This is a genomic window from Vibrio tapetis subsp. quintayensis, assembly GCF_030409945.1.
GTDB lineage: Bacteria > Pseudomonadota > Gammaproteobacteria > Enterobacterales > Vibrionaceae > Vibrio > Vibrio quintayensis.
The window spans coordinates 1-57671 of the sequence record NZ_JAUFQV010000019.1; the positions used below are offsets into that span (position 1 = coordinate 1).

43 protein-coding genes and 1 pseudogene (1 of these 44 running past the window's edge) are annotated in these 57671 nt (G+C 42.5%); 23 read left to right on the plus strand and 21 right to left on the minus strand.

Annotated elements, in window-relative coordinates:
- The first annotated feature begins 124 nt into the window (after window positions 1-124).
- Window positions 125-1696 carry an AAA family ATPase gene (locus QWZ04_RS07730; protein WP_290326636.1) on the plus strand — a complete coding sequence of 524 codons (1572 nt, stop codon included), beginning with the start codon at window positions 125-127 and terminating at the stop codon, window positions 1694-1696.
- Complete coding sequence (locus QWZ04_RS07735) at window positions 1696-2592, plus strand: HNH endonuclease (RefSeq protein WP_290326638.1); 897 nt, start codon at window positions 1696-1698, stop codon at window positions 2590-2592. Before QWZ04_RS07730 ends, QWZ04_RS07735 begins: the two co-directional genes overlap by 1 nt.
- Window positions 2593-2737: 145 nt before the next feature.
- On the opposite strand, the gene QWZ04_RS07740 is transcribed toward QWZ04_RS07735, so the two are convergent.
- From QWZ04_RS07740 to QWZ04_RS07760, 5 genes are all read right to left on the minus strand, one after another.
- The gene (locus QWZ04_RS07740) at window positions 2738-3913 is read right to left on the minus strand and encodes a hypothetical protein (protein WP_290326640.1); all 1176 of its coding nucleotides are present in this window, start codon (window positions 3911-3913) and stop codon (window positions 2738-2740) included.
- Window positions 3914-4214: 301 nt separating this feature from the next.
- On the minus strand, window positions 4215-5075 hold the full coding sequence (locus QWZ04_RS07745) for a DUF7281 domain-containing protein (protein ID WP_290326642.1): 861 nt from the start codon (window positions 5073-5075) through the stop codon (window positions 4215-4217).
- Window positions 5075-6313 (minus strand): hypothetical protein, encoded by a 1239-nt coding sequence (locus tag QWZ04_RS07750; protein WP_290326644.1) that lies wholly within the window; start codon window positions 6311-6313, stop codon window positions 5075-5077. Before QWZ04_RS07750 ends, QWZ04_RS07745 begins: the two co-directional genes overlap by 1 nt.
- Window positions 6314-6817: a hypothetical protein gene (locus QWZ04_RS07755; protein ID WP_132744040.1), complete on the minus strand. Its 504-nt coding sequence runs from the start codon at window positions 6815-6817 to the stop codon at window positions 6314-6316. It lies immediately after the preceding gene.
- A gap of 134 nt (window positions 6818-6951) precedes the next feature.
- On the minus strand, window positions 6952-10719 hold the full coding sequence (locus QWZ04_RS07760) for an ATP-binding protein (protein ID WP_290326653.1): 3768 nt from the start codon (window positions 10717-10719) through the stop codon (window positions 6952-6954).
- 273 nt (window positions 10720-10992) lie between these two features.
- Between QWZ04_RS07760 and QWZ04_RS07765 the strand changes: the two genes are divergently transcribed.
- The 3 genes from QWZ04_RS07765 (at window position 10993) to QWZ04_RS07775 (ending at window position 15567) form a co-directional block, all read left to right on the plus strand.
- A complete protein-coding gene (locus QWZ04_RS07765) occupies window positions 10993-11844 on the plus strand; it encodes a BrxR family helix-turn-helix transcriptional regulator (RefSeq protein WP_494338493.1) in 852 nt (283 codons plus the stop codon).
- Between the two features lie 263 nt (window positions 11845-12107).
- Entirely contained in the window at window positions 12108-13538 is a 1431-nt protein-coding gene (locus QWZ04_RS07770) for a DUF262 domain-containing protein (RefSeq protein ID WP_290326657.1), read from the plus strand.
- Window positions 13531-15567, plus strand: coding sequence for a DUF262 domain-containing protein (locus QWZ04_RS07775; RefSeq protein WP_290326659.1), 2037 nt, complete (start codon window positions 13531-13533; stop codon window positions 15565-15567). Before QWZ04_RS07770 ends, QWZ04_RS07775 begins: the two co-directional genes overlap by 8 nt.
- 1110 nt (window positions 15568-16677) lie before the next feature.
- Here QWZ04_RS07775 and QWZ04_RS07780 read toward each other — a convergent pair.
- From QWZ04_RS07780 to QWZ04_RS07795, 4 genes are all read right to left on the minus strand, one after another.
- Entirely contained in the window at window positions 16678-18552 is a 1875-nt protein-coding gene (locus tag QWZ04_RS07780; protein WP_290326661.1) for an EAL domain-containing protein, read from the minus strand.
- Complete coding sequence (locus QWZ04_RS07785; protein WP_290326663.1) at window positions 18552-19676, minus strand: FIST signal transduction protein; 1125 nt, start codon at window positions 19674-19676, stop codon at window positions 18552-18554. The genes QWZ04_RS07780 and QWZ04_RS07785 overlap by 1 nt, the downstream gene beginning before the upstream one ends.
- Window positions 19677-20088: 412 nt before the next feature.
- On the minus strand, window positions 20089-20340 hold the full coding sequence (locus QWZ04_RS07790) for a DUF2999 family protein (protein ID WP_290326665.1): 252 nt from the start codon (window positions 20338-20340) through the stop codon (window positions 20089-20091).
- 75 nt (window positions 20341-20415) lie between these two features.
- Window positions 20416-21603, minus strand: a complete 1188-nt coding sequence (locus QWZ04_RS07795; protein ID WP_290326667.1) for a GGDEF domain-containing protein — start codon at window positions 21601-21603, stop codon at window positions 20416-20418.
- 259 nt (window positions 21604-21862) lie between these two features.
- On the opposite strand from QWZ04_RS07795, the gene QWZ04_RS07800 reads away from it, so the two are divergent.
- Window positions 21863-22651, plus strand: a complete 789-nt coding sequence (locus QWZ04_RS07800; protein ID WP_290326669.1) for a hypothetical protein — start codon at window positions 21863-21865, stop codon at window positions 22649-22651.
- A 127-nt stretch (window positions 22652-22778) separates the two neighbouring features.
- Window positions 22779-22931, plus strand: a complete 153-nt coding sequence (locus QWZ04_RS07805; protein WP_290326671.1) for a hypothetical protein — start codon at window positions 22779-22781, stop codon at window positions 22929-22931.
- 59 nt (window positions 22932-22990) lie between these two features.
- On the opposite strand, the gene QWZ04_RS07810 is transcribed toward QWZ04_RS07805, so the two are convergent.
- Window positions 22991-23884, minus strand: a complete 894-nt coding sequence (locus QWZ04_RS07810) for a helix-turn-helix domain-containing protein (RefSeq protein ID WP_290326673.1) — start codon at window positions 23882-23884, stop codon at window positions 22991-22993.
- 190 nt (window positions 23885-24074) lie between these two features.
- Between QWZ04_RS07810 and QWZ04_RS07815 the strand changes: the two genes are divergently transcribed.
- Window positions 24075-24989: a DMT family transporter gene (locus QWZ04_RS07815; RefSeq protein ID WP_290326675.1), complete on the plus strand. Its 915-nt coding sequence runs from the start codon at window positions 24075-24077 to the stop codon at window positions 24987-24989.
- A gap of 59 nt (window positions 24990-25048) precedes the next feature.
- On the opposite strand, the gene QWZ04_RS07820 is transcribed toward QWZ04_RS07815, so the two are convergent.
- Window positions 25049-25807, minus strand: coding sequence for a class II glutamine amidotransferase (locus QWZ04_RS07820; RefSeq protein WP_290326677.1), 759 nt, complete (start codon window positions 25805-25807; stop codon window positions 25049-25051).
- 199 nt (window positions 25808-26006) lie between these two features.
- Window positions 26007-26558, minus strand: a complete 552-nt coding sequence (locus tag QWZ04_RS07825) for a prepilin-type N-terminal cleavage/methylation domain-containing protein (protein WP_290326679.1) — start codon at window positions 26556-26558, stop codon at window positions 26007-26009.
- A gap of 151 nt (window positions 26559-26709) precedes the next feature.
- Here QWZ04_RS07825 and ltaE point away from each other — a divergent pair, with 151 nt between their 5' ends.
- Window positions 26710-27717, plus strand: a complete 1008-nt coding sequence (gene ltaE, locus QWZ04_RS07830; protein ID WP_290326681.1) for a low-specificity L-threonine aldolase — start codon at window positions 26710-26712, stop codon at window positions 27715-27717.
- 116 nt (window positions 27718-27833) lie between these two features.
- Here the strand turns inward: ltaE and QWZ04_RS07835 are convergent, their stop codons facing one another.
- The 3 genes from QWZ04_RS07835 to QWZ04_RS07845 all read right to left on the minus strand — a co-directional run bounded on the left by QWZ04_RS07835 (window position 27834) and on the right by QWZ04_RS07845 (window position 30438).
- On the minus strand, window positions 27834-29276 hold the full coding sequence (locus QWZ04_RS07835) for a methyl-accepting chemotaxis protein (protein WP_290326683.1): 1443 nt from the start codon (window positions 29274-29276) through the stop codon (window positions 27834-27836).
- Window positions 29277-29557: 281 nt separating this feature from the next.
- Window positions 29558-29908: a hypothetical protein gene (locus QWZ04_RS07840; RefSeq protein WP_290326783.1), complete on the minus strand. Its 351-nt coding sequence runs from the start codon at window positions 29906-29908 to the stop codon at window positions 29558-29560.
- Between the two features lie 29 nt (window positions 29909-29937).
- Window positions 29938-30438, minus strand: a complete 501-nt coding sequence (locus QWZ04_RS07845; RefSeq protein WP_290326685.1) for a GNAT family N-acetyltransferase — start codon at window positions 30436-30438, stop codon at window positions 29938-29940.
- Between the two features lie 384 nt (window positions 30439-30822).
- On the opposite strand from QWZ04_RS07845, the gene QWZ04_RS07850 reads away from it, so the two are divergent.
- Entirely contained in the window at window positions 30823-32301 is a 1479-nt protein-coding gene (locus QWZ04_RS07850; protein WP_290326688.1) for a peptide MFS transporter, read from the plus strand.
- 127 nt (window positions 32302-32428) lie between these two features.
- Here the strand turns inward: QWZ04_RS07850 and QWZ04_RS07855 are convergent, their stop codons facing one another.
- From QWZ04_RS07855 to QWZ04_RS07870, 4 genes are all read right to left on the minus strand, one after another.
- The gene (locus QWZ04_RS07855; protein ID WP_290326690.1) at window positions 32429-33280 is read right to left on the minus strand and encodes an alpha/beta hydrolase; all 852 of its coding nucleotides are present in this window, start codon (window positions 33278-33280) and stop codon (window positions 32429-32431) included.
- 81 nt (window positions 33281-33361) lie between these two features.
- Window positions 33362-33964, minus strand: coding sequence for a TetR/AcrR family transcriptional regulator (locus QWZ04_RS07860; RefSeq protein ID WP_290326692.1), 603 nt, complete (start codon window positions 33962-33964; stop codon window positions 33362-33364).
- A 180-nt stretch (window positions 33965-34144) separates the two neighbouring features.
- On the minus strand, window positions 34145-34951 hold the full coding sequence (locus QWZ04_RS07865; RefSeq protein ID WP_290326694.1) for a response regulator: 807 nt from the start codon (window positions 34949-34951) through the stop codon (window positions 34145-34147).
- Window positions 34952-39457, minus strand: coding sequence for a response regulator (locus tag QWZ04_RS07870; protein WP_290326697.1), 4506 nt, complete (start codon window positions 39455-39457; stop codon window positions 34952-34954).
- Between the two features lie 231 nt (window positions 39458-39688).
- On the opposite strand from QWZ04_RS07870, the gene yegD reads away from it, so the two are divergent.
- The 3 genes from yegD (at window position 39689) to QWZ04_RS07885 (ending at window position 43367) form a co-directional block, all read left to right on the plus strand.
- Window positions 39689-41041, plus strand: coding sequence for a molecular chaperone (gene yegD / locus QWZ04_RS07875; RefSeq protein WP_290326700.1), 1353 nt, complete (start codon window positions 39689-39691; stop codon window positions 41039-41041).
- Between the two features lie 245 nt (window positions 41042-41286).
- Complete coding sequence (locus tag QWZ04_RS07880; RefSeq protein ID WP_290326702.1) at window positions 41287-42732, plus strand: coniferyl aldehyde dehydrogenase; 1446 nt, start codon at window positions 41287-41289, stop codon at window positions 42730-42732.
- Complete coding sequence (locus tag QWZ04_RS07885; RefSeq protein WP_290326704.1) at window positions 42732-43367, plus strand: TetR/AcrR family transcriptional regulator; 636 nt, start codon at window positions 42732-42734, stop codon at window positions 43365-43367. Before QWZ04_RS07880 ends, QWZ04_RS07885 begins: the two co-directional genes overlap by 1 nt.
- Window positions 43368-43411: 44 nt before the next feature.
- Here the strand turns inward: QWZ04_RS07885 and QWZ04_RS07890 are convergent, their stop codons facing one another.
- The gene (locus QWZ04_RS07890) at window positions 43412-44251 is read right to left on the minus strand and encodes an ATP adenylyltransferase family protein (protein WP_290326707.1); all 840 of its coding nucleotides are present in this window, start codon (window positions 44249-44251) and stop codon (window positions 43412-43414) included.
- 27 nt (window positions 44252-44278) lie between these two features.
- Window positions 44279-44563 (minus strand): GNAT family N-acetyltransferase, encoded by a 285-nt coding sequence (locus tag QWZ04_RS07895; RefSeq protein ID WP_290326709.1) that lies wholly within the window; start codon window positions 44561-44563, stop codon window positions 44279-44281.
- A gap of 371 nt (window positions 44564-44934) precedes the next feature.
- Between QWZ04_RS07895 and QWZ04_RS07900 the strand changes: the two genes are divergently transcribed.
- The 10 genes and pseudogenes from QWZ04_RS07900 to QWZ04_RS07945 all read left to right on the plus strand — a co-directional run.
- Entirely contained in the window at window positions 44935-45264 is a 330-nt protein-coding gene (locus QWZ04_RS07900) for an STAS domain-containing protein (RefSeq protein WP_290326711.1), read from the plus strand.
- A gap of 58 nt (window positions 45265-45322) precedes the next feature.
- Window positions 45323-46174, plus strand: coding sequence for an OmpA family protein (locus QWZ04_RS07905; RefSeq protein WP_290326713.1), 852 nt, complete (start codon window positions 45323-45325; stop codon window positions 46172-46174).
- A 100-nt stretch (window positions 46175-46274) separates the two neighbouring features.
- Window positions 46275-48299: pseudogene (locus tag QWZ04_RS07910) on the plus strand (SLBB domain-containing protein); the annotation flags it as partial.
- Window positions 48299-48988: a P-loop NTPase family protein gene (locus QWZ04_RS07915; protein WP_290326715.1), complete on the plus strand. Its 690-nt coding sequence runs from the start codon at window positions 48299-48301 to the stop codon at window positions 48986-48988. The pseudogene QWZ04_RS07910 and the gene QWZ04_RS07915, both read left to right, overlap by 1 nt.
- Before the next feature lie 71 nt (window positions 48989-49059).
- Window positions 49060-51480, plus strand: a complete 2421-nt coding sequence (locus QWZ04_RS07920; protein ID WP_290326717.1) for a HAMP domain-containing hybrid sensor histidine kinase/response regulator — start codon at window positions 49060-49062, stop codon at window positions 51478-51480.
- A gap of 140 nt (window positions 51481-51620) precedes the next feature.
- Window positions 51621-53171 carry a sigma-54-dependent transcriptional regulator gene (locus QWZ04_RS07925; protein ID WP_290326719.1) on the plus strand — a complete coding sequence of 517 codons (1551 nt, stop codon included), beginning with the start codon at window positions 51621-51623 and terminating at the stop codon, window positions 53169-53171.
- Window positions 53152-54222, plus strand: a complete 1071-nt coding sequence (locus tag QWZ04_RS07930) for a glycosyltransferase family 4 protein (RefSeq protein WP_290326721.1) — start codon at window positions 53152-53154, stop codon at window positions 54220-54222. Before QWZ04_RS07925 ends, QWZ04_RS07930 begins: the two co-directional genes overlap by 20 nt.
- Before the next feature lie 171 nt (window positions 54223-54393).
- Window positions 54394-55680, plus strand: a complete 1287-nt coding sequence (locus tag QWZ04_RS07935) for a glycosyltransferase (protein WP_290326724.1) — start codon at window positions 54394-54396, stop codon at window positions 55678-55680.
- 1 nt (window position 55681) lies between these two features.
- Window positions 55682-56920, plus strand: a complete 1239-nt coding sequence (locus QWZ04_RS07940; protein WP_290326726.1) for a glycosyltransferase — start codon at window positions 55682-55684, stop codon at window positions 56918-56920.
- Window positions 56920-57671 carry the 5' portion of a lipopolysaccharide biosynthesis protein gene (locus QWZ04_RS07945; RefSeq protein WP_290326728.1) on the plus strand. Its footprint extends 682 nt past the window's final position, so the window shows 752 of its 1434 coding nt (coding positions 1-752); it begins with the start codon at window positions 56920-56922; its stop codon lies beyond the right edge, outside the window. The genes QWZ04_RS07940 and QWZ04_RS07945 overlap by 1 nt, the downstream gene beginning before the upstream one ends.

The following is a 57671-nucleotide window of genomic DNA, read 5'->3' on the forward strand; positions in this document are numbered from 1 at the left end:
TTATGAGGTGATGATATCACCTCTAACTAGGTGGCCAAATTAACTATGCCACTACAGTCATACTTAGCAAATAGACAGAAAACCTGTTGTCCAAGATCATATAATTAAGCTTATAGGAACATTCATGAAGTTTCATGTTATCGAGAGAAGTGAAAGAATCCCTCTTACTGCACAAACAGTCGCATATTTACGTAAAGACAATTGGAATGACTTTTCATTTCAAACTCTCTTCAGGTTAGAAGTTGTAGAAAAGCAAAAGAAAATTGACATTGGACTAGTGAAGATAGCTTTCCGAGAGCAAACTACAACTACTCCAACTTACCACAAGCTAAATGATACTTTTACAGAACTTACAAATGACTTTTTCTCTCTTGGGGAGAGTGCTGATTACTATCAAAACTTGAAAAGTCTTACACCCCAAACAAAAAAAACTGTCCTCACAGCACTAAACGATCTTGCGAACAATCCTGATGTAATCAACCAGATTCGAGATGAAGAAGTTTTAAAAACTTCTTTATTGAGAGATCACAGTTTAACTACTGTAAAAGGTGAGTTTTCTCGCATCATCCTAGATCAGCCCAAGTTAACTAATTTTAAGTTCACTTTCTCAAGAACTAAATCTGATGAAATGGGTGGGATCGAGCTAAACTTTAATGTGGATAAAGAAACTAACCCGCCAAGCAATATACATGCGCTGATTGGCCGAAACGGCTCAGGTAAAACAACTATTTTAAACGGCATTATCTCGACAATCACAGGCACCAATTGCGAACCCAATTGCACTCTCTATGAAAGGGTTAGAAGGAAGAAAACCCCAATATCTCAAGACTACTTTAGTAGCTTAGTCTCCGTATCTTTCAGTGCATTTGACCCATTTACTCCACCGAAAGACCAACCAAATCCATCTAAAGGAACATGTTATTTCTACATCGGTCTCCAAGACCCAGACAATGAACGTAGATTAAGGAGTATTGATGATTTGAGACATGATTTCATCAAATCATTAGTTAACTGCTTTCGTAAAAGAAGCAAGCGTCAACTGTGGAAAGATACTATTTGCAAACTAAATTCTGATGAAAACTTCGAACAAATGAACTTAAGGTCTATGTATTCTGACTACGTAAACTTGAAACGCGAAACCGAAGGGCAAGTTGATAGTAGAGTTTTTAGAGCAAAACTGCTTGATTTAGTACTACCTAAACTAAACTCACTAAGCTCTGGTCATTCAATTGTATTATTTACGCTTACCCAACTTGTAGCAAAGACAGAAGAGAAGACTTTAGTCCTTATTGATGAGCCCGAAGGACATTTACACCCTCCCCTTCTATCTGCATTTCTGAGAGCTCTCAGCGACTTACTATTTAATCTTAACGCTGTTGCTATCATTGCAACGCATTCACCAGTGGTACTTCAAGAAATTCCTAAGAGGAGTGTTTGGGTAATAAATCGAGTGGGAAAAACTGTCGAACCTTATAGACCTGAACATGAAACTTTCGGTGAAAATGTAGGTGTTTTAACTAGGGAAATATTCCGCTTGGAAGTTAAAAATTCTGGATACCATCAACTATTGAAAGACTCCGTGGGAGAAGGTGGTACTTATGACAATATCCTAGAAAGTTACAAAAACAGACTAGGGCTCGAAGGTCGAGCTATTTTGAAAGCCCTTATCCTTAAACGAGATAAGGATATTGATTAATGAAGAAGCTTGAGCACCCATATCTATCACATTCTGATGTATTAGAAAAAATTAAAGAAGGGATTAATAGAAGAAACGATATAGACCGCTTTTCGGAAGCTGAAGAGGAATTGCTGGAATTGGGTGTGCAATACTCCGATCTAGCTGTAATTGGACAACTTTTTTCAATTCCAAGTATTAGTGGTCAACCCAATAACACTATTGTCGTTAACCCACTAACTAAAAAGAAACTAATTCGCCTTTACGAGTATTACCTATTAGACCCAGATAAACCTGGAAGAGAGATCTACGAAGAGCTACTAGCATCCGCGGAAGAAAAATGCCCTATGTGTGGAGGTATAGGCCGTCCCAGAAACCTAGACCACTTTTTACCCAAAGCCCATTTCCCACAATACTCTGTGCTGCCCTTCAACTTAGTTCCATGTTGCCGAGATTGTAATATGGACGGAAAAGGACAGGGCTTTGCGACAATAGAAGAACATCAACTTATTCACCCCTATACAGACAAGGACATTTTTTCTTCAGTGCAATGGGTATTCGCAAGGTACATACAGGGAGAGCCAGGCGCAATCGAGTATTGGGTTGAACCACCTGCTACTTGGACAGAAAAAGATCAGCTCCGAGCACATAAGCATTTTAAAGATTTAGACTTAGCACATAGATATCAGATCGAAGCAGCAAAACACTTAAGCGAAGTGATTGATCAAGCTAAAGCATCTGTAATCAACCTGACGTCGATTGTTCCTGATATTGAACTTGCGGTTATAAAAAGTTCGATTCAAAAGACAATATTTGAGCCAATTGTCGAAGGGGGGCTATTTGACAACCATTGGAAAAAAGTCATGTATATTGCACTTAACGAAAGCGAACAGTTTTACGCATATGTAGGCTGTTGAAGTAACTTATAGATATTTAAACTAGAACATGCTGAAGGCGAGGCTAACACCTCGTCTCAAGTGAATTACCTAGTCCAAGCTACTCACAAGCCTCAGAAAAACGCTCAACCCAAAACTGACCTTCGAGAATATTAGTCTCGAGCTTTTAGAGAAAATCGAATATTGAGGCAATTTCACTATGCAAAGAGAAGATAATGGAAAAAACTTCATTTAATGATGTAATAACAAGATTAGGTAACAAAACCATAGTTGCTGCAAAGATATAGCAAATCCAATTCTTAATCTGGTTCTTCTTTTTTTCACGTAAGATACTATTTCGGAAGTGTTCGAGGGCTATCGACTGCTTATCGATCTCTTCTTGTTTCTTACTCTGTATACGCTGAAGTTTTTGTTCTGATGACTCTACTTCACTCTTTAATCTTCGAATGTGAGCTCTCTCGGAGTTCAACTCATTCGAAAATAACTTTACTTTTGAATCAGACTCCTCAATTTGTTGCTCCCAGAGTCTTTTGTTTTCATGAAAATCACTAACCAATTTACGCACTACTTTGTGGTGTACCCTTGTAGATATTGGATTGACGATAAGAGTTACGTAAATCCCTTCTTCAAAGTATGAAATGAGATCATTAATATGCTTTTCAACTAGTTCGGGGCCCCATAAGCGCTCCTCTAGCCAATCAGGCCTTTCAGCGGGGAACTGCCGAAACGTGTCATTTTTTATGATTAATTCAAGTACTGGTATATTGTGAAACATGAAGTCTTCTATCTTGTATGATTCACAACCATGCTTGTATTTAACTTCGATAGCCAGCTTGCCTCCCCATTTATCATACATTTCATGATCTTCTTCGAAAGTGCAAAGAACATCAGGGTAATAGATCGCGCTATTGGGTAATTTCAAGCACGGCTCTTTCCGTACCGAGGTGAAGTCAAATTCCAAAGGCTTATGTTTGCAATCGCCAACAAATATGAATTTCATGTGCTGCATTCGAGAAAGAGCTTCGACTGCACACTTATGAGTCATTGACTCGTCATAATTCCTGCCAATAGCCAACTCAGGTTCACCTTTACTGTAATGCTCGAATTGTTTGTTTACTGTATGAACTCTAAGCCGATACCTATCATCTGGGTTAGGATGCAAGCTCATATAGTGCCTTCTCTTGTGCAATTTGGGATGGTCTTTCGCTATGCGTATAGCCTTATCGATGCTTACAAGGCTATGCTCGCCTGAGATGCTATCCTCTTGGTAATTGCCTATGCTGCCATCTTCAGAATACCGCTTTACATACGCTTTCTTTGGTCTAACACTTTTTAATGACATACCACCCTCTCCTAAAAACTGTATACATAAACAGTATCTAGATACATTTCAATTTCAAGACTAGTTTTCATTGATTAAACAAATACATGCTACTCATCTCAAAGTTTCTAGACCATAGTGATAGATCTATCTAGATAATCAGTTAGCACGCGCAGTAACGTTTCTACTGACCAAGCTTTTGTGTAATGAGTGTTATGACGACTGATAGTTTTCAACTTACATATCTGTGATCAAGAACCCAAATAGACAAAAGTGAACCAGTTGGTTCGCCTTTTTGTTGAGTGTAATTTACACCTCGTAACTACTTGAGGGGGAGGCTCACTAAAACGCACTGATTTCGGATCAAGTGCTCTTGCGTAATAGCCAATGTATTCTTCTCAATGAAGGCTAAATGCTTTCGTATTGATGCGCTAACAACTCTGTTCTTTAGCCTATCAAGCTGTTCTAGTTGTTTCAAAAATTCATCTAGCTTGTTGATACTTTGGAACAACTCCAGATTTTTGACAGGTACAATCCAATGATGTTTATCATTACTTAGTTGGTCGATCATATCTAAGCCTGCTGGATCGTAATCAAAGAAAAAACCCACCTCAACATCATTGTTGTCAAAGCACTCAATCATAGTAGGTAGGTCTTTTTGGTTCTTTCCGTGACCACGGTAGACGAGCACTGCGGATTGCCATTCCGCAGGTAAGGAGTGTACGACGTCTCTCCATCGCACAATAAGCTCACCATTTTCAATAATGAGGACACGGCTAAAACGCTGGAAATCAAGGTCATCCAATTCTACAGAAACAATATAGCTAGCTTCTTTCGGTACATCTGGCTGGTTCTTTAACGGGATATTCACATTACCAGCTAAGCTAATTAGCTGCTGAAACACACCACCTTTAGCTGATTTCTCATTAATACTAGGGCCTGCTGCGTCCAATCTTGAATTACTACACTGTTGAAAGGTCAATAAATTTTGCCCTAATGCAGAAGTAAAATAATTATCAATTTCCCTCAATTCGGAGCGGGATACGAGAATTGAATTGCCACTAACAACCCCTACTTCCACGAGTCTGCAAACTTCAGTATTGGACTTGTTGGCAGATATCCTCTCCCTAGAACTGGCAACAATCCTCTTAGCTGCATTAATTAACGATCGAGATAACATCATTAAGCACCACCGATTGCTTCAAAAACAATGTCACTAATAATCACATTACCGTCATAAGGAAGTATTATTTCTCTTTCTTCCTTGATTTGGACAATGCTCTTCAAACCAATTTTTTGCGCACTAATGTATCCATCGACCAATAAAAGCCAGTCTTCTAATTCTATATTAAGGTCAAACATCATATAGCTTTGCGCAGCAGACAGAGGGAGAATGTTCAGATCAGCTTTAATAGCCTCAAACATTAATTCCAACGCTTCGTCTACCTCATTAAGTTCAAACTCTTCCTCATCTTCACGGACATCCATGACTTCGATACTGTCTAAATCTGAAGCTTTACCTTTCTTCCGCTCACCGCTAGCAAGAGCCCTCACGGCCAAATCGATTAAGTCATCAGCTTGGAGTTCACTGTTAGTATTTCCATAGGCTCGTACTTCCGTTTCCGAAACCTGAGACAAGCAGTCAGGCAAGCATTCAATTGAATCTATGGATGGAGAGAAGGTTTTGTCATCTTGGAATTTAATTGCAAAAACATCAATAATACGATTAAGCTTGGACGATTTCTTATCTCGCTGAAGCTTTGCCAACATATCGACCATTTTTTTGTTTGATACATTTAAATCCTTCAATGCTAGATCGATTTTAGATTTAAGTACCTTAAGAAGGATTCTCTCAAGATGAATATCAGTTTGTACCCACTCCCTAAGCTTTTTCACACTTAAGTGCTCGAAGATATCATTGATTCTACCGATCTCACGTTTGCATCGACCGATTTGGCGAATTTTGTCATCAACATCAGTGACCATGCTAAATTCATCCGCAACGATCCTATGAAAAGAAGACACAGTCTCAACCAAGGCGTCATTTATCTCGACGGTTATCTCTCGAATTTCATCTAAATAGTTTTGTTTTTTATCGTCATTAAAATCCTTAACTCGTCTATAACTATCAACGGCATAGTCCAAATTTTCAATCTGATTAGAAAACTCACCATGACGTTCTCTGAATCTATAACGGCTAGTCACCCTATCTAGTAAACGCTTAACAGACGAATGGATTTGGACTCCATGTTCATCATCTAAGTCATACGCTAACTGATGCTTTGTAAGCGCAGCGATTGCAGCCTTATTGCTTTCACTATAATGAAGTACTCCAGCATGCTCATAGCAAGCCTCGTCTACTACCTCAGTATGAGTACTCAGCGCTCGTACGGCTTCTTTTGACTCCACCTGTCGAGACATCTAAATTAACCCCATTTGAGTATCTAGTTGGTTTTCAGCATCAGCTTCGATTTCCAGCATCCCTTCATTAGTAGCGATAAACTCCAAAGTCTCATAAAGCAGCGACCATTTCGCTGTAGCAATAAAAAGAGAACCAGTTGAGGATGGAGATACAAAATATCCTTCTTGGACAAGGTAATCTAAGATCGACCGCAGCTTCGTTTTACTCTCTTTGCTTTTATGAGCTCTTTTAAGTTTATGTGCAATATGATCAAGCTGATTTTGAAGAGAGTTACTTTCCTCTATTGCTGCGAGTAACTCTGACTCCGATAGTTTGCCACCAGCCATTATAGGTCTTGAGTCTGAGTCAATATTTCTGGCTAGCTTTAGCCAAGCTATTATCCCTTCCATTGTCTGCGAAAAAACTTCAAAGTCTTTTAGTACTTCGTTTTTTTTACGTGTGTTATCTATGTTCTCGTATCCACAGTAAAAACCTAGCCCGTCTTGTGTTTCGACTGTTGTCATACTTATTCGACACAAGTATTGGTTCATGTCACTTCGATTTCTGGTATCGGATAAATATGTGAACTCAATAGGAGTCGCATACTCACAGATCACTTTTTTACTCATGAGCAGTCGGAAAACCGATTCGAACTTATTCATTCAACCACCTCTATAGACTGATTTTTCTTCGACTCAGAAAGCAATGGATTGACTTTGCTTCTACGTCCGCCAATAAATGATTTAACACCTACATTCTTCACTATGTGATTTTTAGTCGCGAAGTATTTGTAAGTGGCTGGATGTAGATCTGGCTGAGCAGTGAACAAGCAAATACCTTTTTGAGCCATCATGTCGAATAAAATGGCCAGGTTAGAAATAGAGATTTTCCCTAATTCGTCTAGCGGCCAGTGAATAACAACGTCTTCATCCTGGCACAAGAATCGAGTCATCCCACAGAAAACAACGATAATAGCTAGTTTGGAAATCCCTTCGGAGCCGACCTTTTCTAGATCTTCATCATTTCGAACCACTGCTGGACGTCCATTCTCAACAATCGTTATCTCCATCTCGACCAAAGACTCTAGGTTTTTAGATATCTGAGCCTCTTTAAATGAAGCCAACAATTGCTTGAAAGAAGCAAGAAACGCTTTGGAAGGCAGACCTCTTGAGGTTTCGCCTGACCATCTATCCAACTCGAGGCTAAAGAGATTGAGGTCTTTCCAAAGATCAAAAGTATGGATCTTGCTTGATAGTTTGATGTGTATGCTGTCGATAGCAGGGAAAGGATTGCCTGTTTCAATCGACTTGTCCAAAGTGCTCGAAACTGAATCTACTTTACTGTTCACTTGTTTAAGGGTTTGGTGGTAGTTAGAAACCTGAGTCGAGATTGAACGAAGAGTTTCAATTTTAACGTCCCTAACATCTGGAATCACGTTTAGGACAAGCTCTTCAAGGTCTCCCAAGCAAGCAAGGGAAAATTGAGGACTATCGTAGTTGATAGCATATTCATAATTTTCTGAAAGCTTCGTCATGGTCGCAGAGCGCATCTGCTCCCACATCATTTTTATTTCATTGTTGTCGTCCAATCCTAAGATTGTGTTACTTACATCTTTTACTTTACTAACGATTTCTTTCTTAAGCGTGTTAATAGCAGTGATTTTGTCTGTCACTAAACTTACGGCATGCTCAACAGAATGAAACTCTAAATCTACAGATACATCTTCTAAACTAACTAAATCTGATTCATCGACCGCTTTTTCCAAGTTATTGGTACAAGTTGTAAGCTGCCCTATAGCCTCTTTGGTTGAAATTAGCTCCTGTTCATCCAATTTAATTGAAGTCGCTACGTCATCGATTTTTCTGCCCACCGATTTTTCATAATCGTCTCTCTTCGAAACGCCTCTCGCGATCTGTCGCTCTAAATCCAGCTTTTCAGAATTATAAGTATCAATATATTTCCATTCTGCTTCGAGCCAAGTGTGGTAGTCGATAATTAAAGCTTGAAAAGATTTGATTTCCTCACACTGGCGCTCGAGCGCACCCCACTTCGACTTGGCACTCTCGATGCTGACTGGATCTACGCCTTTATTCATCAACGCATGGTTGAACGTTAACTTGCAGTCTCTGATTCTGTCTGAAGTCACCGTTTCTTTATCTTTGATCAAAGCTTCAATAGCACTTTTTTTCGCGTCTTCTTCTGACAACCTATAGTCAAAGTTAGCTTTTACCTGAACACGCTCCTGTTGGTGGCGCTGTTCTTCATTTTCAAGGTTTGCTTTCAACTCGGACTTAATGGCAAAAAAATCAGACTCTAGTACGCTTTTTTGTTTCTTAACTTCGTATGTACGACTTTCAGCATCACTTTCAAACTGGCCTATCTTTTGATCTTTTAGGAGGTTAAGCTTACTCAGTTCATCCTCAAAGACTTTTGATCTTTGACTCTGAATTTTTACTTCTTTCTGAAGATTCTCTGTTTCTTGCTCATCACTTTTGGCTCGACTCTTAGCTTTCTCTTTGCGTGTTTCTGTTTCCAATTCTTTAATTTTTAAAGTATCCAGACGCTCTGAAAGCTTTTCTTCACTAAGACAAAAATCAGGAAGCGCAATTGAATCAAGATCCAGATGAAGACCGAACATTGACTCAGTCGTATCGAGGTCAAAAATCGGCTTTAGATTCTTTGAATTTAACAAGTTAGGGTCGATTACTTTACCTATATTGCAACGCCAATCAGGAAGTTTCTGTTCTAAAAACTCGTTGAGTGACCCTTTTGTGGGCAACAATGCACGACTTACAGAAATGATTTCATCTGAGATTTCTTTCAGCTCATCCCTACAAGCATGGTAAGCCGATAGACTGCCCTCATGAGTTTTGGTTGCTTGACGAAGTTGCTCATTTAAATGAATTACTACACTTTGCGAAACACTAAGGTCTTGGCGCTTACCCTCAAGATCATTTTCCAGACTACGTAACTCACCCTTTTGTTCTTGTGTGAACTCAAGAGATTGTCCTTCAAGAACTGCAAGTCGAACTTGTTCTTGTCTTATCTTTTCAGACTGTTCATCGAACTCATCTTGCAACCTTTTTCTTTCAAGGTTAAGGTCACTTTGCATCGCCTCTATACGGTCAGACTTGTGCTCGAATATCTCTTCCCTAGTTTTAAGTATGCTATTGATTTCTTGGTGCTTGCGAGAGCGGAAATCAGAACATTCGAGTTCCAGTTTTTGAACCTGAGCGTTAAATGTACTTTCTTCTGTTTGTACATCTTCCAGTAGATTGTCGTAATGGTTCTTGGCCGATTCCGCTTCCTTCAGCATATCGCTCAAGCTATTGTAAAGCGTGATTTTCCCCAAAATATCATCTTCACTTTCATACTTGTCACGCTTATTGTAAATAGCATCAACAACCTTGGATTTCCTTTCAAACTCAGTCCGTTGAATGCTTAACTCAGTGTCGAGCTTTTGAAGATGGTCTTTCCTATCACCGACCAACGAGCTGTACAACACCTTCTGCGAACGAATCTTGTCTGACAACTGAGTGTCACTAAATGCCAGTTGATGCAGGTAAGAAGAGATTTGAGCTCGGTACGAGTTTAATTGCTTGATGTACTCTTCAAGGCTGTCTTTATTTGCAACTGCTTCATCGAACTTGCTCTTTTTAGTGTCTAGTTGAACAAATACGTCTAGGCTATTTGCTAGGTTGATATACTCTTTCTTATATGGGACATCGTCCATCGATGTATTGTTCAAGAAACAATCTACAATCATCGTCTTAAAACGACTCAACATTTTCTTATGGCGCATCATTGTCGCCGTCAAAATATCGATATGATTCATGTTATGGTTCGCAGAGCACAACGAATACTCATGAGCGATTGCAACTAAATTTTTACCCGCACGGTGCTTATGGGCCAAACGCTTTTTGTTATTTAGAATTACTGAGCGGTAATCGACGCTTGTTTCTATTTGCGAACTTACTGACATTGACTGAGACACAACGTTTTTAAGCCATGTTCGAGTTTCACTTCCTTGCTTAATCAGCTCGTCGTACAAATGCTGAGAAAACAATTGTTCAGCGGTTCCCGTCAAAAATCTATAGGCGACACTGGAGCCATTCCGATACATTACAGAGCACTTTCTCTCACCAAGCTTTTCATATTCGAATACGATGACAGATTTTGGAGTCGGTAAATAGTAATCAACGAAGGAAACTTTATCCGCTTGTCTGTCCACCAGCTTACTTGGATCGGCTCCATAGAACGCAGGTAATAAGCTTAATAAAGTAGACTTGCCAGCTCCGTTATCACCTGTATTGTTGCTATGCCCAATAGCTTTGACCTTGAATAACTTTCCAGGGATAAATGAGTGAAAAAGTACGATTCCTAGTAGCTTTGAACTCTTCGTTTCAGTTTTATTTATTTCTTTCATTACAATGCGGTAGAGATATTCTCAACCCCTCGGCTAGTGAATGATTTACGACAAACTTACTGACTCGGCTGCCATTAAGTTAGTCCGTTATTTGCGCTTCCAACTTCCACTAGAGTTAAGAGGCATTTTAAAAGAGAAATGCCTCAACACCCATAAGAGCCGAGTGTAACGTGTCTACTAGCGGTCAGATAATCAACTGATTTTATATTACACTGGTATCAAAAGATTCGTTAGAGTAAATTAGTACAGTTCATTTTGATAAGGGTACTCATTGTGCGTTGTGTTGAATCTCCACAAACAAAACGACTAAGGCTTATTGATTTCTATCTTTGCTTCTTCGGGAAAGTGAATCGATCCGACCTTATTCAGCACGGTGATATCGCCGTTGCTACAGCCAGCCGTTCTTTTAACGTTTACAAGGAACGCTGCCCCAATAACACGGTTTTCAACGAAAGCATACGAGCATATATGAGGTCAGCATCGTTTAGCCCTGCTTTTGAGCATGAACCAGAAGCCGCTCTTAGATTAATAGCGTGGGGGCAGGAGCTAAACTCTATTCCAGTAACAACTTATGGTGTAAGCAGCTTCGCGACAGTGTTAGATTCGATATCAATTGATATCGTCTCTCAAGTCACAAGATCGATCCTGAATAAACACTGTATTTCTGTCCTGTACAGCTCCTCAACTAGCACCGAAACTAGAACCCTTACACCTCATTCTCTATTCAAAGGACTTGGGGCTTGGCACATCCGTGCTTGGGATAGTAAAAGACGTAAATTCCTGTGCTTTAGAATCAGTCGAATTCTTAAGGCTGAGCAAACTGACTGCTCATACGACAAGACTATAGAGGACGATTCTCTTTGGAACCGTGATGTCGTCTTAAGTGTTGCACCACACTCTAAGCATGAAAATAGAAATGACTTAGCCATTGATCTTGGTATGGAAGGTCAATACGTACGAAACATTACAATCAATGAAGCGTTAGCGGGCTACGTGCTCAATGACCTTCACGTAGACTGTACGCCTGATGCTTCTTTGCCGCCGCATGCTTTCAACTTGCAGTTGATGAATAGGCACGAGCTAGAAAATGTAGATTCTATTCAGGCGTTAGTTCCTGGGTATTAAAAGATGGTAACAACCCAATGGTTACAAATGCTCTTTCATTCAGCTTCGAAAATTTGGAATCTCTTGAAAATTAGGCATCGACATAGAAATCGTTGATTTTTTTATTTTTAATAAGCCTTAGGCTTTGATACCCAAAAACACTGTACCTTTTCATCCGATTATAATCGACCTCGATAGGGACAGCTATTGTCGCAGAATATGAAACAATTTAAATTGTTTATGCAATGTGATTAACCGTTGGTAAAGCGTAAGGAATAACGCCTATGGACAATTTAGACAAACAAGTTACTCAGGTAAAGACGCTGTTGTCTTTACCTCAATTAACTATTCCTGCCTACCAGCGACCTTATAAGTGGTCGCAAGAAAACTTGGCTGATTTACTCAATGACTTAAAGGTGTATCGAAAAAAATCAGCTTACCGTTTGGGTTCTGTAGTGTTTCACAAACACTCAGATGGATACTCAGAAAAGCTTGATATTGTTGATGGACAGCAGCGCACACTAACGCTGGTGCTTCTGGTAAAAGCCCTATTAGAAGAACGCTTAGCAGGCTTAAAGCGCCAAGATGTTAAAGAAACACTTACCTCCCTTAAAGAACCTGTAAATGCCTTTTTAAAACGACAAACCTTCAATAGTGATATTTCACATCGAAATTTGCATCAAAACTTTATGGCGGCAAAACGTGCGATGGCACGCTGTGATTTTACTGAAGCAGATATTGAATTTCTTTTGAACCGCTGTGAAGTAGTTACCTTTGTTCTGGACGATATATCTGAAGCGTTTCAATTTTTTGATTCGCAAAATGCCAGAGGCAGAGATTTAGACCCACACGATTTATTAAAAGCCTTTCACTTGCGAGAGTTTTCGCAAAGTGAAGTAGATTTAAAGGCCAACTCAGTCAGCCATTGGGAAAGCTTGGAGAGCGAGCAATTAGCACGGCTGTTTGCCAACTATTTGTTCCGTATTCGCAACTGGGCACAGGGTAAATCGGCACAGTATTTTAATAAATCACAAGTGAGTCTATTCAAAGGGGTGAACCTTGAGCAGGTTGGGCTTTACCCTTACGTTGAGCCATTTCGTATTTCTCACCATTTTGTTGATGAGTATAACGGCCAGTACCAACGTTATATTGACCATCAGCGTATGAGTTTTCCATTCCATCTTGACCAGATGATTATCAACGGCAGACGATTTTTTGAAATGACCAGTCATTATCAACATAAGATTGCTGAGATAGTTAGTGGCGAGCGTAACTATTCAATAAAAGAGAAAAATATAGATTCAAAACAAGCTATACGCATATTAGATCACGACCTAGAGCCTTTAGCTTGTCAGATTCTACATACTCTTAATACCTACGGTTCTCGCACCCGCACAGGTGATGGTTATGTTCGTACTCTGTTTGATTGCGCGGTGATTTTCTATTTAGACAAGTTTGGTGCACATGAACTCTCACAGGCCATAGAAAAGCTATTTATTTGGGCATATAGCTGCCGATTACAAATGCAGGTAGTCGGTATAGAGCGAATGGATAAACATGCACTCACGCAAAATGTGTTCGAGCGCATCAAGCAAGCGGTGCAGCCAAGTGATGTTTTAAGTTGGCCGCTAATGACACTTAAGGCGTCAGATTGTAAGGGAACTAAACTTGCTGAGATTACCGAACTGTTTAAGGAAATGAAGTACTATGAGTAACCAGCAAACGCCACAAATGCAGCGCAGTAATCAAAGCACTAGTACAGTAATTCAAAACTATAACGTTAAAGCACTATTAAGTGATACTAGCCGTTATTTAGTACCTATGTACCAACGTAACTACGCTTGGGGTGAGGGTGAAATCAACCAGTTAATACAAGACGTATTGGACTACCAACAAAATAAACCTAATCAATCCTATTATATTGGCACTTTAGTGGTATTTGAGCGTAAGGATGGCAACTTTGAAGTGATTGATGGTCAGCAACGTTTTACCACGCTCACTTTACTCATTTTTGCACTTAAACGCTTATCTTCCGCAAGTAAAACTGTTGTCGATATGAGTTGGTATGACGTGGCAAACCTGAATTTTGAGAGCCGTCAGAAATCGTCAGATACCTTTGCTAGCTTGATACAGGGTGTGGCCTTAGAGTACTTGAAAACCGATGACTATAACCTTGATGTAGTAAATGGTTACGCACTTCTTGAGAAAGGGTTGATAGCTTTAGGCGACAAGCTTCAAGGGTTCTGCAATTACCTTTTCGAAAAAGTAGAAATAGCACGTGTTTTTGTTCCTAAAGATACTGATTTGAACCATTACTTTGAGGTTATGAACAATCGAGGTGAACAACTTGAAAAACACGAAGTGGTTAAAGCAAGGTTAATGTCGGTATTCAATAACATTGAAGACCAAGATGAGAGAGCACAACACGTACTTCTACTCAGTAAAGTGTGGGACGCAACCGCCAATATGGAACGTTATGTTCAGTATGGTTTTAGCCCAGACGAGAGGCATAATATATTTGGTAAAGAGGATTGGGGGCAATTTACACCAACAAACTACGCTGAGTTAGCTGCGACTATTGAAAATGTAGCAACAAAACAAAACGAGCAACCTAAAAGTGTATCGCTTTCGCTCAATGACATACTAGCCAAGCCACCGCTATCGCCTTCTGGTACTGATATTACGCTAACGCCAGAGCGGTTTAATAGTGTGATTAACTTTTCAAACTTCTTGCTCCATGTTTTGAGGGTTTTAACCGAGCAAGATATCGCGTTAGACGACAAACGCTTGTTAGAGCAGTTTGATGCCTATTTAAATGATAATAATAACAAAATCAAAGCAGTAAAAGACTTTGTATTTGCACTACTCAAGTGCAAATACCTATTTGACCAATACATCATTAAGCGCGAATTTAGTGATGGCAAAGATAAGTGGAGTTTGAAGAAGCTACACTTTTACAATGCTAAAAGCCAAAGCTATATCAATACTTTTGATGACAGCAAAGAGCAAGATGATGAAGATGGTTTTGAAGGGATAAACCGTCAGGTTTTAATGTTGTTAAGTGCATTACACGTTTCAACACCCACACTCGTTTATAAGCACTGGCTAAATGGCGCACTATTCCATTTATTCAGTATGGACAGAGTTACTCCTCGCCAATACTTGAAGAAACTAGAAAACCTAGCTCGCCAGTTTGTATATGGTCGATTTTTAAGTGTGGAACCCTCAGATTATTACCACATGATTTATAAAAATGTGGGCTACTCGGAATTTGATTCGACAAGCCAACCAGCAATGAAAAAGCTACGCTATGGCGTAATTGAAAATAACTTAGTGTTTAACTATCTCGATTATTTGCTTTGGTGTGATGGCATACAAAATGCGATGGATAGTGTTATCTCCCAATTTGAGTTTACCTTTCGAAGTTCTGTAGAACACTTTTATCCACAGCACCCTCTTGATGGGCATCGCATCCTGCCTGGTAATGTTTTACATCGTTTTGGTAATCTATGTTTAATTAGCCACAGTAAAAATTCAAAATTGAGCAACTTACTACCAACTGCTAAACGCGATCATTTCAAAGCAGCCATCGTAGATAAGAGCATTGATACCCTTAAGCTGTATGAAATGATTAAGGCAATGAATAGCGCTAACGAGTGGAGCGATGCTCAAATTTCCGCACACGAACAAGATATGTTAAGCGTCTTAGTTGACGACTCGAAAAAGGAGTTTAGCTATGAGTAATGTTGACAATCGCCACAGACTTAGTTGACTCCTTTTAGATAGACAAACAGGCTATCAAGTAGGAGCTTATTCAGCGTAGAAGCTTCACCTGAAAACGGTCATTTCAGTATTCTTCGCCCCAATCATGGTTTACAAGCGGGACTTTAGCTACAATAGGCTTAGGTAAGAGAAGGATTAGTCGAATTGAAAAAGCCCTTCCACCCGCTCTATCGCCAAATTATGTAGGTACTTCGGGAGAAGTTTAAAGTTAGAGCGACTGCGAAAAGCGTATATACAAAAGGTAATTCGGTGATATCACGCCCTCACTTGTGGGGGCGTTTTTTTTGTTTACAGATTTTGATCTCTAATATAAGGGGAGTTAGTTGATTTAAGTTTATCTACTTTTCTCAGCATAATGTTGTTTTTAAGAACATAATTCCAATTAAAAGACAGCCTTCGGAGGTGACTAGGTGACCCGAAATCTAACTAGTGCTCTGCTCCTGTAAGGCTAGTCAAACATCTTAGCGGCAGCTAGTCTCTGATCTATGGGGCTTACTACTGATTCAGCATTCAAAACTCTTTTCTTATGATCATTTCATGAACCGAACTAGCAAAAACACCAGATTAATAGGCTAACTTGTGAAAAACATCAGATTATATGCAGCCAAAGGGAAAAGTATCAGATTAAGAAGCTAGTTTGCGAAAAACATCAGAGTAAATGCAGCCAAAAGGAAAAGTATCAGATTAAGAAGCTAGTTTGCGAAAACATCAGAATAAGAGGTTTGAAAGAGAGTGCCACAAAAAATGAAGCTCTTGCAGGCCATTTTTCAATGATGTTTAACTATATCAAACAGTGGCGGTTCGCTGTATGGAAGCTAAAACAGACTAATCACTACTACCCTCCTAGTTTCCATTTTGGTTATCGCTACGAAGTTCAACCAGACTTCCAAATTACCAAAAGTTTCTAACTTGGTTATCCTTAACGTGACTTCCAAACGATTGATACAGAAAGGTAGCAAGTTTCCATCTTAGTTATCTGTGATCAGCTGAATTAATGGCAAGTTAATAAAAGGTGAACCAACAGGTTCACCTTTTTCATGTATATATTCTCCATCCTGCATTTATTCTCCATCATGAAGCCTTAACACACCGTCCGAACACCAATTCATCTTTGAGCAAGCTGTTCATTTTTTCTGGTGCTGCTGGTTTACCGAAATAATAGCCTTGAATGACATCGCAATCGGCTTCGCATAGGAAATGATAGGTTTTTTTATCTTCGACCCCTTCCGCAATCACTCTTAAATTGAGTCCGTGGGCTAATTGAATAATAGACTTAATGATTGCAGAGCCTGCTTCTGAGCTGTGTACATCTTTAACAAAGCTTTGGTCAATTTTCAGCGTGTTAATCGGCAACTGCCTTAAGTAGTTCAATGAGGAATATCCCGTGCCAAAATCGTCTATCGCTATGGTGACGCCAAGATCTCGAATTTGATTGAGCACCATGATGACCCTGTCGATATCTTCAACCACCATAGATTCCGTGATCTCTACTTCGAGTGTATTTGAGACAATCTTGTGCCTTTGAATCGCTTTGCTCAATGTGGTGATTAATGTCGGTTCCTGGAGTTGTTTTACAGACAAATTTACCGACAGGCGTAACTCTGGATTTGATTGATTCCAGATAGCGAGTTGCTTACATGCCTCTTCTATAATCCAGTTTCCAATAGTAATTATAAGTTGGCTATCTTCTGCGACCGGAATAAAATCTGCTGGCGGTATCAACCCTTCAATGGGGCAATGCCAACGAACCAAGGCTTCGAAGCCGTAAATCGTCTTGTCACTGCTGTTTATCTGCGGTTGATAGAACAGCGTCAGCTCCTTTCGAGATAACGCGTTTTTTAAGCGCTGGTTAATGGATGCTCTTCGCCTAACGGCATCCTCTAGATCCGATTGAAAAAACTCCCATGTGTTTCGGCCTTTTGTTTTGGCTGAATACATCGCCATGTCGGCCTTACGTATGTAATCTTCTGTCGTGTCTTCATCGTCATCACCAATATGGACTCCGATACTCATGGTGACGAGAATTTCTACTCCGCCACAATTAAATGGTCGAGCCATTTCAGCCATTATTGAGCGAACCTTTTGGTCGACTTCGTCTTTATTCGATACATCTTCCATTAAGACGAGAAACTCATCGCCTCCGAGCCTCGCAAGTTGATCACGTTTTCTCAACGAACGCATGATGGCTTTGGAAGCCGCACACAGCAGTAAATCGCCGATGTGATGACCATGTAAGTCATTTACCTCTTTGAAGTTATCTAAATCGATGTAAAGTATGGCGGTATAGTGCTTACGTTGCGTTAGCGCGACGTCAATCGCTTCGGTGATTGACAGCCGGTTAGGCAGAAACGTCAGCATATCATGGTGGGCCTGAAACGATATTTGATCCTGTTGTCGCTTGAGTGCTGTGACATCTCTTATGCACCAGACCCGGCCCAAAATTTCGCCATCTATAGACTTAGGCCGACTGTAATACTCTAAAATCGCCCCCTTGACTAATTCAACAGTACCGTTGACGACACAACTTGGATCACTATTAATATGTTCAAAAACCGAGACAATTTCTATGGGAGTGCTCGCAATCGAGGAGATCTTTCGAAATAAATAATCGTTACCTTCGTGCTTAAGCTTGTTTTCATCTAGCATCAGAATAGTCAGTGCACTTTGGTTGAAGTGGCTCACTTCGCCGTTACCATCAACGGTAATTAACCCCTCTTTAATCGAGTCAAACGTACTTCCTAGTGTCGCTAATTGCTCTTTTAATAGTGAATTTTGCTCGACTAACTCTGACGACAGCAGCTCTAAAGCGTGCTCAAGAAGCTTATGATCTTTGTCGTTTTGTACATACGCGGTATCAACAGCATTAATCAGCGCCAACGTATTTGGCTCTAATTCAGATTCTATTACGTTAAAGCGATTTAATTGCCTTTTTAGTAATCGATGCATCAAACGTTCTCAGTAAGCGTAGTTATGGTCATGGTTTGGTTATGCAATGCACATTGTGCTGTTTCAATTATAGGAGAAATTTCCCCGTACGAATAAAAGCCAGTCATCGGAACATCGTCTCCAATAATCTCTTGTACCGCTTCTGTTTCTTCTTCAATTCGTTGCTTTAGTACCATTTTTCGTCCAACGCAGCTGATCAAAATAGCCAGCTCGGTGGTTTCCAAAATTGACTGACAATGGGATGCGGCGTCACTTGCTCCGTCTACCAAACGGTCAAAATTTGCTTTCATCAATTGTGCGTACGCACCTTGAGGTATATCTCCGGCAAAGGTTAAGCTTTCTTGCTCCTCATCAATTGCCATTATCGTCCGCACAAGAGGTGCGGAACCGATGGTTTCACTAATGCTGAGCGGGAACAACAACCCGGAAGCCGGGAGTTGCGACGCGTACTCGCCTAAATACGACTTATAGAGCGCCAGTGCTGACTTATCATCAATTTCATAAAGGATGTTTTCTTCCGATCGGGTTATTTTCCTTTGAGGTCCAAAGCTGTCCCAGCCACCCATAGATCCGTAGCCAACAGAAATTGCATCGCCATACAGACCAATAGCAACCACAACGGGTTCATCCGAGACGTCGTTATGCCATGCATGCGTCTTTTGGAATCGATCCGCATCCCCTGCTAACCCACCGGTGATATTGACATCCTCTGGCATCTCTTTAGTTAACCGTGCTACCAAGTCGGTACCATTGATGTTTAACCCATCGGACAAAACGAGTACGTGCTTTAACCCATATTTCGACAACTTATTCGCTAGCGCTTCTGCAACATACACACTGCTTTTATAGTCACGCACATTAACTGAAACGACTTCGACAGGTGTTTTTGCGAAAGTGATGGCCGTTAAGGTTAATACGTCATCGAATACCATGGTCCCTTCTATTTCTCCAGCGGTCGAGCAGCCCACAATTTGTGCATGTGGGTAAGCCTCTTGAACACTCGGTTTAACGTGTTGGTATAGATCTGCTGCACCAAACATCAAAATTAATTGAGCTTCTGAATCAACACTGTTCAGCGGAGATTTCCATTGGTTAGACTCATACCTATTTTGAGCTATCTTCATAATTTTCGTATCCCAAAATTTCTTTCCAATAAATAGCGCCAATACTTATTCCAGTACGCTCGCAATATAATTACAGTATGGTAGAAAAATTCGATACTTCCATTGTATCTACCGCTCAATAAACATACTAAAACGGACAATACGGTTCGCCCTAATCGATATTGAGAAAACAGTCTGAGAGCAAACCATATAAGAATCGTTAAAATACAGTGGTTAAATTCGAAATAAGTTGAGCTGATTGTGAAATTAATTTTTGACAACGGGAACTTTTGGCAACATAAGAGTAGAAATAGACGAATCGGTTTTTGATGTGGTCAATAGGCTCATCGCCAACGGGAGGGTTTTCATAACTAAAAAAGGCCGATAACGCGCAGAAGCATTCATCGACCCTATTTTGCTAAGTTTGTAACAATTACTTTTGAAGCTGTTCTTTTGCGGCTTCGACTTTAGAGAAGTCCAAACCTAACTCTTCTACTGCTTCTTTAATGAGAACAGGGTTTTGCATTACCTGCCCCATTAATTGCTGAAGCTTTTCCTGTGGCAAACCAAGTTGGCTAATTGTCGCCATTGCTGCAAGCGGGTTTTCCGTCAATGTTTTGAACAGGTCGTTGATCTGTTGATCGTCAATATTGTTTTCTTTCAATATCGCTAGAATTGGGTTCATTTATTTGCCTTTACACATCTGAATTCAATAAGTACATAGTCTACCACTTGGTTGTACTCCTAGGATAAGCTTTTATTACAGCCCAGGTTGACCTTGGTGTACTAGCTCTAGCGAGCACTCTACGCGGTTTCTTCCATTCTCTTTCGCTTTGTACATGGCTTGGTCGGCCCTAGCGATTATCGAAATCAAATCATCTCCTGAAGACAACTCAGCGACGCCAAAACTGGCAGTGACCTTAATGTTCGATTTTTTAATCACCATTTTCTCTTCAATCTTGTGCTTGAGTTTCTCCGCTAATATTTCTGCTCTGTCCAAGGTATTGGGGCAAATTATCACAAACTCTTCTCCACCATATCGAAATAGCAGGTCTTCCTTACGAATATTCTTCAGCAGTAAGGTGGAAAATGTCGATAGAACAAGGTCTCCTTTACTGTGGCCAAGCGTGTCATTGAGTGCTTTAAAGTGGTCAAGATCCAGCATGATGACTGATAAAGGAAGTTGGTGGCGATATGCCCGAGAAATTTCTATTGGTGCGAGTTCACTGAGTGCGCGGCGGTTATACGCCCCAGTTAGCTCGTCTTTTCTTGCTTGATTACTCAGCTTACTCTCTAGCCTAGCGCTAATCATCCATAACAAGCCAAAACTGCTGGTTACAATAAGTAAATTAAATACAAGAAAGGCCAACTGGTGAACGCTGCCTGCAGACATGAATTCAACGAGGTCGCTTTGACCCATCGACCATAGCGATCTGAAAGAAAAGTAAAATGCCGTTAAGATAAACGGGGCTAAAGTCATCCACTTAGCGATTGGCAGTTCTTCAACTTTTCCTCGAAGCAAACTTGAAGCACACAAACCCGATTGCAACGCCATGGCAACGCTGATCCAAACCAACCGGCTCGTCAATGAGGGCTCGAAATACGTGTAGTAAACAAAAATAGCGATGAGGCAAACAAGTAATCCAAAACCAACGTATCCCACTCTTCCGGACAGGCCTCGGAACAATTCCAATCCTAAACCCATTAAGATGTAACCCAGATAAATCAAAGAATTAGCAGCGATAATGGACATAAAGTTGGAAACAACGTCTCGCATGCTGAGTAAAAGAAACCCAATCCCGATGCTTAATAAGCCAAAAGCATAGTGTTTAATGCCTCTAAAACTGGATTGCATAAGGGATAGAAAGCAAAGCCCCACACCAAACACAAATGAGAGCAGCACGGTCATGAACGACAAGGTTCGAATATCTAGTTGAATTATATCCACTGTTTTCCTTATGAAAATGTGCAGATTTATAGGCCATAAAAACGGCTATGGCTCTGTTAACTAAGGCGACTCTTATTTAAAAGTAGCCCATATTTCGATGAACGCGCAATTTTCGGTTTTCTTATAAAATATAAAGTTCATCACAATATGTAGGGCGAGCACTAACGTACATTCAGCACTTTGTTGCCGAAATCTTTAGGCACATTTAAAGGCCGCCATACCATATGGGTAGCGCCTAAATTATTAAACGGAGAGAATAATGCCTACAAAATCAACGCTGTTACAAAGACTAAATGAAATAGGACAATCCTTAGAAAACTCAGGTAAGGCACTTGCGTTACTTGGGCTTGGCTCAGTTGGAAATGAAACAGATCGATTAGATGAATATTCAGATCTCGATTTTTTCGTGATCGTCCAATCCAATCAAAAGCAATTATTCTTAGAAAGCCTATGGTGGCTCGAAAGTGTGAAAAGCATTAACTACAAAGTGAGAAATACCGTCGACGGTTATAAAGCGCTGATGAGCGACGGTATATTCTGCGAGTTTGCAGTATTTGAAGTCCATGAGCTTGAAGGTATTCCTTTTTCAGAGGGAAGAGTCATCTGGCAAGATAAAGATTTTGATGCCAACGTCTGTACTCCGAAGAACTGCCCAGCAGAGGCTGAACCTCATAATATAGACTGGGTACTTGGCGAAGCGCTGACCAACTTATACGTCGCAATTTGCCGTTTCAATCGTGGCGAAAAACTCTCTGCCATGCGGTTTTGCCAATCATTTGCCTTAGATCGCTTGATTGATCTTGTGAACAAGACAGAAAAGCCGCAATGCGAATCTATTGATCTATTCGTTGCGGACCGACGCTTAGAACAGCGATACCCAAACTTTGCCAATTTACTTCCTACGTTTGCCCAAGGGTACCAGAACACTCCGCAATCTATTTTAGCTCAACTTGGATTCCTTGAGACTCATTTTAAAGTAAACTCCTCCATGAGTTCATTAATCATAGACTTATGCAAGACGGAACCTAGAACAGTGAACACGAATTAAACCTTGGACGCTCACGACAACACACTTTAATCCTTACGACAAATAAACCGATTAGGACTCTCAATGAAGTTCTGTTCAAATGCGCGCATAGAAGATGGTTCTATATTATTCTCATGTAGGTATTAAGATGTTTGCTATTGATGATGTTGTTGTCGCGACTAAAGGGGTTGAGCTGGGGCCAATGATTGTAGTTGGTTTGAGCGCAGGTGGATATTACACCCATGTTTTAGTAAACGGCATGACCTTGACTTACCCTTCTCTGGATTTAGAAAAAGCGTAAGCCTACACATCGCTCATGTAACAAGGATGGCTTTGTCGTTGTCCTTGTTACCTCTCCCACTACGTTCCTGCTTTACGAAATACCGAGGGCGTCACACCGACACGCTGCTTAAACTGAGCAGACAAATGCTGCTGAGATGAAAACCCGCAGGTAAGCGCCAGTTCGGCGAGCGTCAATTGGCTGTTCAATAACAAATACTTGGCAAGTTCAATACGACGGCCCAGCACATATTGATGCGGCGTGCATTTGAAACTGGTTTTAAACATCCGAGCAAAATGGAATTCGCTCAACTGCGCGACAGACGCCAAATCTCCCAAACCAAACGTCTTCATCAAATTAGCTTCTATATAGTCCACTACTCGACGTTGATTCTGCGGTGATAACCCGCCAACGCAAGGAGTAATAGCAATAGGTTGTTGGCAATATTGGCGCAATAGGTGCAACAATAACATTTGCTGAGCGTGAGAAATCATCAGCTTATCCGTCGCACTTTCCCAATTGAGCTTGAGCATCGTCTCTCGGACAAGTTGTGTAACAAATGGATCATCAACAAACGTTATTTCTTTTAATTCTACGTGACGCCCCTCTTTATCGAATACTTGCTCAGCGAAACTTTGTAGGTTGGATTGCTCAAAGTAGAAATGAAAAAATTGAAAGCGAGTTGAAAAAGACCAATCAGAGCGGTGTTCCTGTGGCATAAGACACAATTTATTCGGTTCACCAGACACGTTACCTCCACTCGTCACTCGTTGAGTATTCTCTCCTCCTTCCAAGTAATAACTAAGGGTGTGGTGACCCGGTTTATCGTACGTGGCACTGCCGTGACTATTACTCCAAACAGCCGAGCCCATACCATTATCTGACCACAACTCGTTATGCAGCGTTGCGGTATTATTCGACAGAACGTTAAAAACCCGTTGCCGTTTACCATTGTGAGAAGATCCGTTTCTCATGCCTATTCCTACTGGTTAACCTATCATTGCGATACTGATGACTAACCATGAATATACGCGCTCACGCCATTATTGAACACTCTCCTTACTAGAAAAGCGCAAGAATCTATAAAAAGCGCAAAATTAAGGCATACCGCGTCCGTGCAAAACGCTATTTTGGCGCATCACAGCATGAGAAAGGAATGAATTAATGAATGGAATGCTATACGCGGCAACAGTCTTAATATGGGGGTCAACCTGGTTAGCCATTGCCTACCAATTAGGTGACACCCCTGTGGTGGTTTCAGTAGGTTGGCGTTTTGGATTAGCGTCTATAGTGCTCTTCGCTATCCTGGTGTGGCGTAAAGCCTTGCCAGCACTGTCACGTCAGAACCACAAAATGGCGGCACTACTTGCTTTGTGCTTATTTTCAAACAACTTCCTATGCTTTTACGCCGCAACTGAATACTTGCCGAGTGGTTTAAACGCCGTTGTATTTTCACTCGCTCCTATTTTGAATGCGCTGAATTTGTGGATGATAGAAAAGCGAAAACCGTCCAAAATTTTTGTACAAGGCGCGTTAATGGGGTTTACGGGTGTCGTATTATTGTTTGCATCGCAATTTTTAAGCGCAGAGATGGATTGGACCATATTGTTAGGATTGTCTTTAAGCTTGCTGGGGACTTACTTCTTTTCGTTAGGAAACATGGTGTCAGCGCGTGCTCAACAAAGCAACATGCCGCTTCTACCCACAACAGCTTGGGCGATGGGGTATGGCGCGGTTTATTTGTTTGTCATCGCTTTGTTCATGGGAGAATCGCTTGTGGTAAGTACATCGCCAATTTACGTAAGCGCTTTAATTTACCTTGCCATTGTGGGTTCAGTAATCGGCTTTAATACCTACCTTGCGCTAGTAGGACGCATTGGCGCCGCAAAAGCCGCTTATTGTACCGTCTTGTTCCCTCTGGTTGCCCTATCTCTTTCTACGTTATACGAGGGTTACGAGTGGACTGCACTTTCAATGTTGGGCGTCTTTTTGGTCGTTGGTGGTAATTTACGTGTATTCGGATTACCAGAACCAATAAAACGCTGGGCAGGAATGACTACCCATACCAGCTCGAGCTAGCCGACATGTGATTAGATTAGATTAGATTAGAATTGATTAAATAATAGTCTTGTATTGAGTCATAGGGAAAAGTGGGTTATCTGATCGGATTGAAACAAAGAGATAGCCTGCTTTTCGAGACTCTTCCATCCTTGAGTTTTGTCCAACGGTTCGGAAGCAAGCGTTACATTTTCGCCATTCCTTCTAACAAACACCGTTGGTGGCTGTTTATCAGTGCTGTATCGCACAACCCAAAGTTGATTGCCATCAGATAGACAAATCGAGGCCTTAAAAGGATCAGATACTCCCTTTGATCGGCATGCATGTTCAATTTCTGCCAGCGTTGTTCGTATCGCGTTCACCGGGTCCTGCTTCAAATCGTTTTTTAACATAAGAAGAAAAATTAATTCGCTGTCTGTGGTTCCTAATCGCTTCAGATACAGCGCTTCTGGTAGCGAACGCTCTAAGTCGAACTTAACCAGCTCAAACTCACCAATTTGACCATTATGCAAAAACATCCAATTGTCTAAGACAAACGGATGGCAATTCGCCCGCGATACCTGAGCGCCAGTAGAAGAGCGAACATGAGCCATAAAGCGGTGAGAACGAATATGATGAGCTAAGGATCGCAAGTTTTCATCTCCCCATGCAGGCAATACTTCATGGAACTGCCCCGGAGAGGTTTGTTCTGTATACCAACCAAGTCCAAACCCATCAGCATTGACCCGAGTAACCGCTTTACGCGCATCCAAACTTTGTTGAATTAAAGAATGTTCCGGTTGATAAACCAGTTCATCGAGATAAATCGGGCTTCCTTGATACGCTAACCAACGACACATAATCGATACTCTTCTTAAATAGTCAACAAACTAAACCACTTTTCGATGTCGCAGGCAATAAGCACTTAGATTTATTCAACTACAAACCTTTTTCATAGAGCTTGATGAGCAAAGGTACGTATTGAGCGTACCTTTTTTGTTCATCTTTTCTAAATTTCATCACATATTCAAACATATAGACGACATAACTGTATATCACTTAGCAACCATCAACACGCCACGATGTCTCTTTGAAAGTCACTTTTGTCCCATCCTCGCTAAACACATAATACGCCAAGCAGTTGTCTGCCACCGTCCGGCCTCTAGGAACAAAAAACATTCCCCACCCTGCATAACCAGGTAACACTTTATTGGCTTGGGTTTGGTCAACCACACAAATCGGAGCACCGGTGCAAGGTGTGGTTAACGAATCCGGTGTATAATAGCCATTCCCCAAATACGCGATATCACTATTCATAATAGATGCAATAGCTCCGTCCCACAGCTCTTGAGGGGTGCCAAAGTAGGTGTTGATCATGACTCCGCCTACATCAACTTGAACACTGCGCTGCTTATCTTTTCCTTGAACGATAGCTTTATAGTTAACCTGCTCTACCACTATGCGAAAACTCGATGCAATCCCTTTAACGACCGATGAGGTCGCGTCCGATTGGATTGATAGGTACTTTGGCAGCGCGGTAACGGCCACAACACCGAGTATGACCACAACGATAACCAATTCAATGATCGTGAATCCTTGTCTCTTATACATTCCGTTGTTTCCCAATTACCTATTTTTATTATGACCCAAAATCAGCTTAGTAAGTATCTCAATAATAAGATTCGATTTATTCTGTTTTTCTTGTTCATTTCATGCGATGTTGTTTAGCAGTACCGTACTAAATGATAAGGAATGACGAAGCATGATCGATCTACGCTCTGACACCGTAACACGACCGTCTAAAAAAATGCGCGAAGCCATGGCTAACGCAGAAGTTGGAGATGATGTTTATGGCGATGACCCTACTGTAAATGCTTTGGAGCAATGGTCTGCTAACAGACACGGTTTTGAAGCGGCTCTTTTTACCACATCAGGCACACAAGCTAACTTATTAGGCTTGATGGCACATTGCGGTCGTGGCGACGAATACCTGTGTGGCCAGCAAGCCCACAATTACAAATTCGAGGGGGGCGGTGCCGCCGTATTAGGCTCAATCCAACCGCAACCTATTGAAAATGAAAAAGACGGGACTTTGTGCTTCCAAAAACTCGAAGCCGCTATTAAGCCTGACGATATTCATTTTGCACCGACCCGTTTATTAAGCATTGAAAACACCATCAATGGCAAGGTGTTACCCATGCAATACCTAGCGGATGCCCACGATTTTGCTAACAAGCACGGCCTAAGCCTCCACCTAGATGGTGCGCGTGTTTATAACGCAGCAGTTGCCAGCAATGTGGATATTACCGAGATCGCCAAACACTTCGATAGCATGACGATATGCTTGTCTAAAGGTTTGGGAGCGCCAATCGGTTCACTCCTTTTAGGCGATAAAGCTCTGATAACCAAAGCCCGCCGACTCAGGAAAATGCTTGGTGGCGGCATGCGTCAAGCGGGAATACTCGCAGCCGCAGCCCGAATTGCTTTAGAAGATAATATTGAAAGACTGGCAGATGACCACGCTAACGCTAAGTACTTAGCATCTGAGCTAAACAAGATCGATGGTTTCACTGTTAACGTTGAACACGTGCAGACCAATATCCTGTTTGCGAAAGTAGCAGACAATATTGATACAAAAGCCTTGTGCGACAAACTTAAACATCAAAATATCTTAGTTTCACCTGGCTCGCCTATGCGTATGGTGACGCACTTAGATATTGCTCGACAAGACATCGACACATTGATCACAGCCATCAAATCTCTTATCTAGGCGCACATACGTCTACAAAAACACGTCCATCTTTAAAATCACAAAGGAGAAGCCCACGCTTCTCCTTTTTATTACTGCTTCGCCTTTTTCTTGCTATAGCAAACGGCCCTCTCGCGTTATGCGTTAGTTCGGTACTTAGTTAACAGCGAACTCAATGTTTGCGACGTACTGGATAAACCTTGGATTCCAGTTACTGACTCTTGCGTTGCATTAAGCAAGTTGCTTGATTGGCTGCGGATCTCTGCAAGATCTTCTGAAATAGAATGCACCGTCGCATTTTGCTGTTCTGCAGCCGCCGCAATCTGAACACTCATGTCCATAACTTGCTTCGACGACTCTGCAATATTACCCATGTCCTGACCGATCTCAGTGATCATTTCGTGACTGGTTTGGGTTTGCAGTAATGTTTCTTCCGTCATTTGTGAAATTTCTTTCGTTTCACTTTGCAATTTATCGATCGTACTGCGAATTTCAATGGTCGCTTGTTGAGTACGACCCGCTAGGGTTCTTACCTCATCTGCTACCACAGCAAAACCACGGCCTTGCTCACCCGCACGCGCCGCTTCTATCGCTGCATTCAGTGCAAGCAGGTTGGTTTGCTCAGAAATGGCAGTAATAGTAGAAAGTACATCGTTAATCTCGACGGTCTTTTCATTTAAACTCGCAATCGAACCTGAGGCTTCTTGGCTGTGTTCGGTCAAACGTTCCATCACACCAATCGCTGACAGTACGCGATTATGACTATCTCCAATACGAGAAGAGTCTTTATTGGCATGCTCTGCAGCTTGTGAACCGTAGTTTGCAATTTCATTTGCGGCTGCTGACATTTGTTCAACTGCGGTTGCTACTGAGTCTACAGCTGCGTATTGCTGATTCACGTTCTGCTCTGAAGATCGCGCTTGTTGTTCAAACGACGTCGATGTAGATACCAAAGTAGAAGAACTGTGTTTCACGGTATCAACTAACTCACTAATGGTGTCCATCGTTCTATCTAATTCGGAACCAATGATCCCAAACTCATCACGCCCCACATGAAAGCCGAGTCGCGACGTTAAGTCGCCATCAGCGATTCGTCGTGTCGCTTGGTGCATAACCCACAATGCACCAAGTAAATAGGTCGCAATCCAATAAAAGCCAAGCGCAATCAACAATAAAGGAAGAGTTGAAATGATAAATATCGACAGCGCTGAATCACTTTTTGGTTCGTTGATGTTCATTTGGTAAGTAGCGTAACCACCATTAAGTGGTAACGAAACCAAGACACTATCACTTGATACCCTGCTTGCTGCCTTGGAAGATGACAAACGAACACCTTGAGCTTCAAGCGCTTTTTTTTGTGTCTCGGTATCTAATGATGACGTCACTTCAATCATCGCTCTCAGAGACGAGTTTGCGGCGACTTCCGCTTGTTTTGTAGCAACAGCACTGGCCTCGGAATAGTGGTAACCCGCAGAGCCAACTATGGCAACGGTAATAATGATGAACATTGCCCAAAACTTATCGGTAATGTTGGTCTTCACAAATAACCGATCAATGGTTCTAAAATCGACTTCTCTCATTTTCATTCCTTGCGTTTTCAAACGGCTTACTTCTTTGCTCTCGGATTTAACGAGATGCAAATCACACTAATAGTGTAATATTAATGGAATGTAACAAAAATAATATTGAGTAATGTCTCATTAATTAGCAAGAACCTGTGATTCACAGCCAAAATATGACGGTTAACGCCACATTGCTTCTTTCGGACAAAGCCAATAGTCAAACAAGATGTAAGACAGGGAAAACGATCACTCAACGTTGATTAATGTATACCTTATTAATTTTAGGAAAGAAAAGAAGTTTAAGCCAAAAATTGAAGAATGAAACATGCAATAAATGCAGGTAAACCAGCAAGGAACATAACGAAGCCAAATTGATAGTTAAGTTGGGCATCACGCCGCTTGTCTGATTCGAAATCATGTTCAACCATGGATTGAACACGGCTACTGGCGGAGTCATCGTAGTTATAGGTTTTACTGTGCATACCTCCCTCCCACGTGAGTTTCGCAACGGCCCAAATGATAATGACGGTATAGAAGAGGAAATCCACAAGGTTAGTTGCTTCAAACGCAGTTACATTGTTTGAGAGTATGAATACGGTTAACGCCGCGATAGCGTTAACCAAGATAATGTGTTTAATCAGATTAAAAATAGGGTAGCCCTTAAATCACGATTTCAACATCAGGATACAGTGTTGATCCGTGCCATGTGATAAACATCAACATATTGCCCATTTCTAAAGGCATAATCTTTAGATTCGCCCTCAATTTCAAAACCAAACTTCTTATAAAGAGCTTGAGCTGATTTGTTATCCACAAAAACAGTCAATTCTAAACGTCTGATGTTCAACCAGTTATCAGTTAATTCAATCAATGCAGCCAGCAGAGCACTACCAACACCTTGGCCTTGAAACTCATCTTTCACTCCCATACCAAACTCAGCAACGTGCCTACGCCTCATATTGATACACACGGAAACCCCTAAGTTTCCGACAACCTCCCCATTAATTTCGGCGACAAAGCTGTATACATTATCCGGTATGTTGCCTACGCGCTTTTCCCAGCTACTTACAGGAGGAAATGGCAATTGAAGCGTGCCGGAGTATGCCAACTCCCCTGAGTAAACCTCTTTAATAGCGACCGCATCGTTTGGTTCTGAGTGCCTTATTGTTATCTCGGCCATTTCTACATCCTTGTTATTCTATCGCTTTAAATTCAACCAGTTACATAAGAAAAACACATCTCCAAAATAAGATCAATATCTTATGCAAATTATTTAATTACCAGATGCAACTGCGATTCAGTCGGACTGAGTTAGATTAAACACCCTAGTTATTGATACACCTTAATGACCACAAATTATTAACAATAAACGCCACATTAATTATCATCAACGAGGAATTAGTTCAATATACAATCAAAATAAGAAAAGCTAACAATTCACATTAGTTATTGTAATGATAGTTTTAAAATAAATGCGACAGAACGACGAGTTGTAACGAGGTGTGTCTGTTAATATCCGTCAAGTAAATAATTCTAACAATATAACTATTTTAAGGATATTGACATGTGGAATAAACTAAACAAGTCCATGATGTTCTGTCAAATGATGTTTGGACTATCATTTTATGGTGTCATGGTAATCTTAACGAGGTTCTTCTTAGAGAATCTAAATTATAGTGAAGCAGACACAATGATGGTTGTGGGTGCTTTTTCAGCCATTGGGCCGCTATTTGCTATAGCCGGTGGCTTTATCGCCGATAAATTTCTTGGCGCTTATCGCTCGCTCACTATCGCTTATCTAGGCTTTAGTGCTGGTTATGCATTGCTGGTCATCGGCGCATCCACCACCAACGTTCCACTCGCACTTGCAGGTATTGCACTAGCAAGTTACGGCCGTGGCTTAATGTCACCTTCTTATCCAAGCCTTTATAAACGTACCTTTGCAACACAAGAAGACTTTGAGAACGGCTACCCTGTTAACTATTCAATCAATAATATTGGTGCTCTTTTAGGCCAATATCTATTCCCATTCTTTGTTCTGTATATTGGCTTCAGTGGCAGTTTCATTCTATCTGCAGTCATGGCATTCATTGCGCTTGGATTACTTGTTGCATTTAACAAGCAGCTTTCGGGTATTGGGGCAGACATTGACAAAGCACCGGTAAGTAAGAAGAACTGGGCCATTTTCGGTTTAGTATCGGTTGGTATGATTGCATTAGTATTTTTTATGTTTTCAAACATGGATATAGGCAAGAACTTCGTCTATGCAATCGGCCTTGCCGCAATCGGTTACTTCATATCTTTGATGTTAAAATCAGAGAAATCTGATGCACTTAAGATGGGGACGATTCTGATTGTTACTGTCCTAACCACCGCATTCTTCGTTTATTACGGACAAATGATGACCTCCATGACAATGGTAACCATCAATACAATGCGTGGCGACCTATTTGGCATTCTTCCAATCGCACCTGAAGCATCTATGTCAATGAATCCACTGTGGTGTATTGTAGCTGGCCCTGTCATTGCAGGTACATTCTCAGCACTTGAGAAACGTAACATCAACTTCACTACCGCAACCAAAATCGGTTTTGCCTTTATCTTCACTGCGATTGCATTTGGTATCTTAGCGTTTGCAGTTAAGAACATTGGTGAAGACGTAATTATTCGCCCAGAAGTATTTTTGTTGATTCACTTCTTCCAAGCATTTGCAGAAGTTATTGTTGGTAGCATGGTGGTTGCATTTATTCTTTCTGTTGCGCCTAAGCACATTGAAAACTTCTCGGTCAGCTTATTTTCGGTGGCGATTGCAATGAGTGGTATCGTTGGTGCGGTATTCTCTACTTCGATTGCTTTAGAAAAAGGCCAAGAAATCACACAAGAGATCGTTCAAACGGTTTACGGTGATTACTTTGGCTTACTGACGATGCTTGCAGTTGTGATGGTTGCAGTCGCCTTAGCGGCGTCTGTGGTTATTCGTAAGATGCTTGAGAAAGCCAACAGCATTGACAAAGAAGTTGAGCTAACAGAAGCAAATAGCTGATCCTAGATTAACTCTTCAAGCTTTATACATTATCCAAAATAGGCAGCGAATTCGCTGCCTATTTTTAGTTATATGCCCCAGCCAAATACACATAGCCAAACTAGGGCCTAGCAAGACTGATCGAGCACTAATTAGAGACTAACGCGTCAAAGCCATCAGTCACTTGTTGGCATTTCATCACTCGTCCGTGACCTTGCCCTTGTGTGGCAACTAAAGTCACATTCTCCATTTCCTTAGCGGCTTTTTCTGACACAGAGAACTTAGTAAATTTATCTTTTTCATCATGCACGATAAGGGTCTTACTCCCTCTTAATCCAAGCTTTCGGTACGGGTCTACCGATTGCAGTGGATAATGGTATTGATCTTGGATTTCCAGTACGACTTCTTCAAACAGTTTCATCGAAAAGCCTGAACGCTCTATGCTACTAAATAGGTTGTCGAGATATTCCAAAACTGGGGCAATCAATAACATGGGTACGTCTTGCGTTTTAGCATGGCGACATTCGATTGCCGATGCCGTTCCCATACTATGACCAACAATACCTGCTACTTCGCCTACACTATCAAGCACAGTTTCCAAGCCGCTTACAAAGGCAGGAATGTGACCATAAACACCATCACTCTCGCCATGCCCTGGGTGATCATAAGCCAATGCAGTAAATCCTTTGCTTGCGATATGCTCCATTAGCGGATAAAACTGGCTCGCCGTACCAGACCAACCATGAGTCAGCACCCAAACAGGCCCTTCACCAAGCTGGTAGGTTTTTAATATGCCCTCTTGGCCAGCCAATTCTCCCTTAATGAGCCCCACTGGTTCTTCATTTTTCGGTGAAGTCCTAACTGGGGTTAGTAACAATTTCCGAGCCGTCTTTTTGGCATGATCAGGAGCTATTGTGTGATGCAACCGGGTAGACATATTGACGACTGTCCTTTTAAGGCTGAACTTACCCGACGTATTAAAATAAATTTTTTCGCTCATGATCTTATTCCTTTAAGTCGCCAGATTATTCGAACGACCGTGCTATTTTGTATTAAAAAAAGAGAACAATCCCTTTTCGTGTTAATTCTGTGGTGATGCTTTCCAATTACGAATCAAGTCTGATACACCTCGCCAAAACTGTAACTTACTCGCTTGCTCACCTTTGATTGAATAGAACAATTGTGCACTGAGATACAAGCCATACAACTCAAACGTGGCTTGCTCGGCATCGAGACCCTTGGTGAATTCGCCAGTCTCAACGCCTTTCTCTATTTGAATCGTTAAATAATTCACCCATGTCGTAATGGTCTTTTTCAACGCTTGTTGCGTCACGCTATCTCTGTGAACACCATCTTTCCAAGCATCCAAGAACATACAACTTCCTTGGAATGAATGATTCCAGCCCAGCCAATTTTCCATCAATGACCGAATTTTCTCTTCGATAGTGACCTGTTGGTTTTCTCTAGCTGGCAATACAACACGTTGAACAAATACGAGATTAGCCTGCTCTAGTACCGCAACTTGCAAATTATCTTTCGAGTTAAAATGAGCGAACAAACCACTTTTCGACATGCCACATTGCTTTGCGAGATCACCAATCGTCAGGCTTTCAAGCCCATTTTCACTCGCCAGTTTAAACGCAATATTCAGGATATGCTCTCGTGTAACTTTGCCTTTTCTCATCAAACACTACTAATTTATCAAATCGCCTGTCATTTTTAGCACGTACGTACTTTTTTGCAACCACTATTTGACGGAACTCTCAGACGGGGTGTTTTGACGGCCCCCAGTAGGAACAGGATATTGTAGACCGCCTCTAGGATTAAAGGCGGTATAAGGTACATTCAAATTGACGACTAGTGACTAGTCATTTTCGTTTGTGTCCACCAGCATTTTCACCTTAAGCTGATCAAGTTCGATGATAGAACTCAGTTCGTGTAAGCGATTGATCAGCCGTTTATTCAATACAACGCCGGACGCAATCAAACAGACACCATTCTTAGCACTCAGATCCTGCATCAAGATCATTCCTGACTCTAAATTCGATATCTGGCTGATCGTCATGTATGAAATCGACTTACCTTTCACTTTTTCAGGCAAGGTTTGCGGAGCACTTTCTTGTGGTTTTGCGTTTCCGTATGGCCAATTAATTTTCTTATTTAACGAGCGATCAGGTTGTTTTCTCTCAGTTCTACGCGCCGCTGGGTTTTCTGAAATACAATCGAAATCGCTTTCTACTTGGGAATAATGGCTTTCATTAGAAAGGTCAGCACTTTCTTCTAACGCGCTAATTAATTTGGTTTTTACGTTATCAATGGTGATTGGCTTAACAAGAAATGCACTGATGTCGAGGCTCATGCACGCCCTAATAACTTCAACGTTAGAATAAGACGTTACCGCCAGCACTCGCATGTTATTCTTGTTCGCTGTTTTTCCTAAACGAATATTTTTTAATAGCTCTATGCCGTTCATGTTCGGCATATTAATATCCGTAATCACCGCATCAATCTTTTTGCTATTGAGTGCCGCTTCCGCTTCAATGCCATCTTTCGCAGTTAACACATTTTCAACCCCTAACCGCTGTAACAACGAAACTAAGGTTGCTCGAGAAAATTGGTGGTCTTCTACGACCAAAACGGTGTAACTTCCTAGTGCAGTTTGCTCGTTCATTTATGCGGCTCCCTTACTAATAATGCCACGCTCAGTCAGCCAGTTTTCTATTTCTTTGATTCTCTGGATGGCTTGATTAAGGTAGTTGTGTAATTCATCCCATTCTGCTTCTAGTGCTTCATCTTGGATGACTTTAAACGTGTCACCGAGTGGATCGGCACCTGCTGACTTTGCAGCGCCTTTTGCTGCGTGAGCGATGCCCTGTATTTCTTCACGCTCTTTGTTCTCGAACGATGACATGAGTGAGGAGAGATCGTCCTGAATCGAATCCCAGTAGCCTTCAAGTAGTGGATACAAGACTTCTTCTTCATCGGTACCAAGTATTTCTGACAGCCGTTCGCAGTCTATTGGTACCTCTGCTGGCATAGGCTCAGCCTTTGTATCGTCATGGTCTTGACTAAAAACCCATTGAGAAGTTGATTCTAAACCAGAGGTTAAGGCTGAATGAGAGGTTAGCTCAGAAGTATTCTCAAGCATTGGGGGTTGATGATTAGGTTCAATGTCGCCTGAAGGGGTGTCGTCATTTAACCAGTGATTGAGTGCAACCTTTAGTTTTTGCAATTCAATCGGTTTTGATAGGTAATCGTCCATGCCGGCCTCGATACACGCATCTGCCGCCCCCAGCAACGCATTGGCAGTGAGCGCTACGATTGGTATCGCTTGTTTCTCATTACTGCATTGCTCTAACTCACGAATGGCTCTCGTCAACTCGAAGCCATCCATAATCGGCATGTGGCAGTCAGTTAGCACCAGATCAAAACTTTGCTGCTTCCAAAGTTCGAGTGCTTTCGCGCCATTTTCGGCCATTAGGCATTGGTAGCCCAGTTTACTTAGCTGACGCTCAATGACATCTCGATTGGTGGGTTGATCTTCAGCGACCAGTATTTTCCAGCGAATGTTGTCATCAAAGTTATCTTCTATGCTGCTGTACACATTGTTGCTGGCTTCGATAGTTTGGGTTTTTCGACCAAGAACCAACAACATAGCTTCAACCAATTCACTTGGTTTAAGCGGGCAAACTCCGAGTGTGACATGACCATCGGTATGGCCTTTTATTTTCACTGCTGGTTCATTGGTCAGTAAGATAATACGAGTATGACCTAAGTTCACCTGATTGGTCAGATTCGCCATTTCATTGTGGCTAAATTCTGAACCAAGAATAATAACGTCGAACGTATCATCACTCGATATAAGCAACTTGAGTTTCTCTACCGAATTGAGGCTGAGCACTTTACACCGCTGTAATTCAAGGTTTTGTCTCACCGATTTGTCTAACGATTCCTCACTAATGACCGTCACAACGTTCGCCCCATCAATGCACTGGTCTTGGTAATCCACTTCAACCACTGACGCATCATCACAAGGCAGTTCAACCCGAAATGTCGTACCGACCCATTGCTGGCTCTCTACGCTAATACTCCCCCCCATCATCTCAACCAAAGAGTGGGAAATAGACAGCCCTAACCCCGTGCCGCCATACAACCGGGTTGTTGACGCATCACCTTGAGTAAATGAACTAAACAAGTTTTCAAGTTGTTCTTCGCTCATTCCAATGCCGTTGTCTTCAATGGTGACGGCTATTTTTCTATTACTATTACTTTCATTTTCATTTTCATTGTTATCTTGCTCAAGTTGCGCCTTGAGCCAAATTTCACCCCGCGATTTTTCGTCACCTTTTGAAAACTTAACGGCATTTCCAAGTACGTTAAACAGTACCTGCCCTAAGCGTACTCCGTCACTCATAATGAGATTAGGGATACTAGGATCATAAACAATGTATATCGTTGTATTATTTTGGCTGGCCTGTAACCATAAAACATCGGCGGTTTTCTCAACCGTGACTTGCAGCGGCACAGGTAAATGCTCGACAGACATTTGATTGGCTTCAATTTTGGAAAAATCGAGAATATCGTTAATGATGCTAAGGAGATGCAATGACGAATCTTTTATGGTCGTTGTCATGCTTTGTTGATCAAATGACAAATTGGTATCGTTAAGTAAATCAATCATACCAACTACACCGTTCATCGGCGTGCGGATCTCATGACTCATGTTGGCCAAGAACAGTGATTTGGCTTCGTTGGCGGCATTCGCAGCGGCGCTTTCTCTTCTGAGTAATTCTTGAGAATTTTTCTCTTCCGTTACATCAAGATTTACGCCTCCCATCCCTATTGCAACACCACTATTTTCATCAAAAATGACGTCCGCTGATGCTTTTATCCAGCGAATTTCACCATTAGGCCAACGTATCCTAAACTCAGCGAAAAAACGCGTCAGGCTATTCTTAGCTTCCATTAAAGTGACTTCAGCCTGTTCTACGTCTTCTTCAAGTACACAGCTTCGCCATGTTTCGTAGGTGTTCTCGCTGCTATCCGGATCTTTTTGATACATCCGGTACATCCTGTCATCCCACTCAAGTCCTCCTGTGATGAAGTTCCAGTTCCAGATCCCGATTTCACCAGCTTCAGTAGTGAGATTTAAGCGTCGAATCGTTTCTTGGAGACTTCGTTTGCTGTACTTCAACTCGGATTCCGTGTGTTTACGGTCGCTAATATCTCTAAATGTCACAAAATAAAGGGTGTCTCCATCCAGTGACATCTGGGTGACTAAGATATCTAATGGGATGAAACTGCCCGACTTGGTCACACCAATCGCTTCACGAAGCCGTTCGGAAATCGTCCCCCCTTTCGCTTGATTTCCATCCTTTAGATAATTGATATTACTAATATTAAATTGTTCTGATATTAATGATTCAAATAAACTTCCTACGATGTCGATTTTTTTCCAACCAAACATTCGCTCGGCCGAGTGATTGATATCGATGATTTTTTCATCAGATCCGACCAACAACATACCGTCGATTGCTGACTGAAAAATCAAGTTCATTTGGCTTTCTGAACCCTCTAGCTGGGTGGTCGTTTTCTCTACTAAATTTTCCAGTTTCTGATTTGTATCCAGAATTTCAGCTTCAACTTTTCGTAAATCAGTCACATCATTGTGGACCAATATGTAACTCGTAATTTCGTTGGCGTCTGAATACACTGGGCTAAGAAACAGATTGAAAAACAGCAACTCATCTTCTTGGCCTTTAAAACACACGCTGGTTTCTAACGAAGACAGACCATCTAAAGCTTGAACAATTTCTTCTACCTGGATTAGATTAAGATCGCCGTCGTATAAGTCCCTAACTTGCAACCCCTTTATCTCGTCTTCTGTCATTTTCGCCAGAGTTAACATCGCGGAATTGGCATACAGTACAGGCTTGTGTCTATCTATGGCATCTAACACCAAGATACACGCGTTCGCAGATTCAATGGCTTGGAACTGTACATCTAGCTGGTTCTTTTGTGTCTGAATGCGTTCAAACAGTTCGCCTCGTTCGGTTAATTGCTCTTTATAGATCTTTAGCGAATCGATAATGTTGGAAATTTCATCCGTTTCTTTATATTCAGGCAGTTCGACGTCCAAATCGTTTTTCGACAAGCTTGAAATCACGCCTTCAATCTTTTGTAACGGGCTACCGATACGGGCAATAAAGTAGAAACCGGCAAAACACAGCGTCAACACCAAGCCAAATGCCAATAACAAGGCGTACCGTTTTCCGGTGGTTATGCTTTCAAATACATGGTTAGTTGGAGTAAATAGGAGAACAACGCGAGGCGAATTTTCGTAGCTCTTTATGTGTGCCCAAGACACGAGGTAATCATCTTGGACGACAAATCCACTGGTGCTATCTGTTTCTCTAATGCTAGTTACTACATCAGCGATAGCACTATGGGCAAAACGACTCTTAAGGTCAAAACGCTCATCAGCCACCACATAAACATGCTTACCTTGTTCTGTCGTGTTAGACGCCGAATAGCTTTCTGATGGCAGGCCCGACAAATGATGGTAATGCCGGCTTATTATTTGTTGAATATTACTAACATCAACGATAGTCGCTAAAACAGCGGATGCAATACCTTGTGTGTCTGTGATCGTTGAGCTAAAAACCAGAACCTTTTTATGCTTATCGAGCACCGAGAAATAAATATCTTTACCCTGTACTTGCGAGACACTCACACTCCTTTTATCAAGCGCATCCTTAAACCAAGGTCGCGTGCTCAATGTCATTGGGTCACCGAGAATTGGCTTAACGTCTTCGCCACTGAACGACTTAGTGTTTTCTGCTAACACACGGCCTTCTTGGCTAAAGAGAACCATATTCTGATAAATTCTATAGCTATCGATATAAGTATTAAATTTATCCGTTAGCTGTGCTGAAAAGCGTTCTTGGTTCACCTGGTCAATGCCGTTAAGGTTAACGCTTAGTACGCGAGCGTCATTAGCACGTTCTAAGATGAACTTCTCCACTTCGCTTGCTATTTCAGTGGCCGATTGTTGATAGTGGATAGATTCTATCTTTTCTGCATAGCGTGCCGCTTGCGAAATCAGCACCGTTGCAAGAACAAGGAGTGCACATGATATTCCAGCCAGTAATATTCCATTTTTCTGCTTTAGTTTCATTCAGCCACGATCCATTTGACGTATCATTCAGAACACACTCGCATTTAAGTCGCTTAGGGTTGCATTAATACAGCCCTTGTCCGGATGCGATTATTAAATTAAGTATTGACCCTAACTGAGCAAAAGCAATGCACATTATTGAATAATGCTGTGTTTTCCATTGATAAGCAGATGCGCTTAATTTTGAATTGATGTAGAATCGCCAGCCTTTTATTTGCTTGGGATTAAATAATGTTCATCGGTTTCGATTATGGTACAGCTAACTGTTCCGTTGCCACGATGGTTAATGGCCAGCCAAATTTACTCAACTTAGAGCACGACAGCCCTTTTATTTCATCAACACTCTGCGCTCCTACTCGTGAAGCCGTTTCGGAATACTTGTTCCGTCACTACAATATTTCACCTAGTAGCCCCGTTGGCGAACAAGTACTGCGTCGTTCTATCGCGTTTAACCGCGAAGAAGACATTGAAGTACTAAAGGGCGATCTGCTATTTGGTCAAGCCGCACTCGATTTGTACTTAGAAGACCCTCGAGAAGTTTATTACGTAAAGTCCCCTAAATCATTCCTGGGCGCGAGTGGCTTACATGAAGTTCAAATCTCATTTTTTGAAGACTTGGTCTGCGCCATGATGGCTAACATCAAGCAAAAAAGTGAGTTTCAAACTCAAAAAATCATTACCGATACGGTGATTGGTCGCCCAGTCAACTTCCACGGTCGCGGTGGACAAGACGCCAACATTCAAGCTGAAAGCATTCTAAGAAAAGCGGCGCTACGTGCTGGGTTTAAGAACATTGAATTCCAGTTTGAACCCGTTGCCGCAGGGCTTGATTACGAAAACAGCTTAGAACACGATCAAACTGTGTTAGTCGTGGATATTGGTGGTGGTACAACGGATTGCTCGTTAATAGAAATGGGGCCAACGTGGGCTAATCAGTCTGACAGAACCAACAGTTTATTAGCCCATAGTGGCCAAAGAGTTGGAGGTAATGACCTAGATATCTATTTGGCGTTCAAACAATTGATGACGCCACTAGGAAAAGGCAGTAAAACCGATGCAGGTATCGATATACCTTTGAATCAGTTTTGGAACCCTATTGCCATTAATAATGTTGAAGCACAACGTGACTTTTACGCCAGAGAAAATCTAAAAGCACTGAAGCAGTTTAGAAAAGATGCCCTAGAGCCAGAGAAGCTTGAGCGTCTGCTTAAGGTGTATCAGGAAACTCTAGGCTACAGCATTGTAAGGCAAGCAGAACAAGCCAAAATTGCTTTATCAAACTCTAACCATTATTTAGCCAACATTGATTTGTTATCTGAAACTTTGGAAATTGATGTAAGCGTGAACCAAATGGCCGAAGCCATAGAAGCGCCTAAAGAAAAAATGATTGAATTGATTAGCGAAGCGCTGACACAAGGTGCAAAAACACCAGACGTTATCTACCTAACGGGTGGTACCGCTCGTTCGCCAATACTTCGCCAAGCAATCGAAGAGAAGTTACCAAACGTGCCTATGGTAAGTGGTAACTACTTTGGATCTGTTACATCCGGTCTTACTCACTGGGCTGAACTGTGCTTTAAATAGGTTTTTCTGGTGCCCTTTTTTAGTAAGAACAAGGTTAACTAAAAGATATCCGTCTAAGTCGAGAACTCCAATTTTGGGGTTCTTTTTTTTTTGATACAACACTGTTGATTTCAAGCCGCCACTTCGGTGCCTACATCCCATCCGTTTCACATCCATCCCAACGACACGAATTCCTTATTGACCTTATTCAAGATTTGCACCATTATAAACTGACTAATCAGTCGGTTTATTTGTAAGGACAAATTATGGCAAATCAAGAAACGATCAATCAGCAAGTTCTTCAGCATGAAGACTCACAAATTGAAGCGTTAAATGAACACTTCCATTCACTGAGTGCACAGTTCAAACAAACACCTTACCTGCCGATTGAAAAACGAATTGAAACCATTATCGAGATCAAACAAGCACTGATCTCGGGCAAGGACACCTTGATTCAAGCGTTAAGTGATGACTATGGCTATCGTAGCCAGTTCGATAGTTTGCTCGCCGACATTATGGCCACCGTTCAACACGCGAACTACACACTCAAACACATTAAAAAATGGGTCAAGTCGGAACGACGCCATACAGGATTATTGCTATTCCCTTCAAAAGTAACCGTTCATCAGCAACCGCTCGGTGTTATCGGCGTCGTTACTCCTTGGAATTTCCCGATTAATTTAAGTATCAACCCTGCGATAACCGCGCTCGCGGCTGGCAATCGCGTGATGATTAAAATGAGCGAATTTACCCCTAATACCAACCGAGTACTTAAACAGATGTTGAGTAACATCGATGAGCAGGTTGTTTTCATTGAGGGTGAAATGGACGTATCCAGCGCGTTCAGTAAATTGCCATTTGATCATCTGTTTTTTACCGGTTCAACTGAAGTCGGTAAGCATATTGCACGCGCAGCTGCGGATAACCTAACTCCGATCACGCTAGAGCTTGGTGGCAAGTCGCCGGTTATCATTGATGACCACATATCGATGAATAGTGCCATTGATAGCATTATTCTCGGCAAGACAGTCAACGCTGGCCAAATCTGCGTAGCGCCAGACTACATATGTTTGCCTAAAGCCCGTCAACAGGAATTCATCGACACCTATATTAAGCGTTTCCAACACTTTTACGGTGGTAAAGCCCAATCCAGTCGTCACGGCTGCATTATTAATGAACGTCAGTTGTCGCGCTTACAGAGCTACTTAACGGACGCTGAGCAACGTGGCGCTAATTTGCACCCCGTTAGCCAAGATTCAACCGGAAATACGCCATCAGATTTGATGCCAACACTAATCAGCAATGTTAACGACGACATGTTGATCATGAAAAATGAGATTTTTGGTAGCCTGTTACCAATCATGACATACGATCACATTGATGAGGCATTCCGGTACATCGACAATCGCGCCCGCCCACTCGCGCTATACGTCATGACGGAGGATAAAGCACTGATCGAACGCGCAACCTATCAAGTACACAGCGGCGCGTTAAGCATCAATGACACGTTATTGCACGTAGCGGCAGAAGACGCGCCATTTGGCGGCATCGGTCATTCAGGGCTTGGGAGTTATCACGGCATTGAAGGCTTTAAAACGTTTTCTCATAGCAAAACGGTTTTTCACACCGCCGCTTGGTTACCACGCAGTGCGCTATTGCTTAAGAAGCGAGATTTAATGACCAAACTGCTACAAAAGGTGTTCTTAAGATAATGGCTGATAAACCAAACAACGGGGATTCCTTACAGGAAAATACACCGACAATAAAGCCGTCGAAAAAGTCGCTGATCCTTGACGCCGCACTGTGCTCTTTCGTTGAAAATGGCATCACAAATACATCAACGGCCAGTATCGCCAAACGCGCAGGCGTCGCGACAGGCACTTTGTTTCACCATTTCGCCAATAAGCAGTTACTGTGCGACGAACTGTATCGCGAGATTAAGACTCAACTCAGCACTGACATCAATCAGGACCTCAGCGGAGACTTATATTCAAAGGGCCAAACATTATGGTTAAAGGCATTGGAATGGTTTATCAACAACCCTAATGCGTTGCGTTTTTTACAACGTTACTACTTAAACCTAGAAGCCCAGACAAACCGAGATGCGAACAAAACTGATACTCTCGCGTTGTTTAAAGAGCTTCATCAATATATTTATGACTTCTTTGAACAGTGCCAGAAAGAAGGGCTGATGATCGACATGCCGTTAGATTATTTAGCACTCATGGCACAAAACAGTATTTTCTCTAATGCTGAGTTTTTGCTACTGTTTCCAAGCTACAATACCAAAGCGTTTAAGCAGCAAGCCTGTCGCTCGGCACTGAGTAGCTTGATTATAACGCACTGATTTACATGGGTGATTAATAACAGTGACGTGAGCTAAGGGCTATGCTAAGTGCATTGCCCTAAAAAATTGAACACGCCCTGTTGTTTTAACCAGTCTATTTGCGTTTCATTTCTTACAACGAATCGTCCACTAAAGTTAATGCCATTCGCATACGTGCCATTTACGTGATTCACGCTTCTTGGCACCATCAGCATCCAGCGCTGGGTTAACAGTAAGTTGTATGGCTTACACGTGCCGCCATCAGCGTCAGGGGTTAGATTTAAGGAAGACATCATCTCTAAATACTGAGCGTATAGTGTTGTGGCATTAAGCTTATTAAAGGTGAATAACCGATGCGAGAAAGGAAGACTCCCGCTTGCGATAATACGCTCAAATGGAATCTGTGTTCTGACTACTTGCATGTGGCGATGCGGCTGGCTGGCTCCTGCCATTACACCGCCATTAAAGAACCCCAGCACGTCATCTGCACCACCATTTCCGTCAGGTAACTCGTCTGGCAATTCACTGTATGCCATGAGCCACGCTGAAAAGTCAGACAGATTAAGGAGTTGGTTTTGTGCTTCGTATTGACGCGTACAAATCAAAAGATGGGGCGTGATAACCGGATATTTGTTTAAAATACAAACGTGATCATCACCCGCATCGGCTACATACATGTCCGGTTCATAAGGCAAGAATGGATTTCTAATCGGCGTAGACATCTTGGTTGCCAATGTGTGGTCATCAGCATGAACCACGGGCTTTTTACGGATATTGTCACTTAAGGTGTGACCAAAACACGTTACACCATCACTTTCAAAGTGAAAGCAACTTGATGCAATTGGCACTAACGCATTAGTTTCCAACGCTCGTTGGCTTACTTCCTGAGCCTGAGTCCAAAACATCGCATTTCCTTTTGTACTAATAAAGCGCTAATCCTCGGAAACAAGGTGACGCCATTGGGGGTGCTTATCAAGGTAATGTTTAACATAACTGCATTCCGCGACTATTTTCCATTTTAGGAGCGCTATCTCGGGCAATAATGCCTCCATCATGACCGCTCCCTTCCCTTGCCCACGTAAACTCGATGGGACCGAGGAATGATCAATATAAATCACCTCCCCCACGGGCCTATAAGTGACCTTAGCCCACTCATTATTAACCACTTCAATACGAAATTCATTGTTGCCTCGGTCATGCTGCACGGTTATATCCATACGGGCTTCCTTCTATTATTCCGCAGTTTTTGCAAACAGGCTGTGACTCTGAGTCTTAACTTTCAATCATTGTGAACCAATTACGCCCCATTGACTATCCATAATGCTCAGAACACCCCGGCTAAACTAGGAGGTGATACTTCCAACGCAGTTCGTGACCTAAATAAAGGAAATAGCGCAAATGCGTTAGTTGACACCATTCCTATTGATTCTCAAATTGATAAATTCCCGAATTTCAATTTGAGAAAACAAACAGACAATCGAATAACCCCTTGTATTAAAACAAAATAAAAGATGGCACAGAACCTGCTCTTATTACTTCGACGCAACAATAATTAGCGACATACTTACATCCCATTAGGAGAGACATCATGGAACTGACAAGAATTGAAACTAACCAAGACGTGTTAACTCTTTCACTAGAGGGCGACTTTGACGCAACCGGTGCTCGCGCTGCACAACCTTATATCGACAGCATCATTTCGATGGACGATCACGCAGAAATTGAAATTGATTTTAATCTCGTGAAGTTTCTCGATTCGTCTGGCGTCGGCGCAATGGTCTATCTATACAAACGCCTTGTGGAGCATAACCGCAACATGCGTATTGAAAACGCCAAAGGTCAGCCATTAGAAATCATCAAACTGCTACGAATCGGCCACGCAATACCTGTTAACTCAAAAAGTTTAGATTTCGCGTAAATGAACTAAGCTATTACAAACAATAAAAATAATAAGATTTCTAACAAAGGACGTTGGCATGAAATTATCATTTAGCGCTGCAACAGGTTTATTAAGCTTTGCCTTGTTATCTGGGTGCTCCAATTACCCAGAAAAAGGCACCGGAGGGCTTGCGGAAAACTACACAGGTTCTAACTACGCAAGTACGAGTTTTTCACCCGTCATGCCAGACGAGCCACTAGGCCCTGAACATGGCTTACGTTTTGACTGGCAGATAGCCAAACTTCACTTGGACTCACTCATTCGTGAGGGAGCAAAATGGTGTTTTCCTGCCTCAGTTGTGCAGGCTCAAGAAAAGCAAAACCGCATAGCGAGAGAACTTGAGGGCGGCCTGTTATTAGACGCAGCTAACGATATCATCATCCTTAGAAGAACCTTAAACGATCTAGAATTACGATTAGACTACGTTACCAGCCAAACTCGCTGTGTTCCACCAAGAGATCAAGATGTTCTGTTGTCTCGACTTGATATCGTTAACCAACTATTTGAACTACTCAACGTTGACAACCAATTTGCTTACGACTCTATCGAGATAAACCCAAAATACATGGGCCACCTAGCCGAAGCAGCCAACATATTGAGAGAACATAAAGACTTCACCATTGTGGTAACTGGCCATGCCGATTCAAGCGGCTCTGATGAACATAATGACAAACTTGCGATGGGTCGCGCCAAACAGGTCAAACGATATCTAAGTATATTCGGGTTAGCACCAGAGCGAATCAAAACCTCTTCGCTCGGTTCAAGCTTGCCTCTATTCGAAGGGGATACTCCAGCGGTGAAACTCACCAACAGGCGTGTAAGTGTCGAAGTGATTGCGCCCGCAAATACCGCAGAATCTGCAATGGGAGGCCAACATGATCGTTACTAACTCTTTATCTACGTTCGCTCGACAATTCTTATTACTTATCGCCACCATGTTTTTTGCATTCACTTGCTTTGCCGAAACTACGAATAACGAGAGTAATCAACAAACCGTACAAATTGGCGACTTAGTCCAAGTTAATCTACCCGGTGAAAGCAGCTTAAACAAAAGTTTTCAGGTTGATAAACGCGGCCGTATCACACTACCCGAAATTGGCCCTATTTTGGTCGCAGGCTACAACGACCAGCAATTAGAACAAATCGTTAAAGGTGCTCTGGGTCAAATGTTTCGCGATCTATCCAGCGCAAAAGTGTACGTAACGAAACGTCAGATACTGGTCTCGATTCAAGGTTATGTGGAATCGCCTGGTGAATACACATTAGCAGAGGGAGCGAGCATCCAAATGGCGCTGTATGCGGCTGGTGGGCTGCGCTCCGGGGCACAGCTCAACGCCATGATCCTGAAACGCAATAAAGACCAGACAAAATTCAATTACAAAAAGTTCTTAGACAGCGGTAACGACAGTGACTTGCCACAACTGCGTTCGCTCGACACTTTATTCATTCCTGCCTCTCCACTTGTCGGCAATATCGAGCAAGAATTTGACGCGGCTAAACTCGCCAATGCCGGTGACAGTGCTGATGCTCGTCAAGCCATTAAAGTGTTCGGTGAAGTTAACGCCCCCGGGTCGTTTAGTTACAAAGAAGGGACAAATCTCGTTGACGTATTGATGCGTTCTGGTGGCGTTACACGTTATGCAGGCGTCGAGCAGATCCGTGTGATCACCAACAATTCCCCAACTCTGTTTAATCTTAAGCGTTACTTAGATACTGGCGACGCTTCAATGCTTCCAGCCCTGACGCCTGGCTCGACTATCTTTGTACCTATGATGGAAGAAGAGATTAAATCCGGCGCCAACATGGTCTACATCATGGGTGAAGTGGCGAACCCAGGAGCGTTTGAGGGCAAAAAAGGCGCTACGTTTATGGATATTTTGGCCAATGCAGGTGGCCCTACCCGCTTTGCTGAATCTCGCCAAATTAGAGTATTAAAATCAACAGGGCAAGTGATCAAGTTCGACTTAACCGCTTACACGGAGGGGTTAACTGGCGCGCAACCACCAGCGATACAATCAGGTGACGCTATATTTGTTCCTGAAAAAACCGACATGAACGAGAAGTCTTGGTTGAAAATAGCGCCAAACCGCGCCGTCAGCGTTATTGGAGAAGTGGTACGCCCGGGCCGCATTGAATGGTCAGATGAAATGAACCTAATGGATCTACTAGCTCATGTTGGTGGCCCGACACTAAGAGCCGATACAACGAAAATCGAAGTTGTCTCTGGCAACCGTAAGATGGTGGTGTTCAATTTGGACGAATACATCATTGGTGGCGCGCAGGTATCAAATTTGCCCGTGATTACTTCTGGTGCCATCGTTCGCGTACATGACTTACCTCAAGATCCATCTGACAACAAATCTCAGTGGGTTCGCCAAAGCTCTGACGCTTCAATCTACGTTTTTGGCCAAGTAAACGCACCGGGCCGCTATCGTTTTACTAATCAAATGCACTTTCTAGACATTCTTTCAGCGGCTGATGGCCCAACAAAAGACGCCGACATACACAACATTCGCATTACCCACAGAGACAAAACCTATTCACAGGTGAGCAAACTGAACCTGTCTTTGTATTTCGAAACAGGCGATGAATCATTACTGCCGCATGTAAAAACAGGCGACACCATTTATATTCCAGAAAAAGACAAAAACTGGCTAGACCGTTCTAAAGAATCGACCGTTCGAATCTTAGGTGCCATCAACAAACCTGGCCGCTATGTCTTTAACGACAACATGACCATACTTGACCTACTCGCAGAAGCCGGTGGCCCAAGGGAAAGTGCCTATCTTGAAAAAATCAGTGTCGTGAATATGTCTTGCTGCCAAGGACAAGCCAGAACCTTTGACTTGATTGAATTTAGCAAAACAGCGGATTTCTACCAACTGCCAGTCTTGCGCGCAGGTGACACCATTTACATTCCGGATCAAAGTGAAAGCCTATTAGAAAAAGCGCGTCAAGGGTTAACCGACGTCTTACAACTGACCACGACTATTGTATTGATAGGAGCACTGTAATGATGATTCCCTCGACCCACGCTGAAATCGAACAGCTATACCTCGCGGCTGAGCTCGCTGAATGTCGTTCTCTGTGCATCACCGCTTGCAACTCAGGTGACGGCGTAACATCATTTGCATCGGCCTTGGCTGAGCGTTACCTACTCGCGGGCCATAGCACCCTTTTAGTTGACTTAAACATGTTCAACCCCGCTTTTCGAAATATTGAGATTAATGTAGGCGAAAGCGCCGAAGAGTGGATTGAGCACGAGAGCAGCCACAAATTGTTCGTTGGGTTACCTGTCCCCAACGACCGCTCAACTCAATTAGCGTATAAAGACCCAAAGAACATGCAGTTAGCTGTAACCAAGTGGCTAGAGAAATACGACCGCGTCATTGTCGACACTTCACCGTTATTGCAAGTTAACCGTGGCAATATTCCGGCACAAAGTGTTGCCAGTGCCTGCGATGAAACGATTTTGGTCACACTCGGCAGCGCAACCAATGCCAACCAGGTGAGCCAAGCCATGACCATGTTGAGTGCAGGCAAAACCCACGTACTAGGTTGTGTTCTTAACTTAAGAGACCAGCCAACGCTTGCAGAGGAATTAAGTCGAGAAGTACAACGTGTGAAATTCATACCAAAAACATGGCGGGATAAAATGTCCAAATCGTTGATGAAAAACGCATTTTTGAATTTACCTGTCTAGTGCTTATTTAAAACTAGGCTATGCTTAACTAGAGGCAACAATTTGAAAAAAAAGTCACATCAAGGAAGACTATGACATTTGTAACCAAAACTATTTTGGGCATTGCCATTATACAGATCGCTCTTTTGATGATCTTAGTGTTCAGCTCTATCTCTTTTCTCTCGACATCCAATGAAAAACAACTGATCCAACGTGCTAACGCCAACGCGTCTATGTTTGTTCACGCCAGTACCAACGCCGTCTTATCGATGGATTTTGCAACCATAGATGATCTCGTCAACGACATCATGGCGCAAGAAGATGTTTTATATGTGCGCATTACTTACCAAGGCAAAGTTCTTGCGGTTGGCGGCGATAACCTACTGCTCAGCGAAATATCAAATGTCGACCAAGATTTGTCTTCTATTGATGACAGCGTATTCGATATCCGCGTACCGATCAGAGAAAACGACATCGTTTATGGCCATGTCGACATGGGGTTTGGTACATCAGCACTGAAGCAAATGTTGGCCCAAGCGCAGAAATCCATCATCGGAATTGCCAGCTTAGAAATTCTCTTGGTGGTCTTCTTCTCGTTCGTACTCGGCACTTATCTCGCTAAGAATCTCACTCGTTTAACGAACGTCGCTCATACCTTAAGCAAAAAAGGCCCTGGCTATGAACTTCGGTTAGACCGGACCGATCAACTCGGCGATGTGGCTGACGCGTTCGATGATATGTCTCGTAACCTTGAACAAAGCTACCAAGAGTTAAGACAAGCGAGAATTGAAGCAGAAAACGCCAACGAGTCTAAAAGCCGCTTCCTAGCCTCAATGTCACATGAAATCAGAACGCCAATGAACGGTGTCCTTGGCTTGCTGTCATTGCTTGAAGAAACCAAACTGACGCAAGAGCAGCAAAAACTGCTTAAAACAGCCACGGAATCCGGCGAGTTTTTGCTCTCCATAATCAATGACATTCTCGACTTCTCTCGTATGGAAGCGAACACATTGATCTTGGAGCGAGACGCATTCGATTTTCACGCGTGTGTGTCTAATGTTGTCAGTAGCTTTGAACCTCTCGCCAAAGAAAAAGCACTGATCCTAAATTGCACAATCAAGCCGCAGGTACCGGAATTCGTTTACGGTGATGCCAATCGCTATCGCCAAATATTGTTTAATTTACTCGCGAATGCATTCAAATTTACTCCGCATGGCAGCGTAAGCGTCGAAATAGACGCTAAAAAAACATCCGACCAACGCTTCTCTGTGTCGTGTGCGGTAATTGATACAGGTGTGGGTGTTGAGCAAGAAGCGCAAAGTTATCTATTCGATGAATTTACCATGGTCGACCAAACTTATTCTCGTTCACAAGAAGGCTCTGGGTTAGGGCTAGCAATCTGTAAAAGACTGGCATTCTTAATGGATGGTGAAATATCGGTTTCAAGTACGGTCGACGTTGGCAGCCGTTTTGAATTTCAGGTATCTCTTGAAACATCCGCCCAACCGTTAGTTCCTGTAAACCACAACCACAGAAACGACGATCTTCCAGAGTCGATACTCGCTGCCCGTGTACTTGTCGCTGAAGATAACAAAGCCAACCAGTTGGTGATCAAGAACTTATTTTCTCATGCTGGTATCAATATTGATCTTGCAGAGAATGGCCAACAAGCCTTAGAGTTAATTCAACTTCATGACTATGACATTGTATTCATGGATATTTCCATGCCGGAAATGGATGGTATAGAAGCCTGTCAGCACATTCGTTTAATGACTGACGAAGCCAAAGCACAGTTGCCCATCGTTGCCCTAACCGCTCATGCTTTATCAGGTGATAAAGAAAACTTTTTGGGCATTGGCATGACCGACTATCTTTCAAAACCGGTTAGAAAAAGCCAGCTCATTGATGTGCTGCATAAATACCTATTACCCAATGGGGAAATAGCGACTATCCCTCACATTGTCTCTAAAGGCCCATCATCGCTTACTTCACATTCAGTAGAAGATGAATCACTAATGAAAGAACACTTAGCTATGCCAATAGAAATGAAGCCCACAGCAACTAAGTCAGCAAAAGCAATGCACACCGAACCGAGTCTCAATAACCATAGCCTTGACGATCACAAGCTCGAAGCAAGGGCGGATAATGAGGATGACATTGCCATTGTTGACGAAGCAATTTTAGAACAAATGATCGAAGACACGAGCCTGGAGGTATTGCCTATACTTGTAGAGCATTACATCGAAGAAACGAACTTACGTGTTGATAAAGTCATTCAAGCGTTAAGCTCTGGAGATTCAGACGCGCTTGAATTTGAATCACACACGTTAGGAAGTGCCTCCTTAGCATTAGGAAACCGCAAATTATCCGATCTTGCTCGAGCCATCGAAAAAGAATGCCGTGAAGGTGATGCCGTCAAAGCGCTCACTTTAGGCAAAGAGCTTCCTGAACTGGCGAAAACATCGCTGGCGGCCTTAGTTAAGTACAGCGAACAAAAATTGGCCCAAGGATAGCGACCATGAACACCAACAAGAATGGTACTTGCTAACAGTTTTCATAAAAATCGACAACAATTCCATCATTTAGCTCGAAATATTTATCAATAAGTTTCATAGTATTAAACATCAGCTAGGAAAACAGACAGGATGTGATTATGCGACCAAAAGTGTTGCTTGTTGAGGACTCGACCTCACTGGCTATTTTATATAAGCAGTACGTAAAAGATGAGCCCTATGATCTCTTCCATGTTGAAACAGGGCGAGATGCGAAAGACTTCATCGAACGTAACGTACCGCAGTTAGTTATTTTGGACCTAAAACTGCCTGATATGTCCGGAGAGGACATTCTCGACTGGATAAAAGAGAACCAAATTCCAAGTTCTGTCGTCATCGCTACAGCGCACGGTTCAGTTGATATCGCCGTTGGGCTTATCCAAAAAGGAGCCGAAGACTTCCTTGAAAAGCCGATTAAAGCCGACCGCCTAAAAACGTCTGTCACATTACACCTCAAGCGAGCCAAGCTTGAACACCTTGTAGAAAGTCTTGAAAGTAAACTAGATCGAACTCGATTCCACGGGTTCATTGGCTCAAGCCTTCCAATGCAAACCGTGTATCAAACCATCGATGCTGTCGCGCCAACAACGGCCAGTGTTTTCATTTGTGGCGAAAGTGGTACAGGTAAAGAAGTGTGTGCCGAAGCCATTCATAAAGAAAGCCAGCGTAAAGACAAACCGTTTGTTGCCATTAACTGTGGTGCCATCCCCAGAGACCTAATGGAGAGTGAGATTTTCGGTCACGTTAAAGGCGCATTCACTGGCGCAACAACAGACCGTAAAGGTGCGGCAATGCAAGCAAACGGCGGCACATTATTCTTAGATGAATTGTGTGAAATGGAACTGGAAATGCAGAAAAAGCTGCTGCGTTTTCTGCAAACCGGCACCTTTACCCCTCTTGGTGGTAGCCGAGAAGTAAAAGTAGACGTACGTATTATCTGTGCAACCAACCGAGATCCACTACTCGAAGTTGAAGAAGGCCGATTCAGAGAAGACTTATATTACCGCGTACACGTGATTCCGATTGATATGCCACCACTGCGCGAACGAGGAAAAGACATCGCCAACTTGGCAAAACACTTCCTTAAAATGTACGCCAAACAAGATAAGAAAAGATTCACTGGTTTCCAACCCGATGCCGAAGCTTTGTTAACTCGCTACCCTTGGCCTGGAAACGTTCGTCAATTACAAAATATCATTCGAAATATAGTGGTACTTAATGACGAACCGCAAGTATCTATCGCGCACATTCCGGCTCCGGTTAATGGCCCTGCGCGTAAAACTCAGGCAACCTCTAGCAGGCACGCATCACCCATTCATGTTCGCCAACCACAAGAAAGCGTCCCTCCAGCGAATCTCTCTACGCCAGCGAATCTCTCTATGCCAGAGAGTTCGATGCCAGTAAGTACGGCACCTGTTGAAGCGGTAGTACCACACTTATCTGATCAAGGCGCTGCAACACAAAGCCAAGATGGAATGCCAAATACAGACGTGAAACCAATGTGGCAGGTAGAGCGCGAAACCATCCAAAATGCCATTAATCTTTGTGACGGCAATGTGCTCAACGCCGCTGTTCTACTCGATTTAAGCCCATCTACGGTTTACCGTAAGAAGCAAGCATGGGAAGCGGAAGATGACATTAAGCAAGCGTGATCGTCACATCCCCAAAGAAAATGAAATATGGCTGTTAATCGACAGCCTAACTTTTGGTGGAATAGAGACACACGTTTTAGAGTTATCTTATGGTTTGAGTCAATTCGGTCATTCCGTCCGGGTCGTATTCGTCACTCAATACGACCACGCTTCTCCCCTGATCGACCGCCTGCAAATGGCCAATATTCAGTACTCTTACCTCTATCAAATCAGTGGCTCTACAAAACGCTTGAACCCGCTTTACGCATTGTCTCGAGCCGTTGGTATTCATAAGCCAAAACTGGTTCACGCTCATGGTTATAAAGCCAGTATTTTGAGTAAGCTCATTAAACTTACGCCGGCAGGAAGTAAAGTCGAACAATTCACCACGTTTCATGCCGGTGAGACGCCATCAGGCAAGGTAAAGCTATATGACGCACTTGACCGTTATAGTGCGTTTGTCTCGAAAGCGAATTTTGCTGTTAGCCAATTGGTTCAGGACAAAGTCAAAGCGAAATCCGTGGTACTCAATAACTTCATTTCAACCGACAAGCTACACCTAAGTGAAGGAGAGCAAATCGCCTTTGTTGGCCGACTGAGCCACGAAAAAGGGCCAGACCGTTTTGTTGACCTCGCCATTCAGTTTCCTTACTTGGCCTTCCACGTCTACGGTTCTGGTCCAATGGAAACCGAGCTACTCGATAGAGGGGAGCCAAATATTGTCTACCATGGTCATCAAAACAACATGACACGTGTTTGGGAGGCCGTGGGTATATTGGTCATCAGCTCTCGTTTTGAGGGCCTACCAATGGCTGCTCTTGAAGCCATGGCGCGAGGCATTCCTGTTGTCGCTATGAATGTGGGCGCTTTAAGTACCCTAGTCAATCATGGCGTCAATGGCTGGATTGCAGATTCTGAAGATGAACTGTCAACTTGCCTGATGGAGTGGCTACAAATGTCTCGTAGTCAGCAGCATGAAATCGCTATCAATGCCTGCAATACCATCACTCAGAACTACTCTAGCCAAGCTATCATTCCGCAAGTATTGCGTCATTATCAAATCGCCAACTAGGTACTTCAACAGCATTTCTCTTTTGTCTATTCTGATTCTCATATTGAGAAAGTAAACAAATCCGGCAATGAAAAATATAAAACTCAATTAAAAACAACAAATTAAAATAATTATAAATTTGGCACTGCGTTTGCAATATCTCTATCATTCAGGACGAATAGGAAGAGAGCGATGCAAAATAAACACAATATATTATACGTACATTACGGTGATAATTGGTTGCGCGGCAGTGAGCATTGCCTAATCAACCTATTGAGCGAGCTAGATCGTCGCCAGTATCGTCCTTTTTTGTGGACTAACAACCCAGCACTCCACCATGTGGCACTTCGAAATGATGTTCAATCTAAGCTAGATATCTTTCCAATACTATTGGGTTGGTCAAACAGCCGTTTCAACGTAATGGGCTGGTTGAAGTTGATTCAACATGGTTTGAAAATGGTAAAAGAAAACCGTATTGACATTATTCACGTTAACAGCGGAGCACCATGCCAGTGGATGTGCTTCGTAGGCCGTTTAGCGGGCATTCCCGTTGTCACGCAACTGCACAGTGATTACCCGCTTCGAGACCGCTTAACGCTTGGCCTGCATCTCTCTCCTCGAATCATTACCGTTAGTAAAGCCATCAGTACCAATCTAATTCAAGACGGCTATCCAGCCGATCAACTGAGTGTTGTTCACAATGGCATCGATACTGGCATCGCTCCATCATCGTCGATTGAGCAGGCCCCCCTCAGCAATGCGTCAACGTTACGAAAATCCGTATACGTTGAACAAGCAGTAAACGTAAGACAAAAGTTAAACATTGCAGATAACGCAACGGTCTTTGTAACCGTTGGGTCTCTCATTCACCGCAAGGGAGTCGACCGTGTCATCAACGCCCTGTTCGAATTGCACGACAAACACCCAAACTTGCACCTTGTTGTGATTGGTGAAGGCGATGAAAAGGAAACGCTGAAAAGTCACGCAAAAGCACTAGAACTTAACAATCGCATTCATTTTGTTGGTGAACAAGACAACGTTCACAGTTGGTTAACTGGCGGAGTCGATGGTTTTATTAGTGCAGCACGCAGTGAAGCTTTTGGGTTGGTAGTTGCTGAAGCGGGCATGGCTCAATTGCCAATCATTGCACCACATACCGGCGGCATTCCAGAAATAATCACTGATGGGCAAACCGGCATTTTATATTCGAATACCGCAGAGTTTGGCTTAACCGATGCTATCAAGACATTCTTGGATAACCAAACCAACCCTAGCCAACCGAATCAAGTCATGGCAATGAATGCACTACAGCACATCAAAAATGAATTTACACTCAACATCAATTACCAAAAAATTGAGGCGATTTATCAAAAAGCGCTTAATGAAAATAAAAATCTAACCGGTGAATCTCAACCATCTTGGTTTAGTGGGCTACGTCCACTGCGTCGACTGCCTAATACACTGATGATGAGAGGGTAATATGATGAACTTAATTTTTGACCCAATCCCGTTCTCTGGTGGTTCTAAAGTTGCCACCAGCTGCGCTTTGTCTCATTGCGATAGCAACCAAACCCAGTTTACTGTCGTCACCGCGAGCCCAAAATGCTGGAAAAATTCAGAGCTTAATACCACGTCACTTTCGATTGTGTTTTTGCCGTGTCCTGGTTGGTTAGCTCATGCGTCTTCAGGGCTTGGCTACTGGTTAAAACAAGGTTATTTTAGCCTATTCTTGGTGTTTACCCTACTTCGTATACCAAAAATCACCAATGCGATTGGTGCATCTGGGCCCGGAGTAGATATGGCCTTATACCTGTGCAAATTCCTGTTTGGTTACCGCATCATTCAGCTTATTCACGGTCCAGTCGGCCTGTCACGCTCTATCGGCTACTGCTTAACAAAAGCCCACCATCTGTTCTATCTGCCGAGCAGCCGCTCATCGATAATTGCCGCGCTTAAATTGTTTCTACGCAATAAGATCAACATAGATCTTGATGATACATTGGCAAATGCCTACCTAAATAGACCACATTGCCAAACCTTTACCAACGGGCTGTCAAGACAACAGTGGCCAACGCAATGCCAATACGATGAGCCTCGTTTATTCTGGTCGGCATCGCTACTAAAATGGAAAGGGTTGGATCTTCTGACCGACTGCCTAACAAAATCGTCTAATAGCAGCCTAATCAGCACAAACATTTGCTATATCAAGCCAAAAAACACTGCGTTAACCGTAAGTGATGCGCCTATTGCCTTAAACGGTGTCACTTGGTTTGAACAGCCAGAAAACCTTGACGAGATCCGTGCCGAGAGCAACATTTACATTTCTACCAGCACGAACGAACCCTTCGGGCTCGCCACACTAGAAGCAATGGCCGCGGGCATGTGTATTATTATTCCGTCGGATGGTGCCTATTGGGACACTGTCCTCAGTGAGGATGTACATTGCATCAAGTACTTACCTAATGATGTAAACAGCCTTAAGGCGGCAATCAATAAAGCGTCATCCAATACATATTTGATACCGTTATTAGGCATGCAAGCCAAACGCATGGCGATGAACTACCGAGCGGAGTCCGTTTATCAAAGCATATGCGATGCAGCTTGTACTAAATCTAATGACTTTGAAACGAGCGGCCCTTTAACGATGCAACACAATAATGCGGCACATTATACTCAGACTCCGGAATCCGCTCGTTCTGTATCAAAGAGGGTTCGCTAATGAAAATCCCATCAGCATTAAAGAACATGACGGGGTATGCGCTGGGGCTATTCCTTATTAAAGGGATATCACTCATCATGCTTCCGATCATGGCGAGATACTTACTTCCTGAACAACTTGGTAAACTTGAGTTGCTGGCGTCTATTGGTACATTTTTCGGCCTGTTGATGGGGTTAGCCATGCATGAGGCGCTGTACCGCTTTGCCGGAGAGCAAAACAATTCTGCGCAGCGTAAAGCGATTGCCAGCGAGTTGTTTCGAAACGGCTTATTAATTTCAGGCAGCATTTCATCGGTATTATTGTTTGCAGCCAATACTTTACCCGTCACCCAATGGATTCCGGTCAATCAAAATGAAATCAACGTGTTACTGTTATCCCTTTCATTGGAAAGCGCAATCGGCCTAGGTTTAGCGTGGTTAAGAATGCAAGATATGGTCAAAGCCTTTCTTAAGATATGCGTTGGAACCAGTGTATTCCAAGTTACATTGGTGTTGCTTGTGCTTCAATTTATGCCGAGTGTTGCGGGGATTCTATTCGCCAGCTTTATCGCACATTTAATACAGTTAATCGCTATTCAGATCGTTAGCCGATTGAACCTTTTGGAAAAAAACACAATACCTTTTACGACTTATTTGGCCTATTGCGTTCCTATGATGCTGTCTGGCTTGGTTGCTTTTGGGTTAAACGGCGGAGAACGCTGGATACTCGCCGCTTCAACGTCTCTTGCACAACTTGGCCAATACGCCATCGC

Excerpts from the sequence above, each read along its gene's own strand:
- QWZ04_RS07730 (WP_290326636.1), top strand. The coding sequence starts at position 125 with ATGAAGTTTCATGTTATCGAGAGAAGTGAAAGAATCCCTCTTACTGCA.
- QWZ04_RS07735 (WP_290326638.1), top strand. The coding sequence starts at position 1,696 with ATGAAGAAGCTTGAGCACCCATATCTATCACATTCTGATGTATTAGAA.
- QWZ04_RS07740 (WP_290326640.1), bottom strand. The coding sequence starts at position 3,913 with ATGTCATTAAAAAGTGTTAGACCAAAGAAAGCGTATGTAAAGCGGTAT.
- QWZ04_RS07745 (WP_290326642.1), bottom strand. The coding sequence starts at position 5,075 with ATGATGTTATCTCGATCGTTAATTAATGCAGCTAAGAGGATTGTTGCC.
- QWZ04_RS07750 (WP_290326644.1), bottom strand. The coding sequence starts at position 6,313 with ATGTCTCGACAGGTGGAGTCAAAAGAAGCCGTACGAGCGCTGAGTACT.
- QWZ04_RS07755 (WP_132744040.1), bottom strand. The coding sequence starts at position 6,817 with ATGACAACAGTCGAAACACAAGACGGGCTAGGTTTTTACTGTGGATAC.
- QWZ04_RS07760 (WP_290326653.1), bottom strand. The coding sequence starts at position 10,719 with ATGAAAGAAATAAATAAAACTGAAACGAAGAGTTCAAAGCTACTAGGA.
- QWZ04_RS07770 (WP_290326657.1), top strand. The coding sequence starts at position 12,108 with ATGGACAATTTAGACAAACAAGTTACTCAGGTAAAGACGCTGTTGTCT.
- QWZ04_RS07775 (WP_290326659.1), top strand. The coding sequence starts at position 13,531 with ATGAGTAACCAGCAAACGCCACAAATGCAGCGCAGTAATCAAAGCACT.
- QWZ04_RS07780 (WP_290326661.1), bottom strand. The coding sequence starts at position 18,552 with ATGCATCGATTACTAAAAAGGCAATTAAATCGCTTTAACGTAATAGAA.
- QWZ04_RS07785 (WP_290326663.1), bottom strand. The coding sequence starts at position 19,676 with ATGAAGATAGCTCAAAATAGGTATGAGTCTAACCAATGGAAATCTCCG.
- QWZ04_RS07790 (WP_290326665.1), bottom strand. The coding sequence starts at position 20,340 with ATGAACCCAATTCTAGCGATATTGAAAGAAAACAATATTGACGATCAA.
- QWZ04_RS07800 (WP_290326669.1), top strand. The coding sequence starts at position 21,863 with ATGCCTACAAAATCAACGCTGTTACAAAGACTAAATGAAATAGGACAA.
- QWZ04_RS07805 (WP_290326671.1), top strand. The coding sequence starts at position 22,779 with ATGTTTGCTATTGATGATGTTGTTGTCGCGACTAAAGGGGTTGAGCTG.
- QWZ04_RS07810 (WP_290326673.1), bottom strand. The coding sequence starts at position 23,884 with ATGAGAAACGGATCTTCTCACAATGGTAAACGGCAACGGGTTTTTAAC.
- QWZ04_RS07815 (WP_290326675.1), top strand. The coding sequence starts at position 24,075 with ATGAATGGAATGCTATACGCGGCAACAGTCTTAATATGGGGGTCAACC.
- QWZ04_RS07820 (WP_290326677.1), bottom strand. The coding sequence starts at position 25,807 with ATGTGTCGTTGGTTAGCGTATCAAGGAAGCCCGATTTATCTCGATGAA.
- QWZ04_RS07825 (WP_290326679.1), bottom strand. The coding sequence starts at position 26,558 with ATGTATAAGAGACAAGGATTCACGATCATTGAATTGGTTATCGTTGTG.
- ltaE (WP_290326681.1), top strand. The coding sequence starts at position 26,710 with ATGATCGATCTACGCTCTGACACCGTAACACGACCGTCTAAAAAAATG.
- QWZ04_RS07835 (WP_290326683.1), bottom strand. The coding sequence starts at position 29,276 with ATGAGAGAAGTCGATTTTAGAACCATTGATCGGTTATTTGTGAAGACC.
- QWZ04_RS07845 (WP_290326685.1), bottom strand. The coding sequence starts at position 30,438 with ATGGCCGAGATAACAATAAGGCACTCAGAACCAAACGATGCGGTCGCT.
- QWZ04_RS07850 (WP_290326688.1), top strand. The coding sequence starts at position 30,823 with ATGTGGAATAAACTAAACAAGTCCATGATGTTCTGTCAAATGATGTTT.
- QWZ04_RS07855 (WP_290326690.1), bottom strand. The coding sequence starts at position 33,280 with ATGAGCGAAAAAATTTATTTTAATACGTCGGGTAAGTTCAGCCTTAAA.
- QWZ04_RS07860 (WP_290326692.1), bottom strand. The coding sequence starts at position 33,964 with ATGAGAAAAGGCAAAGTTACACGAGAGCATATCCTGAATATTGCGTTT.
- QWZ04_RS07865 (WP_290326694.1), bottom strand. The coding sequence starts at position 34,951 with ATGAACGAGCAAACTGCACTAGGAAGTTACACCGTTTTGGTCGTAGAA.
- QWZ04_RS07870 (WP_290326697.1), bottom strand. The coding sequence starts at position 39,457 with ATGAAACTAAAGCAGAAAAATGGAATATTACTGGCTGGAATATCATGT.
- yegD (WP_290326700.1), top strand. The coding sequence starts at position 39,689 with ATGTTCATCGGTTTCGATTATGGTACAGCTAACTGTTCCGTTGCCACG.
- QWZ04_RS07880 (WP_290326702.1), top strand. The coding sequence starts at position 41,287 with ATGGCAAATCAAGAAACGATCAATCAGCAAGTTCTTCAGCATGAAGAC.
- QWZ04_RS07885 (WP_290326704.1), top strand. The coding sequence starts at position 42,732 with ATGGCTGATAAACCAAACAACGGGGATTCCTTACAGGAAAATACACCG.
- QWZ04_RS07890 (WP_290326707.1), bottom strand. The coding sequence starts at position 44,251 with ATGTTTTGGACTCAGGCTCAGGAAGTAAGCCAACGAGCGTTGGAAACT.
- QWZ04_RS07895 (WP_290326709.1), bottom strand. The coding sequence starts at position 44,563 with ATGGATATAACCGTGCAGCATGACCGAGGCAACAATGAATTTCGTATT.
- QWZ04_RS07900 (WP_290326711.1), top strand. The coding sequence starts at position 44,935 with ATGGAACTGACAAGAATTGAAACTAACCAAGACGTGTTAACTCTTTCA.
- QWZ04_RS07905 (WP_290326713.1), top strand. The coding sequence starts at position 45,323 with ATGAAATTATCATTTAGCGCTGCAACAGGTTTATTAAGCTTTGCCTTG.
- QWZ04_RS07915 (WP_290326715.1), top strand. The coding sequence starts at position 48,299 with ATGATGATTCCCTCGACCCACGCTGAAATCGAACAGCTATACCTCGCG.
- QWZ04_RS07920 (WP_290326717.1), top strand. The coding sequence starts at position 49,060 with ATGACATTTGTAACCAAAACTATTTTGGGCATTGCCATTATACAGATC.
- QWZ04_RS07925 (WP_290326719.1), top strand. The coding sequence starts at position 51,621 with ATGCGACCAAAAGTGTTGCTTGTTGAGGACTCGACCTCACTGGCTATT.
- QWZ04_RS07930 (WP_290326721.1), top strand. The coding sequence starts at position 53,152 with ATGACATTAAGCAAGCGTGATCGTCACATCCCCAAAGAAAATGAAATA.
- QWZ04_RS07935 (WP_290326724.1), top strand. The coding sequence starts at position 54,394 with ATGCAAAATAAACACAATATATTATACGTACATTACGGTGATAATTGG.
- QWZ04_RS07940 (WP_290326726.1), top strand. The coding sequence starts at position 55,682 with ATGATGAACTTAATTTTTGACCCAATCCCGTTCTCTGGTGGTTCTAAA.